This window comes from uncultured Algimonas sp. (assembly GCF_947498175.1).
Lineage (GTDB): Bacteria > Pseudomonadota > Alphaproteobacteria > Caulobacterales > Maricaulaceae > Litorimonas.
In genome coordinates this window covers 57672-115342 of the sequence record NZ_CANMJB010000006.1, presented here as the reverse complement: position 1 = coordinate 115342, position 57671 = coordinate 57672, and the positions used below count along the sequence as shown (strand labels likewise).

At 60.6% G+C, this 57671-nt stretch carries 51 protein-coding genes and 3 tRNA genes (2 of these 54 cut by a window edge); 31 read left to right on the top strand and 23 right to left on the bottom strand.

What is annotated here, in order from left to right; all coding sequences use genetic code 11:
- The 3 genes from Q0718_RS10580 to Q0718_RS10570 all read right to left on the bottom strand — a co-directional run.
- A protein-coding gene (locus Q0718_RS10580) for a tetratricopeptide repeat protein (protein ID WP_298917480.1) crosses the window boundary here: on the bottom strand, positions 1 to 595 show its 5' portion. The gene continues 140 nt to the left of window position 1, outside the view; the window shows 595 of its 735 coding nt (coding positions 1–595); the start codon lies at positions 593 to 595; its stop codon lies off the left edge, out of view.
- Between the two features lie 333 nt (positions 596 to 928).
- On the bottom strand, positions 929 to 1738 hold the full coding sequence (panB, locus tag Q0718_RS10575; protein WP_366523874.1) for a 3-methyl-2-oxobutanoate hydroxymethyltransferase: 810 nt from the start codon (positions 1736 to 1738) through the stop codon (positions 929 to 931).
- Between the two features lie 47 nt (positions 1739 to 1785).
- A complete protein-coding gene (locus Q0718_RS10570) occupies positions 1786 to 3522 on the bottom strand; it encodes an acyl-CoA dehydrogenase (RefSeq protein WP_298917475.1) in 1737 nt (578 codons plus the stop codon).
- 120 nt (positions 3523 to 3642) lie between these two features.
- Between Q0718_RS10570 and Q0718_RS10565 the strand changes: the two genes are divergently transcribed.
- A complete protein-coding gene (locus tag Q0718_RS10565) occupies positions 3643 to 4071 on the top strand; it encodes a cytochrome c family protein (RefSeq protein WP_298917472.1) in 429 nt (142 codons plus the stop codon).
- Here the strand turns inward: Q0718_RS10565 and Q0718_RS10560 are convergent.
- A complete protein-coding gene (locus tag Q0718_RS10560) occupies positions 4068 to 4844 on the bottom strand; it encodes a hypothetical protein (RefSeq protein ID WP_298917469.1) in 777 nt (258 codons plus the stop codon). The genes Q0718_RS10565 and Q0718_RS10560 overlap by 4 nt on opposite strands.
- Positions 4845 to 4956: 112 nt before the next feature.
- Between Q0718_RS10560 and Q0718_RS10555 the strand changes: the two genes are divergently transcribed.
- Positions 4957 to 5721, top strand: a complete 765-nt coding sequence (locus Q0718_RS10555; RefSeq protein ID WP_298917466.1) for an NAD kinase — start codon at positions 4957 to 4959, stop codon at positions 5719 to 5721.
- Between the two features lie 2 nt (positions 5722 to 5723).
- Here Q0718_RS10555 and Q0718_RS10550 read toward each other — a convergent pair whose 3' ends face one another.
- From Q0718_RS10550 to Q0718_RS10540, 3 genes are all read right to left on the bottom strand, one after another.
- On the bottom strand, positions 5724 to 6830 hold the full coding sequence (locus Q0718_RS10550) for a DUF2336 domain-containing protein (protein WP_298917463.1): 1107 nt from the start codon (positions 6828 to 6830) through the stop codon (positions 5724 to 5726).
- A 94-nt stretch (positions 6831 to 6924) separates the two neighbouring features.
- Positions 6925 to 7001, bottom strand: a tRNA-His gene (locus tag Q0718_RS10545).
- 79 nt (positions 7002 to 7080) lie between these two features.
- Positions 7081 to 8025 (bottom strand): M48 family metallopeptidase, encoded by a 945-nt coding sequence (locus Q0718_RS10540; protein ID WP_298917459.1) that lies wholly within the window; start codon positions 8023 to 8025, stop codon positions 7081 to 7083.
- Positions 8026 to 8258: 233 nt separating this feature from the next.
- On the opposite strand from Q0718_RS10540, the gene phhA reads away from it, so the two are divergent.
- Positions 8259 to 9134: a phenylalanine 4-monooxygenase gene (gene phhA, locus Q0718_RS10535; RefSeq protein WP_298917456.1), complete on the top strand. Its 876-nt coding sequence runs from the start codon at positions 8259 to 8261 to the stop codon at positions 9132 to 9134.
- Between the two features lie 2 nt (positions 9135 to 9136).
- Here phhA and alaS read toward each other — a convergent pair whose 3' ends face one another.
- The 3 genes from alaS to Q0718_RS10520 form a co-directional block, all read right to left on the bottom strand.
- Positions 9137 to 11773: an alanine--tRNA ligase gene (gene alaS, locus Q0718_RS10530; RefSeq protein ID WP_298917453.1), complete on the bottom strand. Its 2637-nt coding sequence runs from the start codon at positions 11771 to 11773 to the stop codon at positions 9137 to 9139.
- Positions 11774 to 12161: 388 nt separating this feature from the next.
- Positions 12162 to 13268 carry a recombinase RecA gene (recA, locus tag Q0718_RS10525; RefSeq protein ID WP_298917450.1) on the bottom strand — a complete coding sequence of 369 codons (1107 nt, stop codon included), beginning with the start codon at positions 13266 to 13268 and terminating at the stop codon, positions 12162 to 12164.
- Positions 13269 to 13583: 315 nt separating this feature from the next.
- Entirely contained in the window at positions 13584 to 16088 is a 2505-nt protein-coding gene (locus Q0718_RS10520) for an ATP-binding protein (protein WP_298917447.1), read from the bottom strand.
- Positions 16089 to 16176: 88 nt separating this feature from the next.
- Between Q0718_RS10520 and Q0718_RS10515 the strand changes: the two genes are divergently transcribed.
- Positions 16177 to 18018, top strand: coding sequence for a DUF885 family protein (locus Q0718_RS10515; RefSeq protein WP_298917444.1), 1842 nt, complete (start codon positions 16177 to 16179; stop codon positions 18016 to 18018).
- On the top strand, positions 18015 to 19877 hold the full coding sequence (locus Q0718_RS10510) for a DUF885 family protein (RefSeq protein WP_298917441.1): 1863 nt from the start codon (positions 18015 to 18017) through the stop codon (positions 19875 to 19877). The genes Q0718_RS10515 and Q0718_RS10510 overlap by 4 nt, the downstream gene beginning before the upstream one ends.
- 19 nt (positions 19878 to 19896) lie before the next feature.
- Here the strand turns inward: Q0718_RS10510 and dksA are convergent, their stop codons facing one another.
- Positions 19897 to 20328: an RNA polymerase-binding protein DksA gene (gene dksA / locus Q0718_RS10505; RefSeq protein ID WP_298917438.1), complete on the bottom strand. Its 432-nt coding sequence runs from the start codon at positions 20326 to 20328 to the stop codon at positions 19897 to 19899.
- 280 nt (positions 20329 to 20608) lie between these two features.
- Here dksA and Q0718_RS10500 point away from each other — a divergent pair, with 280 nt between their 5' ends.
- On the top strand, positions 20609 to 21451 hold the full coding sequence (locus tag Q0718_RS10500) for a MoxR family ATPase (RefSeq protein WP_298917435.1): 843 nt from the start codon (positions 20609 to 20611) through the stop codon (positions 21449 to 21451).
- A gap of 43 nt (positions 21452 to 21494) precedes the next feature.
- Here Q0718_RS10500 and Q0718_RS10495 read toward each other — a convergent pair whose 3' ends face one another.
- Positions 21495 to 21725 carry a hypothetical protein gene (locus Q0718_RS10495; RefSeq protein WP_298917432.1) on the bottom strand — a complete coding sequence of 77 codons (231 nt, stop codon included), beginning with the start codon at positions 21723 to 21725 and terminating at the stop codon, positions 21495 to 21497.
- On the opposite strand from Q0718_RS10495, the gene Q0718_RS10490 reads away from it, so the two are divergent.
- From Q0718_RS10490 to ccoS, 10 genes are all read left to right on the top strand, one after another.
- Positions 21718 to 22653, top strand: coding sequence for a hypothetical protein (locus Q0718_RS10490; RefSeq protein ID WP_298917430.1), 936 nt, complete (start codon positions 21718 to 21720; stop codon positions 22651 to 22653). The two genes, Q0718_RS10495 and Q0718_RS10490, sit on opposite strands and share 8 nt — an antisense overlap.
- Before the next feature lie 9 nt (positions 22654 to 22662).
- Entirely contained in the window at positions 22663 to 24021 is a 1359-nt protein-coding gene (gene hemN / locus Q0718_RS10485; RefSeq protein WP_298917427.1) for an oxygen-independent coproporphyrinogen III oxidase, read from the top strand.
- Between the two features lie 296 nt (positions 24022 to 24317).
- Complete coding sequence (gene ccoN, locus Q0718_RS10480) at positions 24318 to 25883, top strand: cytochrome-c oxidase, cbb3-type subunit I (protein WP_366523873.1); 1566 nt, start codon at positions 24318 to 24320, stop codon at positions 25881 to 25883.
- 5 nt (positions 25884 to 25888) lie between these two features.
- Positions 25889 to 26626, top strand: coding sequence for a cytochrome-c oxidase, cbb3-type subunit II (ccoO, locus tag Q0718_RS10475; RefSeq protein ID WP_298917422.1), 738 nt, complete (start codon positions 25889 to 25891; stop codon positions 26624 to 26626).
- Positions 26627 to 26632: 6 nt separating this feature from the next.
- Positions 26633 to 26824, top strand: coding sequence for a cbb3-type cytochrome c oxidase subunit 3 (locus Q0718_RS10470; RefSeq protein WP_298917419.1), 192 nt, complete (start codon positions 26633 to 26635; stop codon positions 26822 to 26824).
- Positions 26814 to 27851, top strand: a complete 1038-nt coding sequence (gene ccoP / locus Q0718_RS10465) for a cytochrome-c oxidase, cbb3-type subunit III (RefSeq protein WP_298917416.1) — start codon at positions 26814 to 26816, stop codon at positions 27849 to 27851. Before Q0718_RS10470 ends, ccoP begins: the two co-directional genes overlap by 11 nt.
- A 60-nt stretch (positions 27852 to 27911) precedes the next feature.
- Positions 27912 to 29399, top strand: coding sequence for a cytochrome c oxidase accessory protein CcoG (gene ccoG, locus Q0718_RS10460; RefSeq protein WP_298917412.1), 1488 nt, complete (start codon positions 27912 to 27914; stop codon positions 29397 to 29399).
- 9 nt (positions 29400 to 29408) lie between these two features.
- Complete coding sequence (locus tag Q0718_RS10455) at positions 29409 to 29918, top strand: FixH family protein (protein WP_298917409.1); 510 nt, start codon at positions 29409 to 29411, stop codon at positions 29916 to 29918.
- Positions 29915 to 32113, top strand: a complete 2199-nt coding sequence (locus Q0718_RS10450; RefSeq protein ID WP_298917407.1) for a heavy metal translocating P-type ATPase — start codon at positions 29915 to 29917, stop codon at positions 32111 to 32113. The genes Q0718_RS10455 and Q0718_RS10450 overlap by 4 nt, the downstream gene beginning before the upstream one ends.
- Positions 32110 to 32262: a cbb3-type cytochrome oxidase assembly protein CcoS gene (gene ccoS, locus Q0718_RS10445; protein ID WP_298917404.1), complete on the top strand. Its 153-nt coding sequence runs from the start codon at positions 32110 to 32112 to the stop codon at positions 32260 to 32262. Before Q0718_RS10450 ends, ccoS begins: the two co-directional genes overlap by 4 nt.
- A 238-nt stretch (positions 32263 to 32500) precedes the next feature.
- Here the strand turns inward: ccoS and Q0718_RS10440 are convergent, their stop codons facing one another.
- Positions 32501 to 32884 (bottom strand): hypothetical protein, encoded by a 384-nt coding sequence (locus Q0718_RS10440; RefSeq protein WP_298917402.1) that lies wholly within the window; start codon positions 32882 to 32884, stop codon positions 32501 to 32503.
- 109 nt (positions 32885 to 32993) lie between these two features.
- Between Q0718_RS10440 and Q0718_RS10435 the strand changes: the two genes are divergently transcribed.
- From Q0718_RS10435 to Q0718_RS10425, 3 genes are all read left to right on the top strand, one after another.
- A complete protein-coding gene (locus tag Q0718_RS10435) occupies positions 32994 to 34133 on the top strand; it encodes a PAS domain-containing sensor histidine kinase (RefSeq protein ID WP_298917399.1) in 1140 nt (379 codons plus the stop codon).
- Positions 34120 to 34719, top strand: a complete 600-nt coding sequence (locus Q0718_RS10430) for a response regulator (protein ID WP_298917396.1) — start codon at positions 34120 to 34122, stop codon at positions 34717 to 34719. The genes Q0718_RS10435 and Q0718_RS10430 overlap by 14 nt, the downstream gene beginning before the upstream one ends.
- Positions 34720 to 34806: 87 nt before the next feature.
- On the top strand, positions 34807 to 35430 hold the full coding sequence (locus tag Q0718_RS10425; RefSeq protein WP_298917393.1) for a helix-turn-helix domain-containing protein: 624 nt from the start codon (positions 34807 to 34809) through the stop codon (positions 35428 to 35430).
- A gap of 24 nt (positions 35431 to 35454) precedes the next feature.
- On the opposite strand, the gene Q0718_RS10420 is transcribed toward Q0718_RS10425, so the two are convergent.
- Positions 35455 to 35545: transfer RNA gene (locus Q0718_RS10420), tRNA-Ser, on the bottom strand.
- Positions 35546 to 35771: 226 nt separating this feature from the next.
- Between Q0718_RS10420 and Q0718_RS10415 the strand changes: the two genes are divergently transcribed.
- Genes Q0718_RS10415 through Q0718_RS10395 form a run of 5 tightly spaced genes read left to right on the top strand, consistent with a single transcriptional unit; the run spans position 35772 to position 41290 of the window.
- Positions 35772 to 37262: an exopolysaccharide biosynthesis polyprenyl glycosylphosphotransferase gene (locus tag Q0718_RS10415; protein WP_298917390.1), complete on the top strand. Its 1491-nt coding sequence runs from the start codon at positions 35772 to 35774 to the stop codon at positions 37260 to 37262.
- Positions 37263 to 37264: 2 nt separating this feature from the next.
- The gene (locus Q0718_RS10410) at positions 37265 to 38731 is read left to right on the top strand and encodes a lipopolysaccharide biosynthesis protein (protein ID WP_298917387.1); all 1467 of its coding nucleotides are present in this window, start codon (positions 37265 to 37267) and stop codon (positions 38729 to 38731) included.
- Complete coding sequence (locus tag Q0718_RS10405; protein ID WP_298917384.1) at positions 38728 to 39621, top strand: glycosyltransferase family A protein; 894 nt, start codon at positions 38728 to 38730, stop codon at positions 39619 to 39621. The genes Q0718_RS10410 and Q0718_RS10405 overlap by 4 nt, the downstream gene beginning before the upstream one ends.
- Positions 39618 to 40370, top strand: a complete 753-nt coding sequence (locus tag Q0718_RS10400) for a polysaccharide deacetylase family protein (protein ID WP_298917383.1) — start codon at positions 39618 to 39620, stop codon at positions 40368 to 40370. The genes Q0718_RS10405 and Q0718_RS10400 overlap by 4 nt, the downstream gene beginning before the upstream one ends.
- Positions 40367 to 41290 (top strand): glycosyltransferase family 2 protein, encoded by a 924-nt coding sequence (locus tag Q0718_RS10395; RefSeq protein ID WP_298917381.1) that lies wholly within the window; start codon positions 40367 to 40369, stop codon positions 41288 to 41290. The genes Q0718_RS10400 and Q0718_RS10395 overlap by 4 nt, the downstream gene beginning before the upstream one ends.
- Here the strand turns inward: Q0718_RS10395 and Q0718_RS10390 are convergent.
- Positions 41287 to 42972 (bottom strand): hypothetical protein, encoded by a 1686-nt coding sequence (locus tag Q0718_RS10390; RefSeq protein ID WP_298917379.1) that lies wholly within the window; start codon positions 42970 to 42972, stop codon positions 41287 to 41289. The two genes, Q0718_RS10395 and Q0718_RS10390, sit on opposite strands and share 4 nt — an antisense overlap.
- Before the next feature lie 494 nt (positions 42973 to 43466).
- On the opposite strand from Q0718_RS10390, the gene Q0718_RS10385 reads away from it, so the two are divergent.
- Positions 43467 to 44171 carry a polysaccharide biosynthesis/export family protein gene (locus tag Q0718_RS10385; RefSeq protein ID WP_298917376.1) on the top strand — a complete coding sequence of 235 codons (705 nt, stop codon included), beginning with the start codon at positions 43467 to 43469 and terminating at the stop codon, positions 44169 to 44171.
- A gap of 50 nt (positions 44172 to 44221) precedes the next feature.
- Here Q0718_RS10385 and Q0718_RS10380 read toward each other — a convergent pair whose 3' ends face one another.
- The 6 genes from Q0718_RS10380 to gatC all read right to left on the bottom strand — a co-directional run bounded on the left by Q0718_RS10380 (position 44222) and on the right by gatC (position 48994).
- On the bottom strand, positions 44222 to 44512 hold the full coding sequence (locus tag Q0718_RS10380; RefSeq protein WP_298917374.1) for a hypothetical protein: 291 nt from the start codon (positions 44510 to 44512) through the stop codon (positions 44222 to 44224).
- 288 nt (positions 44513 to 44800) lie between these two features.
- Positions 44801 to 45490 carry a nitroreductase gene (locus Q0718_RS10375; protein ID WP_298917372.1) on the bottom strand — a complete coding sequence of 230 codons (690 nt, stop codon included), beginning with the start codon at positions 45488 to 45490 and terminating at the stop codon, positions 44801 to 44803.
- A 9-nt stretch (positions 45491 to 45499) separates the two neighbouring features.
- Positions 45500 to 45718 (bottom strand): hypothetical protein, encoded by a 219-nt coding sequence (locus Q0718_RS10370; RefSeq protein ID WP_298917369.1) that lies wholly within the window; start codon positions 45716 to 45718, stop codon positions 45500 to 45502.
- 17 nt (positions 45719 to 45735) lie between these two features.
- Positions 45736 to 47217, bottom strand: coding sequence for an Asp-tRNA(Asn)/Glu-tRNA(Gln) amidotransferase subunit GatB (gatB, locus tag Q0718_RS10365; RefSeq protein WP_298917366.1), 1482 nt, complete (start codon positions 47215 to 47217; stop codon positions 45736 to 45738).
- Between the two features lie 3 nt (positions 47218 to 47220).
- Entirely contained in the window at positions 47221 to 48687 is a 1467-nt protein-coding gene (gene gatA, locus Q0718_RS10360) for an Asp-tRNA(Asn)/Glu-tRNA(Gln) amidotransferase subunit GatA (RefSeq protein ID WP_298917364.1), read from the bottom strand.
- A 4-nt stretch (positions 48688 to 48691) separates the two neighbouring features.
- On the bottom strand, positions 48692 to 48994 hold the full coding sequence (gene gatC, locus Q0718_RS10355; RefSeq protein ID WP_298917362.1) for an Asp-tRNA(Asn)/Glu-tRNA(Gln) amidotransferase subunit GatC: 303 nt from the start codon (positions 48992 to 48994) through the stop codon (positions 48692 to 48694).
- 119 nt (positions 48995 to 49113) lie between these two features.
- Between gatC and Q0718_RS10350 the strand changes: the two genes are divergently transcribed.
- The 5 genes from Q0718_RS10350 (at position 49114) to pyrC (ending at position 53187) form a co-directional block, all read left to right on the top strand.
- Positions 49114 to 49710, top strand: a complete 597-nt coding sequence (locus Q0718_RS10350) for a 1-acyl-sn-glycerol-3-phosphate acyltransferase (protein ID WP_298917359.1) — start codon at positions 49114 to 49116, stop codon at positions 49708 to 49710.
- Positions 49711 to 49727: 17 nt separating this feature from the next.
- A complete protein-coding gene (locus Q0718_RS10345) occupies positions 49728 to 50399 on the top strand; it encodes a 1-acyl-sn-glycerol-3-phosphate acyltransferase (RefSeq protein ID WP_298917356.1) in 672 nt (223 codons plus the stop codon).
- Positions 50400 to 50438: 39 nt separating this feature from the next.
- The gene (gene ruvX, locus Q0718_RS10340) at positions 50439 to 50891 is read left to right on the top strand and encodes a Holliday junction resolvase RuvX (protein WP_298917353.1); all 453 of its coding nucleotides are present in this window, start codon (positions 50439 to 50441) and stop codon (positions 50889 to 50891) included.
- A 77-nt stretch (positions 50892 to 50968) separates the two neighbouring features.
- Positions 50969 to 51916 (top strand): aspartate carbamoyltransferase catalytic subunit, encoded by a 948-nt coding sequence (locus Q0718_RS10335; RefSeq protein WP_298917349.1) that lies wholly within the window; start codon positions 50969 to 50971, stop codon positions 51914 to 51916.
- Positions 51913 to 53187: a dihydroorotase gene (gene pyrC, locus Q0718_RS10330; RefSeq protein ID WP_298917346.1), complete on the top strand. Its 1275-nt coding sequence runs from the start codon at positions 51913 to 51915 to the stop codon at positions 53185 to 53187. Before Q0718_RS10335 ends, pyrC begins: the two co-directional genes overlap by 4 nt.
- Here the strand turns inward: pyrC and Q0718_RS10325 are convergent.
- Positions 53166 to 53510: a DUF962 domain-containing protein gene (locus Q0718_RS10325; protein ID WP_298917343.1), complete on the bottom strand. Its 345-nt coding sequence runs from the start codon at positions 53508 to 53510 to the stop codon at positions 53166 to 53168. The two genes, pyrC and Q0718_RS10325, sit on opposite strands and share 22 nt — an antisense overlap.
- 228 nt (positions 53511 to 53738) lie before the next feature.
- On the opposite strand from Q0718_RS10325, the gene Q0718_RS10320 reads away from it, so the two are divergent.
- Positions 53739 to 53814 (top strand) — tRNA-Asn (locus Q0718_RS10320).
- Positions 53815 to 53833: 19 nt separating this feature from the next.
- Here Q0718_RS10320 and Q0718_RS10315 read toward each other — a convergent pair.
- On the bottom strand, positions 53834 to 57671 hold the 3' portion of the coding sequence (locus Q0718_RS10315; RefSeq protein WP_298917340.1) for a translocation/assembly module TamB domain-containing protein. The gene runs 242 nt beyond the window's last position; the window shows 3838 of its 4080 coding nt (coding positions 243–4080); its start codon lies off the right edge, out of view; the stop codon is at positions 53834 to 53836.

Genomic DNA, 57671 nt, shown 5'->3' with positions numbered 1-57671 from the left:
TGTTCGGCACGCCCGGCACGGTATCCAGATAGGCGAACTCGCTCCGGGCCCGTTCCGTATCGCCCTGGTTCAAGGCCGCCGTGGCGAGCAGTTCGCGGGCGAGGAATTCATAGGGCGCGCCTTCCTGGGCCAAACTCGACGCGCGCTGTTCGACATCGCTCCAATCGCCGCGATTGGCGACGATGTAGGCGGCCTTGAGCGCAGCGAGCTGCGCATGACGCTCCAGGTCGAACCGGTCCGCGGCGGAGTCGTACAGACGAACGGCCTCGGCTTCGTTGCCCTGTTCGGACGCGATGATCGCCGCGCGCATGAGGGACAGGCCGGCATATCCGTTCGGCGCGACGTCCGCGAGCGACAAGAAGGCGCTGCGGGCCGCATCGGCTTGTCCGTCCTGCAACAGGCGGTCGGCTTCGAGATAGTCGAGCGAGGCGGCGCGCGCCGTGCGGTCCGTGCTGATCTCGCGCCATTCGACATAGGCCACGGCGGCGACGATCGCGACGAGAATGCCGATGATGAGCGGTCCGAAGCGGCGCAGGAAACGTTGAAAGTCGTCCTTGCGAAGTTCCTCTTCGACTTCGGAAATGAAATCGACCATGAATATTCCAGTCTAGTGCCACCCTTCACCGCCGCCTTCGTTAGATAGGGCTGGTCCGGTCTGGGGCTCGCTCTAACTTTCCGTCCGCGCACCCGCAACCGCAAACGGCATGACGTTTCGGTCAGAGTGCGACGGGCGTGGTCACCAAGAATGCCTCCTGGCGGATTTGGTCTGGAATGCATCATACGACCCTCAAACCGGCCGCACCGGATGGGAGACGGATCCCGGGTCGAACCCGGTATGAGGCCGGAAGAACAGATGGAAAGAAGACCTGTCCCCGCCATTCATTGCCGGGGACGATGACGAGCTCAAGGCCAGGCAATCAAACAAACCCTAATCCTTGAAGACGTAGAGGTTTTCCTCGCGCGGGAAACGCCGGGCATGGACATCGTCCGCATAGGCCCCGACCGCCTCGTCGACCATGTCGCGCATCCGGCCGAACTTGTGCACGAACTTCGGCACGCGTTCGAACAGGCCGAGCATGTCCGGGGTCACGAGGATCTGTCCGTCGCAGCCCGCCGACGCCCCGATGCCGATGGTCGGAATATCCACCGCTTTCGTGACGCGGTCGGCGATATCGGCCGAGACACCTTCCACCACGACCGCAAAGGAGCCGGCCTCGGCGGCAGCTGCGGCATTGCGAAGGATTTCGTCCGCGACGACCTGCGTCCGGCCCCGCGCGCGGAAACCGCCCAGCACATGCATGCTCTGGGGGCGCAAGCCGACATGGCTCATGACCGGAATGCCGCGTTCGACCAGATAGGCGATGGTCTCGGCCGCGTAGGAACCGGACTCGATCTTCACGGCCTGGCAGCCCGTTTCCATCATGACGCGCGAGGCCGACGCAAAGGCCTGGTCCGGCGTCCCTTCATAGGACCCGAACGGCAGGTCCACCACGACCAGTGCCGAGCGCGACCCGCGCATGACCGCCTGGCCGTGCAGGATCATCATCTCCATCGTCACTCCGACCGTGCTCGGCAAGCCATGCACGACCATCCCGACCGAATCGCCGACCAGGATCAGGTCGCAATGCGGATCGAGGATTTCCGCCGTCGGCGCGTCATAGGCGGTGAGGCAGACGATCGGATCGGCGCCCTTTCGCGCCGTGATCTGCGGCGCCGTCAGGCGTCGGGTCCGCTTGATCGGCCGTGAATGCGGACGTTGCGGCAGATCCTGGGGCCGGGCCGACACTACAGGTCCGCCAGCTGGTCGCGCGGAAAGTCGTAAACCGCATCCGCCCCGGCCCGGATCGATTCGAGCAATCCGTCCGCCGTCGGCATGATGCGCAGCGCATGATAGCGGGCGAGACTGGCCATGGCCGCCGATTGCGGGTCGCCAGCCAACAGCCCGCGCGCGACGGCCTTCGCCAGCAGCGATCCGCCGACGATCTTGCCGCACAGTTCTAGATAGGTCGTCGCAACGCCAAGCGCATCCACTTCGGTCGCGTTCAGCACGATGTCGGTCGCGGTCGCCAATGTTTCCAGTCCGCGTTCCACCGCGGCCGCGCAGACCGACAGATCGACATCGTCGCGGCCGGATGCATCCTTCACCGACGTGACCGCTTCGCGCAGATCCGAGATGAGCGCGCGCATGGCCTCGCCGCCGTCGCGGCGCAATTTGCGCCCGATCAAGTCGATCGCCTGGATGCCGTTCGTACCTTCGTAGATCGGTGCGATGCGCGAGTCCCGGTAATGCTGCGCCGCGCCGGTTTCCTCCACGAACCCCATGCCGCCATGGACCTGCACCGCGATGCTGGCGACATCCACGCCCGTGTCCGACCCGAACGCCTTTGCGATCGGCGTCAGCAGGCCTTCGCGCGCAAGGTCCCCCAGATCGGCCGCTTCGGCGGTCGCGAAACAGATCGTCCGCGCGCCCATCAGCTTGGCCTTCATGTCGATCAGCATGCGCCGCACATCGGGATGGTCGATGATGGGCGCACCGGGTTCATGGCCCGGCGGCACGCCCTGCACGCGCTCATGCGCATAGTGCAGCGCCGCCTGATAGGCGCGTTCGCCGATGGCGACGCCCTGCACGCCGACGAACAGGCGCGCCTCGTTCATCATGACGAACATGGACGCGAGCCCCCGGTCGACCTCGCCGACCAGATAACCGGTCGCGCCGTCGAACTCCATGACGCAAGTCGGGCTGCCATGGATGCCCAGTTTATGTTCTAGCCCTATCGCCCTGAAATCATTGCGCTCTCCGAGCGAACCATCGTCGCCCACGAGATATTTGGGGCAGAGGAAGAGCGATATTCCGCGCGAGCCTTCCGGACTGTCGGGCAGGCGCGCGAGAACCAGATGCACGATGTTGTCCGCGCAGTCATGATCGCCCCAGGTGATGTAGATCTTCTGGCCGGTGATCGCATAGGTGCCGTCGCCCCTGTCTTCCGCCTTGGTTCGCACCGGCCCCAGATCCGATCCGGCCTGCGGCTCGGTCAGGCACATGGCGCCGGTCCATTCCCCAGCCAGCATCTTGGGCAGATAGGTGTCCTTGAGCGTTTCGGACGCGTGGGTCTCGATCGCCTTGATCGCCGAACTGGTCAGCATCGGACACAGGCCCAACGCCATGTTGGCGGCGTAGATCATTTCGTTGGTCGCGACGCTGACCGCGCTGGGCAAGCCCATGCCGCCGATCTCGCTTGGCAGTGAGACGGTCTGCCAACCGCCTTCGACGAATTGCGCATAGGCGTCCTTGAAGCCGGGCGACGCGGTGACGTCGCCGTCTTTCAGTGTGGCCGGATGCTGGTCCCCGTCCCAATTGGTGGGCGCGATCACGTCCCGCGCGAAGTCGGCGGCACCGCCCAGAATCGCATCCAGCAGATCGGGGGACGCTTCCTCGAACTCACCTTGGCTGTTGATGTCGTCCAGCCTGACGCCGTGACGCAGGAGGTAGCCGATCGCATTGACGGGCGGGGTGAAGCTCATCGAATAATCCTTTGCGAGAATTGCATCCCGCTTATGCCATGTCGGCCATGTCGATGTGTAGGAATATTTCGCCGCATCCGCACTTGCCGACGCTTCGGGCGCAGGACTAAGGAAGCCGTCATGCCACGCCATGCTTTCACAGTCATATCGGCCATCTTCCTGACCGCTTGCGGTGGCGGTGACGATGGCGGCGCCGCCGATCCGCATACGACCATACCGCCCGCGGTCACGGACATGACGAACCTGGAGCGCGGGGCGATCCTCTACAAGCGCTGCCGCGCCTGTCACACGCTCGGCCAAGGCGAGCGGCACAAGGTCGGTCCGAACCTGTGGGGCATATACGGTCGGACGGCCGGAACGCGGGAGGATTTCAACTATTCCAACGCGATGGCCGGGTCGGAGATCGTATGGTCGGACGAAACCCTGTCCGCCTACATCGAGAACCCGCGCGACTACATTCCCGGAAACCGGATGAGCTTCGCCGGACTGCGCAAGGAAGCCGACCGCGACGCCTTGCTGGAATATCTGCGCGCCGAGACGGGCGGCTAGAACTTCCGCCAATAACCGATTTTCCAGCCGCCTTCTAAAACGGCGCTCCGGCCGCCGACGACCGAGGTGTAGCCCAGTTCGATGAAGTCCTGCTTCCGAATGCGGTAGACCCCGCTGGCTTCCATTTCCCAACGGCTCTGGCGACCGATGTCGAAACCCGCATATTCACCCGGTTCGATGTTCGTATGGCGAAGTTTGGCGAGCAGCTGGGTGCGAGAGAACGGATCGGCGCCGACCGTTAGCTGTGCGCTCGTCCCGGCATGGCGCCCCGCCAGTGTCATCCGCCCTGCCAGCTGGAGTTCCGCAAAGGCATTCCGGCCATATATCGTCCGGCTTTCGCCCCACAGACCTCGCAACTCCAACGCGGATTCGCGGTTTTCGAGGGTCAATAGCTCCTCCGGCAGATCGATGCTGCTGACATAACTGGCCGACAGGGCGACGGCGTGGCCTTCACGGCGGCTGAGCTGGTATTGCAGACCGGCCGAAACAGACGACGGTTCGGAAAAGGCGATGGCCAGACCGGGTTGATCGATTTGCGTATCTTGCCAGTCGAACGTTCCGATCAAGGCCAGACGCGAAGTCAGTCCGAGATTGCCGTAAGTCTGAACGATGCGCTTGCTGTAGATGTCGAGGCCGAACCGGTCGCCTTGGTCGTCGATCGCTTCCGACGCCTCGGCGAAGATATAGCCGGTGATCAACTCGCCTCCCCAAGGGACGGGGTTCCAGGCCGAGGCCCAGGCGTGACCGGCCTGAACCAGGATGAGGGCACTCAATCCAAGACGTTTTCTCCATCCACCCACTCAGGCCCCATATTCGCCTCGCCTCGCCCGGGTCAAATGCTATAGCGCTAAGAATGCGCGCGGATCTGGACAGGCGAAGACCCTCATGAAAATTGCCTTCACGGCCAGTCAAAAGCCCGGCGCCAAGACGTTGATGGACGGGTTCGTCGGGTTGTACGGCAATCACGACGCCGGAGACGCCGACGTGATCGTGCCTATCGGCGGCGACGGCTTCATGCTCAAGACGTTGCGCCGCAACATGTCCCTGATCCGCCGCGGCCTGCCCGTCTTCGGCATGAACCGCGGCACGGTCGGCTTCCTGATGAACCGGATAGAAATGGACGACCTGCCCAACCGCATCCAGCAGGCCAAGAGCGCGACCGTGTCCCCTTTGCGCATGGAGGCCGTCGCGAAAGGCGGCAGCATATCGGAACTCGCCTTCAACGAAGTCTCTCTGTTCCGGCAGACGCAGCAGGCAGCGCATATCGGCATCGCGGTGGACGGGTTGACCCGGCTCGATCGCCTGATCGCGGACGGTGTTCTGGTGGCGACACCGGCCGGATCCACGGCCTACAACCTCTCGGCGCATGGCCCCGTTCTGCCGCTGGGCGCGGACATCCTCGCCCTCACGCCGATCAGCTCCTTCCGCCCTCGCCGTTGGCGCGGAGCCTTGCTGCCCAATGCGGCGCGCGTCCGGTTCGAGATCATCGACCCCGAATTGCGTCCGGTCTCCGCCGCCGCCGACAATCAGGAAATCCGCCATGTCCACAGCGTCGAGATCGAGCAGGACCACGAGACCAAGCTGACCTTGCTGTTCGATTCGGATCACGGTCTGGACGAACGCATCCTGCGTGAGCAGTTCGCGACCTGACGCTATGCTGGAAGCTGTTGCGGCCCCAGGCCTGCATCAAGCCAGTCCTCCCAGATCTCGCCGAAAATGTCGGACGCCGGATGGCTGGCGATACGTTCGGCCATAAGGCGCTGGAAACGCTCGCGCGACACGGCCGCCCCACTGCGTTCGAGATCGCGGAACGCGTCCGCACTCGCCGCGATCAGCATGCTGGACGCCTCGCCGAGCCCGGCTTGTCGCAACAAGGCGTCGAGCGCGAAACTGCGCGCATCCATGACCATCAGCCCGGCTTTGGTCGGTGATATGCCGGCGCGCACGGCCAAGGCCAATTGCACGAAACGCCAATCCCCCTGACCGGCCGCCCGTCCGATGATCGTTTCGGTCAGACCACCCGATTCGGACAGTGCGGCGACATAGGCCTGCAGCGCATTGGCCGACCAGTCGGACACCGCCCATCGCGCCTTGCTGCGTTCGCCGGTATGTCGCGCGATCCGCGCATGATCGGACGTGTCTGGGCGCAAGGCTTCGTCGACGCGGCCGACCTGTTGGTCGATCAACCGGACCGCCAGATCCTGCGGCATGTCCTGCCGCCGCAATGCGGCTTCGCGGATGAGGTCGTCAGTCTCGGCAAACGCAACCATACGCGCGGCATCGTCCTTGGATATCAAGGCGGAATCGTTTGCGGCCAGAGTGGCGACCGCAGCTTTGTCCCCCAGATCGATGACGGCATGGCTGACCTTGCGCGACAGCCTGTTGCGGCTGGCGACGGCTTGGGCCTTTCTACCGGCACGGGATTCCAACGCCGCGATCAGGTCGTCATCCGTCACGACCGGCGAGGACGACAGGATCGGGACTGCGATGCTGTCGACATCGTTGATCAGGCGGTTGGCCACGTCGCGTGGCAGGTTCGGGGACAGTCTCAGCGTGACGGCCAAGGCACGCCGGACCTCTTCGGTCACATCGCGTGACAAAGCGTCGAATATATGGCTGGACAGGCGCCGCTCGGAATCTGTGAGCGGAAGGTCGCGGACCATGCGGCCGATGGCCTGCGTGGCGAGCGCCCGCGCCTCGGTCGTCGGTCCGGAAATCGCCGTCTCGATCATTTCGGTCGGCACCGGGCCCAGCGACACGCCAATCTCCTTGAAGTCGGAAGTGGCAAGCTAGTCGGACAGGGTTAATCGGGCCTTACCCGGGCACGATCGTCACATGGAATTTCAGTGGGGATGGTACCGCCTCTTGGTCTCGAACCAAGGACCTCCTGCTCCACAAGCAGGCGCTCTAACCAACTGAGCTAAGGCGGCATACCGATGCGAGGCGACCCTTTAGACAAGGGTCGCTCACGCTTCAAGCCACGAATACGCGGAAATCGCCGTGCAGGTCTTACGCGTCGGCAGGAATATCGAGCTGTTGGAAGCCGCGGCTGCCGAGCTTCTGCTGCGCCGTGATGTAGTCTGACAGTTCTCGCGCGCGCCGTTCCGGCGTCGGGTGCGTGGCCAGGAATTCCGGACCGCGCGATCCGCCGCTTTCCGCGCCCATCTTCTCCCACAGGCGGACGGCCTGATACGGATCGTAACCCGCTCGCGCCATGTAACGCGCGCCGAGCTGGTCGGATTCGAGTTCCTGACGGCGGCCATATGGCAACACGACGCCGAGCTGGAAGCCCATGCCGAGCGCGGCTTGCAGATATTGGGTGTTGCGACCGGCACTCCGCATGCAGTCGTTACGTTCACGCTGGGACCGAGCTTGACGGCAACGTCTTTGCAGTTGCGATCCGGCCAGCATCGTGCCGCCCGCGATGGCGAGCTGTCCCAGCATCATCTGGCTGTAGCGCTCGCGTGCGTGAGCGCCTGTCACGTGGCCAACCTCGTGGCCCATGATGGCTGCGATCTGATCGTCATTGTCGGTGAAATCCATCATGCCTTTGAAGAACCCGACCCGGTTGCCGGGCAGCACGAAAGCGTTCTTCGTGTTCTGGTCGAATACGGCATAGTCCCAATTGCGATTGGCCTGGCCGGCACCGCGCGAGACGCGCGAACCGATATTGCGCAAACGTCCAGCATAACGCGGATCGTTCGTCGTCGGCGTCTGTCGGCGGACTTCGTTCCAACTCTGCTGTGCGGCTCGCGCCAGATCGGCCTCGCTAGGGGCGAAGGCCAGAAGCTGGGACCGGCCCGTGACGGGATTCGTCGTACAGGACGCCAATCCACCCGCAGCCGTCGCCGCACCGGCGACACCGGCATATTTGAGGAATTTGCGGCGGAACATCAGCTGCGGATCGGCGGCCGCGACGGCTTCGTTTGCGGGTGTCTGATGGGTGGTACACATGGTCGGGCTCTCCGGCAGGACATGAAGGCAGGACGTCGGGTCTGATATTAAACGATCCTGTCATCCTTATCGTTCCGTTCCCGCCCTGGACCCGATGACATGGAGGGAAAGCGTTTCGCGTGTTATGGCCGGAGTCGGGCACGAAACCGCTCTGAATGAAGCGGGCTCCGCAAGAAATTGCACAACACATTCCGGGATGGTGCGTTAACGTTACCGCAGTTCAGGAGAGAAGCATGGCCATATCGGATCCCGTAATCGACGCGCAGACACCGGCAGCGGATTTCACCATCCGGCAGATGTGGGACCGCTATACCGATGAGGAGCACAAGGTCTGGGACACGCTCTATGCGCGGCAGATCGACATCCTCAAGGACCGTGCGGTCGAGGAATTCCACACGGGGCTCGGGCTCTTGGATCTCGGCTCCGGCGGCATTCCCGATCTCGACGTCATCAATCCGAAACTGAAGGATCTGACCGGTTGGGAGGTCGTCATGGTCCCTCACCTCGTGCCGGACGACGTCTTCTTCGACCATCTGGCCAATCGCCGCTTTCCGTCCGGACGGTTCATCCGGAAACCCGACCAGCTGGACTATCTGGAAGAACCCGACATATTCCACGACATTTTCGGCCATGTGCCGATGCTGACCCTGCCCACTTTCGCCGACTACATGCAGGCCTATGGCCAAGGGGGGCAGCGAGCGGACTCGCTCGGGCGGCTGAAGGAACTGGCACGGCTTTACTGGTACACCGTCGAGTTCGGCCTGATCAGAAAACCCGAAGGTTTGCGGATCTACGGGGCCGGCATCGTCAGCTCGGCCGGCGAGACACCCTTTTCGCTGGAAAGCGACAGTCCGAACCGGATCGCCTTCGATCTGGAACGCGTCATGCGCACGGACTACCGTATCGACGATTTCCAGCAGCTCTATTTCGTGATCGACAGCTTTGAACAATTGCTGAGCGCCACGCAGCAGGATTTCGGACCGCTTTACGAACGGCTGGCCGCGGATGCGACCACGTTCGGCCTGACGGACTTGACGGATGCCGACACCGTCATCGCCCATGGCACGCAGGAATATGCGCGGATGCGGGCCGCCGACGCGGCCGAATAGCCTTAGCCTTCCAACACAGCTCTGATCGCATCCAGAGCGGCGTCGGCTTTGTCCGGCTGGCTGCCTCCGGCCTGCGCCATGCCCGGCTTGCCACCCCCGCGACCGCCGACTTCCGCCGCGCCGGCATTGACCAGATCGACAGCTGAATAATCGCCGGTGAGGTCGTCCGATACGGCGACCGCCACTGCGACCTTGCCCTCGTCGCGCGCAACGAATGCCACCACGCCCGTTCCCAATTTGTCGATCTGTTCGTTCAGCATGGGCCGCAATTCCTTGCCGCCAATGCCGTCCAATACGCGGCCGACGAAGGGCACGCCGCCAATCTCTTCAGGGCCCGCGGCTGCGCCGCCATTCCCGCCGAGCGCCAATTGCTTGCGCGCTTCGCCCAGATCCTTTTCCAGCTGCTTTCGCTCGGCCAACAGCGCTTGGATGCGCTCCGGTATGTCCTCCGGTTTGGCCTTGAGCCGATCGGCGGCGGCACGGGCCAGTCCGGCCTGCTCTTCCAGATAGCGGCGCGCCGCTTCGCCCGTGACGGCTTCGACACGGCGGATGCCCGCCGCGACGGCACCTTCGGACAGGATCTTGAACAAGGCGATATCGCCTGTCCGCTCAACATGCGTTCCACCGCACAATTCGACGGAATAGTCCGTGCCGTCTGGATCGGTGCCCAAAGACAGGACCCGGACTTCGTCGCCATATTTCTCGCCGAACAGCGCCATGGCGCCCGCCTCGATCGCGGCATCCGGCGCCATGAGTTGGATTTTCGCCGGCGCGTTCTGCTGGATCACCGCATTCACTTCGTCTTCGACCTTGGCCAGCTCTTCGCGTGTGATCGCGCCCCCATGGCTGATATCGAAGCGAATACGGTCGGCATCGACCATCTGGCCTTTCTGGGTGACATGATCGCCCAGCACGCGGCGCAGCGCTTCGTGCATGATGTGTGTGGCAGAATGATTGCGCTTGGTCTTTTCGCGCCAATCCACATCGACGGAGATCACCGCACTGTCGCCGACGGAAATCTCGCCGGTCAGCGTTCCGATGTGAACGTGCAGATCGCCGGCTTTCTTTTGAACGTCGCTGATTTCGACGCGCGCGCCATTGTCGAAGTCGGCCACGCCATGATCCCCGGCCTGCCCGCCGCTTTCCGCATAGAAGGGCGTTTCGCGCGTCAGGAACATGACCGGACCGGACACGGCACGGTCGATCCGCCGGTTATCCTGCATCAGGGCGACAATTTCATGCGTCTCGGACAAACGGTCATAGCCGGTGAAAGCGGTCGGACCGGCCTCTTCGCGCAGAGCCTTGAAAATATCGTCTGCATCGGAGCTTCCGAAATTGCCACCATCGGCCTGGCTTTGCGCCCGCTGTTTCTTCATCGCCGTTTCGAACCCATCGGTATCCACGCCGATTCCGCGACCCCGCAGTGCATCCTGCGTCAAGTCGAGCGGAAACCCGTAAGTGTCGTAGAGCTTGAAGGCCGTTTCACCGGACAGTTCGTCACCTTCGGACAGGCGGGCCGTCGCATCGTCCAGAAGCCCCATGCCGCGGCCAAGCGTGCGGCGGAAACGCTCCTCTTCCTGCTGGAACGTAGCTTCGATGCTGGCTTGGGCGCGCCTCAGCTCGCCGAACGCATCGCCCATTTGTGCGACCAACGTCGGAACGAGCCTGTGCATCAGGGGCTCTGGCGCACCGAGCAGATGAGCATGGCGCATGGCGCGCCGCATGATGCGTCGCAACACATAGCCGCGCCCTTCATTGGACGGGCTGACTCCGTCGGCCAGAAGAAAGGAGCAGGACCGCAAATGGTCGGCGATGACACGGTGGCTGAACTTCGCCTCGCCTTCCGCCTTCACGCCCGTCAGATCGACGGACGCCCCGATCAGGGTTCTGAACAGGTCGATGTCGTAATTGTCGTGTTCGCCCTGCATGATGGCGGCGATGCGCTCCAAACCCATGCCCGTATCGATGGACGGTTTGGGCAGATCGGTCCGGCGTCCGTCCGCGTGGCGTTCGAACTGCATGAAGACGAGGTTCCAGATCTCGATGAAACGGTCGCCGTCTTCATCTGGCGATCCGGGCGGGCCGCCGGGGATCCCAGGACCATGATCGAAGAAGATTTCGCTGCTTGGCCCGCAAGGACCGGTATCGCCCATCGCCCAGAAATTGTCGTCCGTGGCGATCCGGATGATCCGGTCGTCGGGCAGACCTGCAATCTTCTTCCAGAGATCGAAGGCGGCATCATCCGTATGGTAGATCGTGACCAGGAGCTTGTCCTGCGGCAGGCCGAATTCCTTCGTCACCAAATCCCAAGCCTGACTGATCGCGCGGTCCTTGAAATAGTCGCCGAAGCTGAAATTCCCAAGCATCTCGAAAAACGTATGATGACGCGCCGTATAGCCGACATTGTCCAGATCGTTGTGCTTGCCGCCCGCGCGGACGCACTTTTGCGAGGTCGCGGCCCTTGGGCTCTCCGGCGTACGGGCGCCGGTGAAGCTGTCCTTGAACGGGACCATTCCGGCATTGACGAAAAGCAGGGTCGGATCATTGTCCGGCACCAGCGGTGCCGAGGGCAGCACGGCATGCCCGTTGCGGCCGAAATAGCCGAGAAACTGGGACCGAATGTCTGCAAGCGATGTCATGCGCGGCCCTATAGGCAGGCCGGACCGCGGTTCCAAGCCGGGAGTGCAATCGGGTGGCGAACCGCCTTTGTGCAAAATGTGTCCGAAGTCACTGCCTAGGACTGGAACCCGCTTTTATAACGCACGTTAAATTACCGCAGTCGAAGTTCTCATCCCTGCCTGCCGTCCAGGCGTCAGAGACGAAAGCTTTCGGGTGCCCGGGGATCCGGCACACGGTGGACGGACCGTGCGTGTTATCCGAACCCCCGGACGAAATCGACTGGCCTTTCCGCTGGACGGATATGCGGAACAAGCGAGTCGAAAAAGGACGCGGACTGCTCTCGCAGTCCGCGTCCCGATTACCAAGCCGGACATGTATCCAGCCTGAACTGCAATCGACAGTGCCGGCTTAGGCGCCGAGCCCCAATTGGGGTTCCGAACCGTTGTCTTCAACCTGTTCGTCGGTCGGCATCAGCAGCTCGTCATCCAGCAAACCCTTTTCACGCAAGATCTTCTGTTCGATCTCCGCCATCATGTCCGGATTCTCGATCAGGAACTTGCGCACGTTCTCGCGCCCCTGACCGATCCGTTCGTCGCCATAGGAATACCATGAGCCGGATTTCTGGATCACATCGGCCAGCACGCCCATGTCGATCAGTTCACCGGTCTTGGAAATGCCTTCGCCGTACATGATGTCGAATTCGACCTGGCGGAAGGGCGGCGCGACCTTGTTCTTGACGACCTTGACGCGCGTCTGGTTGCCGACGACCTCGTCGCGGTTCTTGATCGCACCGATGCGGCGGATATCGAGACGGACGGAGCTGTAGAATTTCAGCGCATTGCCCCCCGTCGTGGTCTCAGGCGAACCATACATCACCCCGATCTTCATGCGGATCTGGTTGATGAAGATCACCATGCAGCCCGATTTGGAAATCGACCCGGTCAACTTACGCAGCGCCTGGCTCATGAGACGGGCCTGCAAACCTGGCAGGGAGTCGCCCATGTCGCCTTCCAGTTCGGCACGCGGCGTCAGGGCCGCGACAGAATCGATGACGAGGATATCGACAGCGCCGGAACGAACCAGCGTGTCGGCGATCTCCAGGCTTTGCTCGCCCGTGTCGGGCTGCGCGATCAGCAATTCGTTGACGTCCACGCCCAGCTTGCCTGCATAGACCGGGTCGAGCGCGTGTTCGGCGTCGATGAAGGCCGCAACGCCGCCCGCCTTCTGGCATTCGGCGATGGCATGGAGCGTCAGCGTGGTCTTGCCGGACGACTCCGGCCCGTAGATCTCGATGATCCGGCCCTTGGGCAGGCCGCCGATGCCGAGCGCGATGTCCAGACCAAGCGAACCGGTGGAGACGCTTTCGACATCCATGGACGTCTTATCGCCCAACTTCATGACCGAGCCTTTGCCGAAGCTCCGGTCGATTTGGGACAAAGCCGCATCCAGGGCGGCTGATCTGTTCTTATCGGTCGCCTTTTCGACGACCTTGAGGGGGGTGGTGTTTCTCGCCATGAGAACTACTCCGATCGCGGGGTTTCCGGAGCCCTTCGGTCCCCCATGAAAGAAACGGCTTCTAATGGACTGCCGTGTGGTCACTCTGTTTCATCTTTGTTCTCATCCCGCAAGTGAAAAGAACAAAAAAAGAACACTTCTTGCAGTCACCCTAGCACAACATATTGTGCCGACCATCCAAAGTGCGGTCTGGATGGCAGATCATGATGTGCCAAGTACACATTGTCGCAGCCGGCAAGCTCGGAAGGGTGACAAGAAGCGAGATAGACACCGATCTGCGCCGTGCCAGCCAGCAGGGCGATCTGTCGCAGGCGCTCAACCGACGGCCTCGCCGATCTCGGATTTCACCTTCTCTGCCAGCTCGGCGAGCGTGAACGGTTTGGGCAGGAACGTGACGTCGGGCTCCTCGGCCAGCAAGTCCGAGAACTTCTCTTCCGCATAGCCGGAAATGAAGACGATCCGCGCATCGCCCAACATCTCGCGTCCCTGCTTGAGCAAGCCAGGGCCGTCGAGCCCCGGCATGACCACGTCGGAAAGAAGCAGGTCGAACGGCTCCGATGCACCCTCCAGAAGCTCCAGCGCTTCCTCGCCGTCCTCGGCCTCGACCACGTTGTAGCCGCGTTTGCGCAAGCTCTTGGCCGCGATCACGCGCACGGCGGCTTCGTCTTCGACGAACAGGATGTTGCCCTGCCCGGCCAGGTCGGCCGGTTTGCGTTCGGCGGGTGCGGGCGCCTTGTCGATGATGTCCTGCTGCGTCAGCTCGGGGGCGGCGGGCAGATATATGTTGAATGTCGTTCCGCGCCCAAGTTCGCTGTCCACTTCGAGATGCCCGCCCGATTGCTGGATGATGCCGTAAACCGTCGCCAGCCCCAGACCTGTGCCCTTGCCTTGATCCTTGGTCGTGAAGAAGGGCTCGAATATCTTGGCCTTGACCGCCTCCGTCATGCCGGTGCCCGTATCCGAAACGGAAATCAGCACGATGTCGTCGGACGGAAAATCCATGAGAGCCGACTGCAAACCGAGATCGGTCACGGAATGCCGGGAGAGGCGTTCGGACTCGATCGTGATCCGGCCACCGCCTTGTGCTTCCATGGCGTCGCGCGCATTCACGCACAGGTTCATGACGACGTTGTCAAATTGCGACCGGTCCATCATGACCGGCGGCAAGTCGCGGGCGTGGCTGAGTTCCAGCTGCGCCTGGCCGCCTAGCGTCTGCTTCAGGGTGAGATACATGTCGGACAGAACTTCCGATATGTCGATGCGCTCGGCGCGGCGGGTCTGTTGTCGTGAGAAGGCGAGCAGTTTCTTGACCAGCGCCGCGGCGCGTGCGCCCGTCGCATTGATGTTCTGCAGCTCGGGATAGGATGGATCGCCGACCGGGTGTCGTTGCAGCAATTCGTCGGTGTTGAGGCGGATCGCCGTCAGCAGGTTGTTGAAATCGTGCGCCACGCCGGCGGTCAGTTGCCCGACGGCCTGCATCTTCTGGCTCTGCCGGACCTGTTCTTCCAGCGATTTGCGCGTGCTGATATCGACGAGATAGGCCCATAGCCGCTCCGGCAGCACCGGATCGGGAACGATATAGAGGGCGACAGGCACCTTGCCGGCGCCGGTCAGACGCACGTCGATCGCGCCCATGTCGCCCATGTCGGCCACTGACTTCCCCGCCAAGGTCTTGCGCACGGTATGGCCGTCGAACAGAGAGGCGAACGGTTGACCGATCGGGTCGCCGCCGCCCCAGAGAGTGCGGAATGCCTTGTTGGTATAGGTGATTTTCGCTGTGCCGATATTGGCCCCGTCGACCTGCAGGACGCCGAACGGGACGGAGGCGAAGGCCGGCGCATGCTGTTTGTCGGATCCGGCGGCTTGGGAAAGCTCCGTCTGGCGCTGGCCGCCAGGTCGCGACGTGTGGCCGTGCAGGGCGACGGAAGCGACCAGATCGCCTGCCTCGACGGCGTTCCACCTGGCGATCATCACGATCGGCGTGACGACGCCCTTGCGGGTGATCAGCCGCGTATCGGCACGAACCGTTTTGCCATGGACGGCGTCGGCATCGAGCAGAAGCAGCGGGTCTTCGATGAATTCGTTGATATGCGTCGGCGCCACGGCGTCGGGGCCGCCCAACCAGCGTTGCATCGTCGTGTTTATGGATATCACACGGCCGTCGCGCGTCAGGGAGAACAGACCGATGGGTGCGTTCGCCAAAGACGCGCCGTGACTTTCCATGCCCGCGATCTCGTCGATCTGCCAGAGGTCCAGGCCGGGCTGCGCTCCGATCCGTTTCACGGATATGCGAAACCGCGACAGCGTGCCGTTCGGCATGACCAGATTGATCTCTTCTTCGGCTTCGGATTGGGTGGGCGGAATGTTGTGCAATCGGAAGATGGCCGCCGATCCGTCCTTGCCGGTTGTCGAGAACAGCCGGTCCACGGACGGCAATGTGTCGGGCAACACGTCCACAGCCAGTGTCCGGGCAATATCCAGGTAGGCGCGGTTGGCATGGGCCGGTTCGCCGTTTCGCGTGATCAGTTGCGGTCGTCCCGACAGGAAGAATGCCTCGCTGTAAAGAGAGTCGCGGTGAGCGGCGCGGCGGTCTTCCCGACTGCCGGCCCTCATGGTTATCAACAGTCCCGCTGCCAACAGGACAGCCAAGGCGATCACGCCCGCGACCAGGATCTGCGGACCGGGTTGCAGGCCGGTCCATGCCAGGGCGGCCCAGATGCTGCCGATTATGACGAGCAGGATGAGTATGACCAATCCCGACCAGCCGGCCATGCGGCCGACCGGACCGGAACTCGGAGATGACGGAATCGCTTCGTTCATGCGCAAACGCTCTACCCCTTATTTGACATTGCCGCGAGAGTTTCGGACTTTCTCTGAAAACTACCCGAACTCTTGAAGCGGATTTGCGATGAAACACCTACAGGTCATGGCCATAGCCGGTTTTCTGGTCTGCTCGGCCGCGCTGCCGGCCTGCCGTCCCGGAGACGTGCAAATCGACACATCGCGTGCGGAGATCGTCACGCAGGAGTCGGACCGGCTAAACGACTGGTTCGCCGCCCGGTACGATGAAGAGCTCGCCAGATCGCCCATGACCCAGACCTATCTGGGCAAGCGCGTCAATCGCGATCGGCTCGACGATATCAGCCAGAGCGCCTTGGACGAGGAAGCCGCCTTGCGCCGGAGCTGGCTCGCCGAAATGAAGCGCAGCTTCGATGTCGACAGGCTGGATGAGGACGCTGCGTTGTCCTACCGCCTATTCGAAGTGCAGCAGGAAGATTGGCTGGCCACGCATGCAGTGTCCGGAAACGACTACGTTTTCCAGCACATGAGCGGACCGCATTCAAGCCTGCCCAGCTTTCTCATCAACTTCCACGACATTGCAACCGAACAAGATGCAAGAGATTACATTGCGCGTCTCGAAGCCTTCGACGATTATTTCGGACAAGCCGAAATGCGCGCAGAAGCTCAAGCCGACAATGGGGTCATGCTTCCCCGGTTCGTCTATGAAAAGATCGCGGAGCCCTCGCGCAACATCATCGCTGGCGCTCCCTTCACAGACGGCGAAGACAGCCCTCTGTTGAAGGACTTCAAGAGCAAACTGAACGAAACGAATCTGAACGCCTCGCAGAAAGCGGACCTGGTCACGGCTGCCAGCACAGCTCTGTTGGAGTCGGTCGAACCGGCCTATCGATCGCTTCTGTCGATGTTCGAACGCCATGCCGAAAAAGCAACCGATGATGACGGGGCTTGGAAACTTCCGCAGGCAGACGACTATTATGCCGCGCGCCTGAGGCATTATACGACGACGGACCTGACGCCCGACGAGATCCACGACATCGGCTTGAGAGAGGTCGACCGCATCCAGACCCGGATGCGCGAAATCATGGAGCGCGTCGGTTTCGACGGCAGCTTGCAGGACTTCTACACGTTTTTGCGGACCGACCCGCGCTTCACCTATGCAAATGACGATACAGGCCGCAGCGCCTACGTTGCGGATGCGACCTCGATCATCGACGAAATGCGCGGTCGGCTGGATGGCCTCTTCCTGACGAAACCCGAAGCCGACATGATAGTGAAACGTGTCGAACCCTTCCGCGAAGCCACGGCCTTCGGTGCGTTCTACGACGCGCCGGCGCTGGATGGCTCTCGGCCCGGCACCTACTATATCAATCTGAAGGACATGGCCGACCAGCCGAAATTCCTGCAACAGGCCCTGGCCTATCACGAAGGCATTCCCGGTCATCACATGCAGATCGCCATTGCGCAGGAACTGGACGGCGTTCCGGAGTTCCGCAGGCTCGGCGGACATACGGCCTTCATCGAAGGCTGGGCGCTCTATGCAGAGGAAATTCCGAAGGAGCTTGGTCTATATACCGATCCCTACAAGGAGTTCGGTCAGCTCGGCATGGAAATCTTCCGGGCGGCGCGTCTCGTCGTGGATACGGGTCTCCACGCCAAAAAATGGGACCGAGAAACGGCGGTGCAATATTATCTGGAGAACATTCCCAATCCCGAAGGCGATGTTCGCGCCGAGATCGATCGCTACATCGTCTGGCCCGGTCAGGCCACGGCCTACATGATCGGCAAGTTGAAGATCGTCGAATTGCGCGAACGAGCCGAAACCGAATTGGGAGACGCGTTCGACATCCGGCAATTTCACGACGTCGTCATTGCCAACGGGTCCGTCCCGCTTGACATTCTGGAGCGCAATGTCGAGCGCTACATCGATCAAACCAAGGAAAGCTCATGACCTATCTGCGTCCGCTCGCCGTTACATTGCTATTGCTGGGTGCATGCTCCCAGGCAGATACCCCGGAAACCGCAACTATTGAAACCGCGCCGCAGACGGCACCGGCTGACCAGCCGGTCGAAACAGCGGCCGAACAATCCGAGTCCGAAATTCTCAATGCCTGGTTCGAACGCCGATTCGATGAGGACGCGATGGACCGCCCGGAATTCCTGGCAAGACTGGGCCGCAAGGACCGGAACGAGGAATGGAACGACGAGACGAAGGAAGCCTGGCTGGAACGAATGGACCGCACACGATCCGATCTGGCGTTCCTGACCGAAGAGGTCGATGTTTCCGCCCTGGACGAGGACGCGGCGCTTTCGCACAATCTCTATGTCCGCAATGCCGAAACCCTGTTGGAAGGCGCCCGCTGGTACAATCACGGCTATCCGTTCAATCAGATGTTCGGGACGCATTCCGGCATCCCGACCTTTCTGCTGAACCAGCACCGGATCGACTCGGAAGCGGACGCTCGCGCCTATGTCGCGCGTCTGACCCGAATTCCCGCCAAACTCGATGCCGTGACCGAACGTTCGAAAGAGAGTTTCGGGATGGGTATTTCACCCCCCAAGTTCGTCTATGCGCATGTCATACGCGACGTGGACAACATATTGACCGGCGCGCCCTTCGAAGCGGGGGGAGATTTGAACCTGATCCTTGAGGATTTCAGGTCCAAGGTCGATGCGCTCGATCTGCCGGACGAAGTTCAGGAAGAGCTTTTCTCGGACGCCATCGACGCCATGGATGAACATGTCGGCCCGGCCTATGAGCGCCTGAAAGCCGAGCTGCAGCGCCAACAGGCCGAAGCCGGTACGGATGACGGCGTCTGGAAACTGCCGGACGGCGGAGATTACTATGCCTACCGACTGCGCCTGATGACGACCACGGATCTCTCGGCCGATGAGATCCACGACATCGGGTTAAGGGAGGTGGACCGAATTCACGGCGAGATGCGAGACATCATGCAAGCCGTGGATTTCGACGGAGACCTGGATGCTTTCTTCGAGTTTATGCGCACCGATCCGCAGTTCTACTATCCGACGACGGATGAAGGCAAGGACCGCTACCTCCGAGAGGCGACTGCGCTTATCGACACGATGGACGAACGTCTGGACGAAGTCTTCCTCCGACGCCCGGAAGCCGCGCTAGAGGTTCGGCCCGTCGAAGCGTTCCGTGAACGCAGCGCGGGCAAGGCGTTCTACAACGCGCCTGCGGCGGACGGATCCAGACCCGGCTACTATTACGCCAATCTATACGACATGAACTCGATGCCGATCTACCAGATGGAAGCGTTGGCCTATCATGAAGGCGTTCCCGGCCATCATATGCAGATCGCCATTTCGCAGGAACTCGATAACGTACCGACCTTCCGCAAATACGGCCGCTACACACCCTATAGCGAGGGTTGGGGTCTGTATTCGGAGTATCTTCCGAAAGAGATGGGCTTCTATGAAGATCCTTATTCCGACTTCGGCCGCCTCGCCATGGAACTCTGGCGGGCAGCCCGGCTCGTCGTCGATACAGGACTGCATCACAAGAAGTGGACGCGCGAGGACGCGATCGACTATTTGAAGGAGAACACGCCCAACCCCGAAGGCGACATCATCAAGGCCATCGAGCGGTATATCGTCATGCCGGGCCAGGCCACGGCCTACATGATCGGGAAATTGAAGATCTTGGAGCTGCGCGAGAAAGCGCGTTCGGAGATGGCCGACGACTTCGACATCCGGGAATTTCACGATGTCGTTCTGACAAGCGGTCCCGTCCCGCTTGATGTGCTCGAACAGCGTGTTGATGCCTATATCGAGAACGGGCTTTAAGGCAGCGCTGCCGACTGGATCAGCCGGCGCGCATCTGTTCGCTGCGCTCGTGCAATTCCTGCGCTTCGATCGACAGGGTCGCGATAGGGCGAGCCACGAGACGTCCCGCCCCGATCGGATCGCCCGTCTCTTCGCAATAGCCGTAAGTGCCGTCTTCAATGCGTGCGAGCGCCTTATCGATCTTGCGGACCAGTTTGCGGAGGCGGTCCTTGGTGCGGAGTTCGAGTTGACGATCCGCATTATAGGTCGCGATATCGGTCGGGTCGGGATGATTCACCCGTTCCCCTTGAAGATATTCGACCGTATCGCGGGTCTGGACACCGATTTCTTCGCGCCATTCGATAAGGCGTCGACGGAAGAATTCGCGCATCCTGTCGTTCATGAAAGCTTCGTCGTCGCTTGGCACGTAATTGGCCGGAACAACGGAAGAGGTTTTCTTGGATTTGGCCATGGTCGTTCCCCGAACAAACGAACGTTGATGTAGCGGGACCGTGGGCTCTGCACCTCTATCGGTCCCTCGCGCTCCATCCCATGAGAGCGATTCTCCGGACGATGTCCGGTGATGCGCGGTATGTCGAAATTTTACGCAAGCTCAAGTCCCGGGCTCACATAGGCCTGAATAATTTTTCGAGGTTCCTCGCAAGCCTGATAAAGTCAGCGATGGGCTCTTGCATCGGGCGTCGCGATCCTCACAACATGTTGCAGACAATCCCAACTTAAAGCGAGTTTCCATGCGATTCGAAGGCACAAAGGACTATGTCGCCACGAAAGACCTGATGATGGCGGTCAATGCCGCCATTACGCTCGAACGGCCGCTTCTCATCAAGGGCGAACCGGGGACGGGCAAAACCGTTCTCGCCCATGAGATCGCAAAAGGCCTGAACGCGCCTTTGCTGGAATGGAACATCAAGTCCACGACAAAGGCCCAGCAGGGGCTCTATGAATATGACGCCGTGGCGCGCTTGCGTGACAGCCAACTGGGCGACGATCGCGTCCATGACATCTTCAACTACATCAAGAAGGGCAAGATTTGGGACGCGTTTGAAAGTGACCGGCGACCGATCCTGCTGATCGATGAAATCGACAAGGCCGATATCGAATTTCCGAACGACCTCCTGCACGAACTCGATAAGATGAGTTTCCATGTCTACGAGACCGGTGAAACGATCAGTGCAGAGCAACGTCCGATCATAATAATCACGTCGAACAATGAAAAGGATCTACCCGATGCGTTTCTGCGCCGATGCTTTTTCCACTATATCCGGTTTCCAGACGAGGACACCATGGCGGACATCGTCGAGGTCCATTTCCCGGACCTCAAACCGCGTCTTCTGTCGGCAGCCTTGAAGCGTTTTTTCGAAGTCCGCGCCATGCCTGGCCTCAAGAAGAAGCCGTCCACGTCGGAACTGCTGGACTGGTTGAAGCTCCTACTGGTCGAGGACATCGATCCGGAGACCTTGCGGGAGACGGACAGCAAGAAAATGATCCCGCCTCTTCACGGAGCATTGTTGAAGAACGAACAGGACGTCCACCTGTTCGAACGCCTCGCTTTTCTGACACGGCGCGAAGGCTAGGTCGGCCGGCGGCAAAGCGGCTCCGCCATAGGTCGGGTCGGGTCTAAAGTCCCAGCAGCAAGGCAAGGAAGAAGACCAGAACCGCCAAGATGATGTTTTTGAACGTTTCGATCATGGACGCGTTATAGCACCGATTTAACGTCAGCACTAGCCACGCGATACGATTATCCGGATCATGCCTAACATCCGCCATCGCGATTGTGACCGGCGTCACCCTGCCAAGACCGGTTTGCTGACAGAGGCTCCGTTGCAATCGGAGTTTCGGCATGAACATCTTGGGTCATTGGTCGGATCGTGACCGGCAGGATTACGGGTCCAGGGTCCAGACATTTCCACACACGCTCGCGGCGTCGGGACTATTTTCCGACGACGCCCTCGCTACGCTTCTGGACCGGCATCCAAGACATCTGATCGATGTCTGCACAATGATGTACGACCCCGAATTTCCGGATCGGCACTGCACGGTCGACCCCGGACAAACGACAGGATCAGATTTGGTCGAGATCGCAAAATCCGGCGCAATCTGGATCAATATCCGTGAAGCCATGAACCTGGACCCGGCCTACAGCCCGCTTCTCGATCGATGCTATTCCGATCTGTGCGAACGGACTGGACAAAAAGTCCGCCAATACAATCGGCGGGGCGGAATTCTGATTTCCTCTCCGGCCGCCAAGGTTCCTTATCATTGTGATCCGACCCAAACCCTTCTGTGGCACGTCCGCGGTCACAAACGCGTCTTCGTCTATCCAAGGACGGAGGCGTTCCTGCCGGACGAAGCCTATGAAGCCATCGTTCTAGGGGAACGTGATCAGGATGTGCCTTATCGGCCGGAGTATGATCAAGCGGCACAAGTGTTCGACCTGCCCGACGACACGCTGGTCTGCTGGCCCCATACGTCGCCGCATCGGGTTGAAAACCAAGGCTACTGCATATCCATGGTGATGGAATGCACGACGCGCGAGAGCGCGGTGCGCAATGGCGCCATGTATTTCAACGGCCTGGTACGGCGCCATCTCGGCGGCTCGCCGAGTTGGGCCGGGGCTGGGCGAGCAAGCCGCTACACCCGCGCGATATGCGGCCATGCACTACGCAAATTGGGCGCGCATCGGGCACACATCCGCGACGACTTCGTCCGATTCAGGCTGGATCCCGGCAAGCCGTCGATCCTGGCCCCCGTACCCGCTTATATTCGCAACTTCTAGAGTTCCGACATGACTACCTTTCCGGCCGAGTTGATCCTCGATTATTCCGCCCCCGTGCCGCGCTATACCAGCTATCCGACAGCGCCCAATTTCACGGATGCGGTGAATTCCCAAAACGTCTCCAGCTGGATGTCGGCACTGCCTGCGGATGAAGCGGTCTCGCTCTATATCCATGTCCCGTTCTGCGACAGGCTCTGCTGGTTCTGCGGCTGCCATACACAGCATGTGAAGCGCTACGATCCGGTCCGCCGCTATCTGGATAGCCTGTACCGCGAGATCGCGCTTGTGAGCGACACGATCGGACGGCGCCAGCTCGTCCGCCAACTGCATCTGGGCGGCGGGTCGCCCAGCCTCTTGCGGCCACAGGATCTTCGCCGGCTCCGCTCCACTCTGGATGCAGCCTTCGAGATCGAACCGGATGCGGAGATCAGCCTCGAATTCGACCCGACGGACATGATCGCCGAAGATGTGGAAAGCTTCTGTGCCTTCGGCGTGACACGGGCGAGCCTCGGCGTGCAGGATTTCGATGCGCGCGTTCAGTCCGCCATCAACAGACCCCAGAGCTTCGCCAAGACGCGCGAGATCATCGACGCGTTACGGCATGGGGGCGTGGAATCCGTCAACATCGATGCGCTATACGGTCTGCCTTTCCAGACCGATGACACGGTGCGGCGAACGATCGAACAGGTTGTTTCGCTGAGCCCGGACCGCGTCGCTCTGTTCGGTTATGCGCATGTCCCATGGATCAAGCGGCACCAGACGATGATTGACGAAGCCTCCCTGCCTGGTGCGCTCAGCCGTTTCCGGCAATCGCGGATCGCCGCGGCGGCCCTCCAACGCTCCGGCTACGCCGCAATCGGCATCGACCATTTCGCCAAGCCGGCGGATGCACTTTGCGTGGCGCTCTCGAAAGGGCGCCTGCGCCGGAACTTCCAGGGCTATACGGCAGACCCATGCAAGACCCTGATCGGCCTCGGCACATCATCGATCAGCCAGTTCGCGCAGGGCTACGCCCAAAACGTCAAGACCGTGCAAGCCTATGACCGGACCTTGGAAGACGGGCGGCTACCCATCGAACGCGGTGCCACCATCTCGGCGCGTGACCGCGCGACAGCTTCTGCGATCGAGCAACTCATGTGCGGGTTCGCGCTGGACGCCACGCGACTTCGCCAAGACCACGGCGCCCATGCCGATGGCGTTCTCGCGAAAGCCGCCATGATCGCACATCGCGATGAAGACGGACTGTTCGAAGCGGTCGAGACGGGCTTCCGGGTGACGGAGACGGGGCGGCCCTTCGTCCGTACGCTGGCGTCGCGTCTGGACGATTACCTGAAACAACGACCGGCCCGGTTCTCGGCGGCTGTGTGACCTCTGTCACTTCGCTGCACCACGAAAGAATTCATCACGCAGGAGCCGGGGCGGGTCCGCGAATCCCCTTGTCGAAAACTTGGACTGACCCGGCATACCGCAATGCGCCCGCGCGCAGATAACAGACCGACGCAGAAGAGTTGCCAATGAGCACCCTTGAGACAACCGCACCCACCAATCCGCACCTCAAGACGGATGGGTCCATGTGGCCGATGCTCTTCATCCTGATACCGGTCGCGATCTGGGCGATGTTCGCGGCGACCGGTCCTGGCTACGGCACGTTCGGCGGTGTTCAGATGAAAGCGCAGGCAGGGATCATGCTCGCCGCCTTGATCGGCGGCATCATCTATATCGTCGGGCGCATGGGGTCGGAAACCCCGGTCATCGATCATTCTCGGTACGCCGATACGATCGTCAAATACGGGGTTGTCGCAACAACGTTCTGGGGCATCGCCGGAATGACCGTCGGCGTCGTCATTGCGGCCCAACTGGCTTGGCCTGAAATCTTCTACTTCGAAGGGGCCTGGACCAATTTCGGGCGCCTAAGGCCTCTTCACACATCGGCCGTGATTTTTGCCTTTGGCGGCAATGCACTGATCGCGACCAGTTTCTACGTCGTTCAAAGAACGTCCCGTGTGCGGTTGGCTGGCGGTTATTGGCCCTGGTTCGTGTTCTGGGGCTACCAGCTCTTCATCGTGCTGGCCGCGACCGGCTATCTCATGGGCGTGACGGGTGGAAAAGAGTATGCCGAGCCGGAATGGTATGTCGACCTCTGGCTGACCATCGTCTGGGTCGCCTATCTGCTCGTCTTCCTGATGACGCTCGCGCGGCGCAAGGAGCCGCACATCTATGTGGCCAACTGGTTCTATCTGGCCTTCATCGTCACGGTCGCGATCCTGCACGTGGTCAACAACCTGGCTTTGCCGGTCGCCATCACAAGTGCCAAATCCTACGGGGTCTATGCAGGTGTGCAGGATGCCATGACGCAGTGGTGGTACGGCCACAATGCGGTCGGCTTCTTCCTGACTGCCGGCTTCCTCGCAATCATGTACTACTTCATCCCGAAGCGGGCGAACCGTCCCGTATGGAGCTACAAGCTTTCCATCGTCCACTTCTGGGCCGTGATCTTCATCTACATCTGGGCCGGTCCGCACCATCTTCACTATACGGCCTTGCCGCAATGGACACAGACCTTGGGCATGGTGTTCTCGCTGATGCTGTGGATGCCGAGCTGGGGCGGCATGATCAACGGCCTGATGACCTTGCAGGGCGCATGGGACAAGCTTCGTACAGACCCTGTGCTGCGCATGCTGGTCGTGTCCGTGGCCTTCTACGGCATGGCGACATTCGAAGGCCCCCTCCTCTCTGTGCGCTACGTCAATGCGCTGTCGCACTACACGGATTGGGGCATCGGCCATGTCCACTCCGGGGCGCTGGGCTGGAACGGCTTCGTGACCTTCGGCGCACTCTACTGCCTGGTTCCGTGGCTGTGGAAGAAACGCGAGCTCTACTCCACGCGACTGGTCGAATGGCACTTCTGGCTCGCGACGCTCGGCATCGTCTTCTACATCACCGCCATGTGGGGCGCTGGGATCAGCCAGGGTCTCAATTGGCGCGCCTACACCGAACTCGGGTTCCTCGAATACAGCTTCATCGAGACTGTCAGTCCTTTGCATGTCTTCTACGTCATCCGGACGATCGGCGGTCTGATGTTCCTGCTCGGCACATTCATCATGGCCTACAACATCCGCATGACCATCCTGGGTCGCGGCAATGCCGTGTCGCTGCGTGACGATGGCAGCTTGAAACCGGTGCCGCCTGCGGTCTCGCCCGTCCCGCCAACCCTCGCTCCGGCGGAGTAAGATCGATGTTCTACAAGATTCACAAATATCTCGAGAAAAAGTCCTTCCCGCTCCTGCTCGGCATCATCGGTGTCGTATCGGTCGGAGGACTGGTGGAGATCGCACCGCTCTTCTACATCGACTCCACGATCGAGGAAGTCGAAGGCATGCGGCCCTACACGCCGCTGGAGCTGGCAGGTCGCAACATCTACATCCGTGAAGGCTGCTACGTCTGTCATTCGCAGATGGTCCGCCCCTTGCGCGACGAGGTCGAACGCTACGGGCATTACAGCCTGGCCGCAGAGTCCATGTATGATCGGCCTTTCCAATGGGGGTCGAAGCGAACCGGACCCGATCTGGCCCGGGTGGGCGGCAAGTATTCCGACGAGTGGCACAAGACCCATTTGATCGACCCGCGATCCGTCGTTCCGGAATCCATAATGCCGCCCTACAAGTTCCTCGCCGAAGCCGAACTGGAATATGATGACATCGCTCGACATCTGGCCGTCAACGCCACGTTGGGCGTGCCTTACACGGACGAGATGATCGCGTCGGCCAAATCCGACGTGACGACTCAGCTCGACGAGTTCGCGGACGACTATGACGGTTTCGTCGCGCGCTATCCGAACGCAGTCATCCGGGACTTCGACGGCGACGCCGACAAGGTGACCGAGATGGACGCGCTGATCGCCTATCTGCAAATGCTCGGCACGCTCGTGGACTTCAACGAGTTCGAAGCCGATCTCGACGAAAATCTGAGGTAGCGGCCCATGAGTTACGATCAGATCGCGCATATCATCAAGGTCGGGGGGACGGTCGCGTTCACGGCCGTGTTCATCGGAGCGATTTTCTACGCCCTCTGGCCCAAGAACAAGGCCCGGTTCGACCGGGCTGCGCACCTGCCCCTTGAAACCGACGACAATCCCGAGCTGAGCGACGGGGAGACACATAATGAGCGATGAAAACAAAACGCCATCCCAGCCCGACGCTGGCGATGGTGCGAAGAAGATGGTGGAGCGCGGAGTCGATCCAAACCTAGAGCCAACGCTGCCCAATGACGCGCATGGCGGTCACGACCCACGCTTCGACGAACCGACGGGACAATATACGACCGGTCATAGCTGGGATGGGATCGAGGAGCTGAATACGCCCATGCCGCGTTGGTGGCTCGGCATCTTCTACGCCACGATCGCCTTTTCGGCCGTCTACATGCTGCTGATGCCATCCATACCTTTGATCGACAGCTATTTCGACGGCATACTCGACAAGTCCGATCGCGAGGATGTCTCCGTGGAGATCGCCGAACTCCGCATGGAACGGGCACTATTGGCCGACCGTCTCGCGGACGCGAACCTCGAATACATCACTGGCGACCCGGAGTTGTTCCGCTTCGCCATGGCCGCCGGCAAGTCCGCCTTTGGAGATAACTGCGCGACCTGCCACGGCGCAGGCGGCCAAGGCTTCAAAGGCTATCCAAATCTGAACGACGATGTCTGGATCTGGGGCGGGTCGTTCGAAGATATCCGGCATACACTCGAAGTCGGCATCCGCGCGGCACACGAAGATACGCGGTTCAATCTCATGCAGGCTTTCGGCCGAGACGGGTTGCTGGACCGCGACCAGATCCGCGACCTGACGGAATATCTGCTGGCCTTTTCCGGCCGCGGTGTCGATCCGGACGCAAGCGGTCGCGGTCGCGCGCTTTTCGCCGACAATTGCGCATCCTGCCACGGCGCGGACGCAATGGGAGATCGCAGCCAGGGCGCACCGAACCTCACGGATGCCGAATGGCTGTATGGCGGAGAACGCGAGGATATCGTGGAAACGCTTTATGGTGGCCGTCAAGGCGTCATGCCCAACTGGCATGAGCGTCTTGATCCTGAAACCATTACAGCCTTGGCGGTCTACGTCCACGCGCTGGGCGGCGGCGAACCGTCTGCGCCGCAACCGAGCGGCGCCGACCCCCAAAAGCCGGGAATGCAGCCCTAGCCCGCGGCCTGTGACGCAGGACACATCGATAGGGAGCCCCTGCCCTAAATCCGGCACCCGATGACGACTCTGATCGATAAAACCAATCCGGAACCGCGCCGCGAGGCCGCTCCGGGCGTGATGCGGTCCCGGGCACCGAGCCCGACACCGTCCACACCGGTCAGTCTTTATAAAAGCCGCGAACAGATCTACCCGAAACTGGCGCACGGGTTTTTCCGAAATCTCAAATGGATTGCGCTCATCGTTCTACTCGGCATCTATTACATTCTGCCTTGGGTCAGATGGGACCGGGGTCCGGGTCAGCCGGATCAAGCCGTCCTCGTGGACTTCGAAAACGCCCGGTTTTATTTCTTCTTCATCGAGATCTGGCCGCAGGAAATCTATTTCATCACCGGATTGCTCATCCTGGCTGCGCTTGGGCTTTTCCTAGTGACGTCGCTTTTCGGTCGTGTCTGGTGCGGTTATGCCTGCCCCCAGACGATCTGGACGGATTTGTTCATATATGTCGAACGGTTCTTCGAGGGCGATCGCAATGCGCGGATCAAGCTCGACCGGGCGCCTTGGACCTTGTCCAAAGTCTACAAGAAGGTCGCCAAACATGCCGTCTGGCTGCTGATCGCCCTGTTCACCGGCGGGGCATGGATCCTCTACTTCCATGATGCACCAACCATCGCCCGGGATTTTTTTCTCGGCCATGCGCCGATGACATCCTATGTCTTCGCTGCGATCCTGACCTTTACGACCTATTCCTTGGCCGGTTTCATGCGCGAACAAGTGTGCACCTATATGTGTCCATGGCCGCGCATCCAGGCCGCGCTGATCGACGAAGAGGCGCTCAACGTCACCTATCGCTACGACAGGGGCGAACCGCGCGGCCCGCACAAGAAAGGCGCGACGTGGGAAGGCCGAGGCGACTGCATCGACTGCCGCCAATGCGTCGCCGTATGCCCGGTCGGCATAGACATTCGCGACGGATTGCAATTGGAATGCATCGGGTGCGCGCTATGCATCGATGCCTGCAACGGGATCATGGCCAAGGTCGACCGGCCGCCCAATCTGATCGCCTACGACACGGACGCGAACGTCGTGCGTCGAATGCAGGGCGACAAATCGCGCTATCGGCTCATTCGCTCCCGAACGGTCATCTATGCCGCCGTTTTCGCAGCTGTCGGATTCACGATGCTTTACGCCTTGTTGGCTCGAACGACTTTGGACTTGAACGTCGTCCGGGACCGGCAACCGAACTTCGTCCGAATGTCGGACGGAAGCGTCCAGAACGGCTACACGATCAAAGTCATGAACAAAGCTACGGCCGAACGCACATTGAAGCTCAGCGCCGTCGGTCTGCCAAGTCCCATTGTCAAAGTTGCTGGTCAAACCGGATTGTCCCTACAAGTGCCCGCCGACGAAACCATCGATTTCCGGGTCATCGTCATAGAAGATGATCTGGACATGCTGGACGGGCGCGCAGAATTTGTCTTCGAATTGGAAGATGCCGATAGCGATACGACGGCGAACCGTCCGACCGTTTTCGTCGCAGGAGAGTAGGAGGCGGTCATGGCGAGTGAAGCTTTGCACGATGAGGAAAGCCGATCTGGACGAGAGCTGACAGGCCGCCACGTCCTTGCAATACTGGTTGGCTTCTTCGGCATCATCATCGTGTCGAGCATCGTTTTCACCACGCTGGCCGTGATATCGTTCCGCGGAGAAGATGTCGAAAGGTCCTATCGTCAAGGCATCGATTACAACAAGACGTTGGCCGAACGCGCCGAACAGTCTTCTTTGGGCTGGAAGGCGGCCGTGAACGTCACTGGCGAAACGGCTGACCATGCCTTGATCGTGAAAGTCACGGGGCCGCGTGGGCAAACCCTGTATGGTCTGGTTTACAGCGGGCGACTTCGCCATCCGGTCGATTCCACTTTGGACCAGCCTCTCAATTTCGAAGTCGATGGAAATGGGGCTGCCCGGGCGGACCTGTCCGGACTTCACGGACAGTGGACACTGCTTGCGGACGCCGTAAGCGGCGACGACCGCTTTCACTTCACCTACGATCTCGATCTGCGGTGACTGCCGCCCTCTCCTCTTTCGTCCGGCAGTCCGGTGAGAACGCATCGATCGATCTTGTCATCGGCGGGGCGCGGTGCGGCGGCTGTCTGGCCAAGATCGAAACCGGACTGAAAGCCCTGCCCGACGTTCGCGAAGCGCGGATGAATCTCTCGACGTCGCGGCTTCACCTTTCTTGGGACGGGCATGCCGGCCAAGCCGATGGTTTCGCTAGACAGCTTGAACGAATGGGGTTCACAGCCGGACCCTATATCCCTGACGACTTGGAAGACCGGGACAGCGCGCACACTCGGTCTCTTCTCCTTGCCATGGCGGTTGCCGCATTCGGTTTCATGAACGTGATGATGCTATCCGTCGCAGTCTGGTCGGGCAGCGGAGAGATGAGCGCGGCGACGAAGTCGCTCTTGCATTGGCTGTCCGCCGCCATCGCCTTGCCCATCGCTCTTTTTTCAGGTCGCCCTTTCTTCAAGTCGGCTTGGACAGCCTTGAAGTCCCGCAACACCAATATGGACGTTCCCATATCGCTTGCGATCTTGCTGGCGTGCGGATTGAGTGTCTGGGAAACCTGGCATGAACACCCGCATACATATTTCGATGCCGCCCTGATGCTGATTTTTCTCCTGCTTATCGGGCGGTTCCTGGATGCGCGGCTGAGAGCGCGAACGGGTTTGGCCGCGCGACAGCTGGCCTCGCTGCAAGTCCGCAACGCTCATTGCCTCGGTGACGATGGAAACTATGTAGTCGTGCCGGCGACCGAGCTGGTTCCGGGTGATGTCGTCATGGTCGCATCCGGCGACCGTTTGCCGGCTGATGGCGTCATCCTGTCCGGCACGACTCAACTAGATACGGCGCTGATTACGGGCGAAACGGCTCTTCAGTCAGTCAAACCGGGAGATGCCGTCTATTCCGGAACGATCAATGAGGGCGCGCCGATCACGATCGAAATCAGGAAGGCGAGCGAGGACTCCTTCCTTGCCGACATCGCCGCCATGGTCGAAGCCGGACAGCAGGTCCAAGCCCGTTATGTGCGGCTCGCCGATCGCGCGGCACGCGCCTATGTCCCGGTCGTCCACACGCTCGCCCTCCTGACTTTCCTAGGATGGATACTCTTCGGAGGAACGCCGCGAACAGCGATCATCAATGCCATCGCCGTTCTCATCATCACCTGTCCTTGCGCTTTGGGCTTGGCTGTTCCAGCTGTGCAAGTGGTGGCCGTAGGCCGCCTGTTTGCCAAGGGCGTCCTGATCCGCTCCGGCGACGCATTGGAGCGGCTTTCGACGGTCCGCCATGTCGTCTTCGACAAAACGGGCACACTGACGCAGGGACAGGTCACGGCCGATGTCTCTGCGATACCCGAACATACGTTGGGTTTGGTTGCGGCCCTGGCGCGGCAATCCATTCATCCGGCGTCGAAAGCGCTACATACATTCGCCGGAGCCGCCGATGTGGCCGACGTTGAGGAAACAGCCGGTCGCGGTATCCTCGGCCAGATCGATGGCCACAATGTCAGGCTCGGACAGGCGCGCTTCGTGGACTCCAATATGCAGGACGAGGCCGGTCTCTGGGCGAAAGTCGACCACACGCCCGCTTTTCGTATCGAGATGCACGATCCCGTCAGACCCGAAGCGCGTTCGACTGTCGAAGCTCTTCACGACATGGGTTTGCGGACCTCGATATTATCAGGCGATGCCTTGCAGACAGTTGCGGACATTGCCCAGCAGGTCGGTATCGATCACCATCGCGGCAGAATGCGCCCCGAAGAGAAGTTGACCCGTATATCCGAATTGCAGGCAGAGCAGACGCCTGTGCTGATGGTCGGTGACGGCATAAACGATGCGCCCGCCCTGGCTCACGCAGATGCATCCGCCGCCCTGGCTAGCGGAACGGAAATATCAAGATCGGCTTCCGACATCGTCTTGCAAGGCGATACACTTTCGGGCCTGCCCTTTGCCATCGAAGTGGCAAGAGCCGCCAAGAAGAAAGTGATGCAGAATTTCGGGTTTGCCATCATCTACAACATGCTGGCGGTGCCCTTGGCCGTCACGGGTCATGTCACGCCTCTCATTGCGGCGATTGCCATGTCCGGGTCTTCCTTGATCGTCATTCTCAACGCGCTCAGAATGCACCGCGTTGGTGAAAGCTACGAAGGTCCGGACCATCCCGGCCGGTTTTTCGCGACCCCGGCCGCCGCCCCATGACGTCCCTATTATGGCTTATTCCGATCGCACTGATATTGGGTGCATCCGCGCTCGCGACGTTCGTCTGGGCGCTTAAGTCAGGACAGTTCGACGACACATCGGGCGATGCAGAGCGCATGCTCGAAGACGACGATTTTCCGTTGCTCTGATCTTAAGGAAGCGACTTGGGTTTATGGCGTTCCACAGGATCCTGATCGTCACGCGAACACACCGCATGACACGGCATGGGCGCTTCCGGTTCCGGGTCTCCACCACCTGGCAACGGGATCCGGATCGTCCGTCCGGAGGCGCACAGCCTCGCTTCGATGAAGTTGGAGCCTTCGGTGCTCGGTATGTGCGGCAAGACCAAACTCGCCACGATCAGTCCCGCACCGAGCGCTCCCGAACTCACGAGTCCGCATCCAGGACATCCATCAACTGACTCGGCGTGGCAGGATGGCGAAGAACATGCAGACGATCCTGCGTGAAACTGTCCATATCGCCGATCGGCGCGTCCGATCCGGCCATAAGAACGATTTTGGGACGATTGCGCTTATGCATGACGAGGTTGAGCAACCGATACAGATCGGGCTCGCCTGCATCCAAATCCAGGATCAACGCATCGCATGTCCGGACGGTCCGCCGCGACAGGACATCATGAGAGAAGCTGTCTGCGTCCTCGACCTGCATGACAGGATGGCCGCTGGCCTCTAACAACGGGCGCATCGAGGCCATCGCCGCCGACTGGCGGTCGATCATATAGACTATGGGCTGGGCAGCAGTGAGCGACATAGGGTTTTAGGACCTTGCAAGTCCCGTTTCGATATGCCCCATATCGGAATTCGATTGTGACATGCATCACGTGTCGTGGATATGATGCGCCGATAGGGCGCGCATGGATATGGAAGAGATGACCTCCAGCCTGCCGACATCCGGGTTGAACGCCGTCATGAACACTCTGGTCGACGCGGCCATCATCATCGATTCCGATGGCATGATCCGCTTGATAAACCCTGCCGGGGAAGACATTTTCGGCTACCGCGCGGACGATCTCATCGGTCAGAACATCGCAATACTCATGCCCGAACCCTACCGTTCGGAACATGACGACTATATCCGTCATCATCTTGAAACTGGCGAAACCCGCATCATCGGCATCGGACGCGAGGTCGAAGGCCGCCGCAACAATGGCGAAGTCTTTCCGATGCATCTGGCCGTTGGAGAGATGGGCCGGAACGGGTCCACACTCTTCGTTGGAATCGTTCGCGACCTGACCGAGGAGCGCGAGACGCAGGCCGCCTTCGACGCCTTGCAATTGCGCCACTTCCATCTGTCCCGCGTTGCCGCCATGAACGAAATGGGCACGGCGATCGCGCATGAAATCAACCAGCCCCTCGCCGCGACGGCCAACTACATTGAAACCGCCAAGATCCTGTCCGCTCAGGCAGAGAGCAATGACGAGCGGATGGCCGACATGCTCGATTATGCGCTGCAACAGAACAATCGCGCGGCGGACATCATCGCGCGAATGCGGACGTTCATCGAACGTGGCGACGTCATCCTCGAAACTGTGGATCTGGACGATGTCATCGATGCCTCGCTGATGCTGAGCCTGTCCAAATACAGGGAAACGGAACTCGAAATCGTCCGCCGCATCGCGGCGCCGTCGCGCTATGTGCATGGCGACGCCGTTCAGATCCAGCAGGTCTTCGTCAATCTGATCCGCAACGCATGCGAAGCGATGACGGATAGCGAGACGAAGCGCCTGATGATCGACGCGCGTAACGACAAAGACCATGCCGATATGATCCGTATCAGCATCTCGGATAATGGATCGGGTCTGGAAGAGGAAGCAATCGCAAATCTCTTCACGGCTTTCACCTCGACGAAATCCACTGGGCTCGGAGTCGGCCTCTCCATCAGCCGTTCCATTGTCAGAGCGCATGGAGGGCGCATCTGGGCGACTGCCAATGCAGAGGGCGGCGCGACTTTCAGCTTCACCTTGCCGCACGCGAGAACAGACGTTCATGACGCATCATAGCGTGCATATCGTCGACGATGACGACCAGGTCAGGACATCGCTGCGTTTCCTGCTCGAAACGAGCGGGTACGATGTCGAGACATTCGTGTCAGGCGATGCCTATATCGCGGCTGCGCCGTCATTGGACGATACAGTCCTCATACTGGATGTCAGGATGCCGGGCCGTGACGGTCTGGAGACCCTGACCGACGTAAGGGGGCGGTCTGGCAGAATGCCGGTTATCATGATCAGCGGTCACGGCGACATTCCTCTGGCGGTCAAAGCCATGCAGTCGGGCGCAGACGATTTCGTCGAAAAACCCTTTGTCGCGCGGCGCATCCTGTCGGCGATCGAACGGTTGCAGAGCAACCATGCGAGCAGCGATGAGCCGAATCCGGACCCGGCCGGCGATGCCCTATCACCTTTGACGCCGCGCGAGCGCGAGGTTGCTCTGCATCTGTCCAAAGGACGGCCCAACAAGGTGATCGCGCATGAACTCGGCGTATCGGTCAGGACGGTCGAAACACATCGTGCTCGCCTGATGTCGAAGCTCGGCATCAAGTCCGTTGCCGACCTCGTCAGGCTCATGCTTGGACGCCCTGCGTAGTTTTACGTACGTAGTTTACCGAACTCCCCTATTGCGGCTCCCCCTCTTACCTCTGTGTCATCACGGGAAGGGATGGGAACACAGGACATGCCACAGGAAGTCGACAAGCTCGGAACCGTCAGGGTCTATCCGGACAAGACACCGGTCTATCATCAAGGCGACACCGCAACGCGGATCTTTCGCGTCAATAGCGGCGTCGTCATGACGTTCCGCATGCTCGAAGATAGTCAGAGGCAGATCACCGGATTTTGCACGGAAGGCGAGTTCTTCGGTCTGTCTCCGAATGGCGAGCACATGGACGGTGCCATCACCGTGACCAGTGCCGGCATACAAAGCGTCTCCATCGCCGCTTTGGAAACGGATTCCGATCTTCGCACACGGATCCTCAATCATAGCTGGCGCAAGATCGAAGACGCTCAAAATCTCATGATGACACTGACAAAGACGTCATCCGAAGCCCGCGTCGCCGCGTTTCTCGTCATGCTGGCCGAACGCAAGGCAAGACGTAGCGAAGACGATGGCATCGAAGTCCGCTTGCCCATGTCGCGGCTCGACATTGCGGATTACCTCGGTCTGTCGCGCGAAACCGTCAGCCGTCGTTTGAACGATCTCAAAAGCCTAGGTCTCATCGGGCTGCCCGATACTCATACGGCCAAAATCAATCAGTTCGCCGGTCTCCGTCGCTGCGCGGGACTGTCGGCCGCGCACTAAGCCCGCAGGCTCGGATGGGGAAAGTGGCGGAGACGAAGGGATTCGAACCCTCGATGGGCTTTTGACCCATACTCCCTTAGCAGGGGAGCGCCTTCGACCACTCGGCCACGTCTCCGTCGGCGCGTCTAGCGATGCGGAGTTGGCCCCGCAAGCGTTACTCGCGGTTTCTTCCGCAGAAATACATTTTCGACAAACTATCGCCTGCGTTTACCGTATGTTTGCGCCCGGCACGTAATTGCCCCGTAGCTGAATGAGCGGGGCGAATGCCGGAGACACACAACAGATATGCTGTGAACGACAGCGGGCAAGCCGGGCGTGCTAGGCGCGGCGATGAAAGACGCGTGGCCAGATCCGATGATACGGAGATAGTCCCGGCCGTCGACCGCCGTCGCAAACGCCTCGATATAGACGGTCTCATCGTCCCCCGCTTGCAGGTCAACATCAATGCCGCGCGGTTCGCCTTGCAATCCATCGACGTTCTCGCGGTCGCCGGAATCATCGCGTTGAGCGCATGGCATCATTATATCGGGGCCAATGATCAAGCCGTGCTGGCGCCTGCCGCGGCCGCGATCATGGGCGCGGGCATCTTCGTTTCCCTTATGAAATTTGCGCACGCCTACCGCTTCAAGCCGACTGAGACGCCCGGCATGCATCTCAGAACCGTCTTCGTCGCCGCCCTCGCTGCACTCGGTGTCTGGCTGGCGGCGGCCTTGATTCTGCGACCCGCCAGCTTCCAGCCGGATTCGCTCGCTCGGTCCGGACTCTATGCCGTCGGCGCGCTCATGATACTGCATGCCCTCTATGCCGTACGATTGAAACGTCTTCACCTGACAGGACGTCTCGCTCCAACTGTGGTCATGCTCGGTGCCACGGAAAGCGCACAACGTATCATCGAGGAGAATGCGAAGACAAAAGAACTCAACATCGTCGCCATTTTCGACGAAAGACTCGCCCGCGCCCCGATCGATATTCACGGCGTACCGGTTGTCGGCAAGATCGGGGATCTGCTGCAATGGGAAGGGCTGCCTTATGTCAACCGCATTGTCGTTACCCTTCCGAGCGCCGCCGCAGCGCGCAAGAAGGATTTCGTGGAAAAGGTCAGGCTTCTGCCGAACCGCATCGCCTATGTTTCGGACGCATTCGAGAACCTCGACCATGTCAAACAGCGCCTTTCCGAAATCGCCGAAATCTCCCTCAAAGATGTAACGGGGAATCCGAAATCAGGACGGCATACGGCGCTCAAGCGCTTGAGCGACATTATCTTGGCCTCTGCTGCGCTCACGATCCTTGCTATGCCCATGGCTATCCTGGCATTGATAATCCGCATCGACAGTCCAGGCCCGGTTCTGTTCCGACAGCCGCGGCATGGCTTCAACAACCGCATTTTCGATGTCCTTAAATTCCGCACGATGCGCAGCGATCGTTGCGACCTCAAGGCCGAACGCCAAACCGAAGCCGACGATCCGCGCATCACGCGGATCGGCCGTTTGATCCGCAAGACCTCGATCGACGAACTTCCCCAACTCATCAACGTGATCAAGGGAGAGATGAGTTTGGTCGGACCTCGCCCGCATGCCGTTGGCATGAAGACCGCAGGTCGCGACAGCATGGAACTGGTCGAGGAATATGCGCACCGCCACAAGATGAAACCCGGAATGACGGGATGGGCGCAGATCAACGGGTCGCGCGGCCCCTTGCGCAATGGCTACGACGTGCAACGCCGGGTGCAGTTGGACATCGAATATATCGAACGCGCGAATATCATCTGGGACATCATCATCATGGCCAGGACGATTCCGGTCCTGCTGGGCGACCGCGGGACCGTGCGGTGAAGATGGGCCGTACCCTTCTGGCCTATCTCCCGGTCAATCTGGCGAATGTGGTGGTCAGCTTCGGACTGATCGTCCTTCTGACACGGTTGCTGAGCCCTGAGGAATTCGGTCGCTACGCCGTTGCGATGATTACGCTCCAATTCGTCCATATGGCCGCCTTCACCTGGCTGGAGGCATCCATGGCGCGGTTCCAGGCGAGAGCTGAAAGACAAGGCGACCTGGCATCCCATCTACGGACCCTATATGTGATGGCCGCCGTTTCGGGCTGCGGCATGGTGATGGCGTTTCTGGCGCTTCTCTTCGCACTGCCACTGGCCACGCCCATGAAAACGGCCCTGGGGTTCGCGATAGGCTCCGCTGGTCTTCAAGTCGTGTTCAACATCGGCATGGAAGCACACCGGGCCTCGCACCGCGTCGCACGCTACAGCCTGACCTACTCCGTTCAAACTCTGCTGTCCTTTTCCGCAGGGATCGCGCTCGTCCTGTTCACACCGTTGCGCGAAGCCGGACCCTTTCTCGGCATCGCGATCGGACTATGCTTGGGACTGGCCGTGGATTTGCCATTCATGCTGAAACGGCAGGCAGGCGGGCGCTTCCAGGCCGACAAGGCGAAGCGCTATGCCGCTTACGGTTTTCCGATCTGTTTCAGCCTGGTCCTGGGATATGCCCTGAACACGTCGGACGTGTACATCATCGCCGCCATGATGGGCGACGCCCCGGCCGGCCAGTACAATGCTGGATATAATCTGGCCAACCGTCCGCTGGACATGCTGTTCATCTGGATATCCATGGCCATGACACCGGCAGCCGTGACGGCTTACGAAAAAGGCGGTTTCGACAAATCCCAGCCTATTATGCGCAGCTATGGGTCCACATTGCTTTGGGTGACGATGCCAGCCGCGATCGGAATCGCGCTTGTCGCCGAAGATGCAGGCTTCATACTGGGCGAAGGTGTGCGAGCGGAAGCCGTAACCGTCATGCCGCTCATAGCGATTGCCGGACTGATCAACGGCGTCGTCACATATTATGTCCAAAGAGCATTCATGCTGTCCGGGAAAACACGTGAAATCATATGGGTCATGGTCCCGCCGTTGGTCTTGAACATCGGCTTGAACATCCTGCTTATCCCGGATTTCGGGTTGATGGGCGCCGTCGCAGCGACATTGGCCGGATATGCCGCCGCCCTTATTCTATCTGTGGCGGTTTCGCGGCGTCACTATCCCCTGCCTTTGCCCGTTCGTGAGGCGCTGGAGGTCTTGTTGGCCTGCGGGATCATGACGGTCGCCATTCTGACGCTGCCGTCTGACAATCTTGAACCCGGTGCGTTCAGCTTGATTGTGAAAGCATTGGTCGGCGCATTTACCTATATCACTGTGTGTTTGATGATCGACGCGGCGGGATGCCAAAGGCTTATAGGTCAAGCCGGCCGCTGTTATCGCCGCCGGAATCTAGCAGAGCCGGCAAAGTGACGCCCATCCTGTCAATTCTCGTCCCGTTTCACCGGGACGATCCGTCGATCTTGCTGGAGTCGCTCGCTCGACAGCGGATCGAGGACGGATCGGTCGAGCTCCTGCTCATGGATGACGGTACGGATGACGACGGTCTGACGCGCCGCGTCAGCAAGGTCGTTGAGCCTTTCCCCTTTCCGGTGCGCTTAATAACGTCCCGCATGAACAGAGGGCGCTCCGCGACGCGAAACGCCTTGCAAGCATCCTCGACGGCGGATTGGGTTCTGTTTCTGGACGCAGACATGCGCATCGACCACTTGCATTTTCTGCAAACCTATCTGGATAGGTCACAGAAAGGCGATTGCGATATCGTCTTTGGGGGGTTCACCTTGGAACCAAGGCCGCATGACCGTCGGACCCAACTTCACCATGCGCTATCCCGATCCTCCGATTGCATGAGTGCTGAAGTCAGGGAACGCAAAGGCGCGCAACATGTCGCCTCGTCGAATTTGTGCATCAGGAAATCGGTTCTTCAGGCGCAGCCCTTCGATCCGGCTTTCGAAGGATGGGGTTGGGAAGACAGTGAGTGGGCGGCCAGGGTCGCCCGAACCCACCGGCTTTGTCATGTCGACAACCCAGCCGTTCACCTTGGACTGGAAACAGCGGAAACGCTACTGGACCGTTTTGCGATGTCCGGGGGTAATTACAGGCGTTTCGTCGATACGCAGCCGGCGCTGGCTCGCAGATTTCCTTTGTACCGGATCGTCAAACGCCTAGAATCCATACCGGGGCATGAAATCTTCCGTCCTGCCTTACGACGCCTTGTTCTCAGCCGCGCTACGCCGATGCGCGCCAGGATATTTGCCCTCAAACTCTGGCGCGCTTCACATTATGCCGAGGCCATGCTGTGATCGAGACGATCCATACTCCGGGCCGCGATATCGCGTCGAGGCTACGGCGCCGCCTGTCCCGTCACACTTACAGGCGCACGGTCCGTCCCTGTCTGTCGCGCGGATTGGTCAGCCTGTCATTCGACGACTGTCCCCAGTCCGTGGCCGAAAATGCCCTTCCCATGATCGAGGACAAAGGCTGGCGCGCGACGATCTATGCATCGATGGGGCTGTGCGGCACAACCAATCATCTGGGTCTGCACATGAGCGAAGACGAGTTGCTGGACGCACACAGACAAGGCCATGAAATCGCCGACCACACCTATAGTCACCTAGACGGCATGCGAGTGGGACTAGAAACTTTCATCGACGACATCGAGCGCAACAGATCCGCATTCGAAAGCATAGGTCTGCCGGAAGCCGAGACGTTCGCCTATCCTTACGGCGAAGTGACGCCGTCTCTCAAACGCGCGGTGAATGGCCGTTTCAGATTAGCGCGTGGCATTCATCATCCGCACGGTGGAGAAGTCGATCTCGGTCTTGCCCCGGCAGGCCGGCTCTACTCTGCGGAACTGAATACGACGCTCGACTTGATAAAAGACGCAGCCCGGGAAAAACGGTGGCTGATCCTCTTTGGTCACGACGTTCGCGAGAATCCGTCGGATTATGGCTGCACGCCTGACGAACTCGGCCAGATCGTCGACCTTATCGCTGCGCTTTCGCTCGATGTCAGCCCGATCAAGGACGGTGTGCGGAAAACGATCCCATGATACCTGGTCTCAGCATCGTCATCCCGACCTACAAGCGCCCTCAAGGTCTTGCTGTCCTACTCGACAGCATCGTTTCGGACGTCGAAGGCCGGAGCGACATAGCCGTGATCGTTGCGGACAATGACAGGGAACGCTCCGCCGAAGCGATTGTCGAACGCATCGCCGCAACCGCTGCGCTGCACTTCGAATATACGGTCGCTCCCGAACCCGGTGTGTCCAACGCGCGGAACGCCGCGATGGATCTGGTCCGCTCGCCTTGTGTGCTCTTCCTCGACGACGATATGGAAGTCATGCCTGGCTTCGTCGATGCCATGCTGGCGACGAGCCAGGCGCTCGGAGCCAGTCTGACGTTCGCGCCTATCCGAGCCGTATTGCCACAGGATGCAAACCGTCTCGCGGATTGGCTGGCACCTCTGTTCTCACGCCAGATCGATGGGGAAAGCCGATTGATCGAACAGGTCCAGGGGACGGGCGGGTGTCTTTTCGACATGCGCGGATTGACCTTGCCCTATCCGGTCTTCGACCCGGCTCTGAATGAAACCGGCGGAGAGGACGACGCATTGTTCGCCGCGATCTTGCGCCAGGGCGGTCGCGCGGCTTGGTGCGCGGAGGCGCAGGCGATGGAACATGTGCCAACACATCGAACGACGCTGAAATATTTATGGACACGCCATTTCGCCTATGGGCAGACACCCTCCCGGTTGGCAGCAGGAAAGGGTCTGTTCGGCGCTCCGGCCGTCATGAAGTGGATGGCGGTCGGCAGTGTGCAGTCTTTCGTTCACGGCGTCGCTTGGCTATGTCTCAGGCTGGCCGGCCGTCCGAGCCATGTCGGCCAGCTGGGCCGCTTGGCCCAAGGGATTGGCAAAGTCTTCTGGTGGGATGGGTTGAGCCCCAGATTCTACGGTCGCAGCGCGCGCTAGATCGCGCGGCCAATGGCTCCGTCGCGATAAGGGTTGCCCGCACCATATCCGGCATGTCCGTCGGCGAATGCATGTCCTTGATCCGGATAGGCGACAGGGGAAACTTCAGGCCGCAGCACGTCTTCGGTCCATTCCACCGGACCGGAATGTGCGGTGTCACGCACAGTGCCGTCATGCAATCTGTCATCGGAGGACTTCAATATCGCGTTGGGCCGCTCGACCTCATGGTATTGGGACGAATGTGACAGGTTTTGTACGACGGGAGGCTGACTGGTCCATACCCCGTTCTGGCGGACATGGGATTGTTCGACCGGTGTCTCGTATAGACGCGGGTCTAGATAAACCTTGAACAGCGCCAACATGAACAGGGTGAAACCCCATGCGGCGGAGGCCCCGACAAATATCATCATCCGAATGTTGCGGCCTTTGACTGGATAGGTCGCCTTGGAAATGACGCGCACATTCTCTGCTGCATTCTCGGATTGCTGCTGTTTGATCAGCGCGTCCTGTTCCTTGTTGAGATACGTGCTAACCCGTGTGTTGAGCGTGTCCCACTCGCGCTGGATATCGCTATAGGACGGTGAAAGGGACCGCATCTGGCGCAGCTTTCCGTCGGCGGCTTGTAATTGACGCTGCACCACGGCTTCGCGTTCGCGCAGGCTGTCGGCCGCGGATGCAAGCGTGTTCCTCGATTTCAAAAGATCTTGGTGAACGGGGTTGGGGCCGATCCGCCGTCCTCCCGACGCACGGCCATCGCCTGTCTGCTGTAGGGACCTGAGCTGTTCGATCTCGAATTGCTTCTGGCGAACCGGATCGGAGTTCGGCAGATATTTCGCCAATAGCTGCTTGAGTTCCAATTCCGCCTGGGCGATCCGGTTCGACGCGCGATCATCGACATAGAGGTCGATTGTGGCGGGCGTCTGTCGAAGCTGGCCTTCGACACTGGCAAGCGAACGTTCGGTTTCGACCCTCTGCGCCTGCAGGGCATTGAGCGAAGCCCGCAAATCCTCGGTTCTTTCGCTGGCGCCTTCTTGCTCGGACCGAAAGTCCGATATGCCGTTCTTTGCGAGGAAAGACGCCATGCGCCTCTCATTGAGCCGGAGCTGTCCTTCGGCATCCTGCCGCCGTTCCGAAACGATTTCGCTCGCGCCGTCCACGAACAAGGCGCGCCGGTAATCCATATAGGCGTCGATCAACCGGTTCATGGTCGCGACCGCCATTTGCGGATCCCGGTGTTCGAACGAAGCATCGATGATGGACGAACGCGGCCGGATGGCGACATCGAAGTTCTCATCCATTTTCTTCCGCAGTTCCATATAGGCCAGTTGGTGGGCCATGGATCCATCCGGATGTTGCGCCAGTTTCCGGGCGGCGTCCCTGTCGAAAGCGGCAAGGCCGCCCGGCGCTTCCGACAGCTCTGCGATAACCGTATCGATCACGATCGGGTTCTTCATGATCGCCACTTCGTTTAAAGTGATTGTGTCGGGGGTCTGCATCAGACTGGATTGGCCCTGAGACCCGGCGGCCGGCTGGTAGACATATTCATCGCCAAGCTGGACCATGATCGTACCCAGTCCAGCGTAGGTGCGCTTGATGTCCGCTGTCAGAAACCAAGCGGCAACGATACCGACCGCCGTCAATGGAACGACCCAGAGCATTTGCCGCATGAGCGACCCGAACATTCGACCAAGCCTAATCGGTGGTACTGCGTTCGGATAGCCGTCATCGCCGTGTGGCGGCGTCTCGGACCGTCTCGCCTGTATCGGGACAGATGAAATGGGGGCGTGTGGGATATCCGGCTCGTAAATCGGGAGCGGGTCGCCATGCGTCACGGCCGGAGCCATGCCACGCCTCACCCTTCTCCGTCCGAACTTGAGCATCCTGCCAGCCCTCACCGCGCACTCCGGCATGGAGCGTCCTACGGCTTATGCCGTGGGCGATTTAACAATTCCTTATCCATTCTTGTTAACTATCGTCTTTGAAGTTTTCCGTCCGGCACACCGTTATGGCAATTCAACACAGATGCAGCGCAAGACGGCTCCCAATCTATGCTGTCTTGTGCCTGTTGGCCTTGTCCGTTTCATCCGAAGGTTGGGCTCAATCCCGCTATGGCGGCTCGCATACCCTTCATGCAGCGCCAAGCCCGTATCGAGCGCCGGTTTACCAGGCTCGCAGTATGGGGCGTTACGGCCATTCGGGTTTCCCCAGTGCGTCGGGAGCCACGGTCATCCCGGCTTTGGGCCAGTTTCAACAATGGATGGAATGGGAGCCTGAATACCGGCTTGTGCCGGGCGACCAGCTCGACATCGTCGTCGGTTCGGCGCCGGAGCTGTCCCGCACATTGACCGTCGGTCCTGACGGACGGGTCGTCATGCCGATGAGTCCGCCCATCATGGCCGCCGGTCGCACATTCACCGATCTCCAGAATGCGCTCATGATCGAGCTCGGCAAGCAACTGCGCGATCCGCGCATATCGGTGACCCCAAGGGCCTATGCGCCGGAACAGATATATGTCGGCGGCGAGGTCGGACAGGCTGGCACCTACACACTCAGCGACCGGATCGGTGCGCTGGAAGCGATCTTCATGGCAGGCGGTCTCCGACCGACCGCTCAAAGCCGCGAGATCGCCGTCCTGAGGCGTGCGCCAAACGGCGGAATGATGTTGCGCACGGTGAATTTGCGCGACGGTCTGCGCAATATTTCGGTCTATAACGACAATGTCCAGCTTCGGCGCGGCGACATCGTCTTCGTTCCGGCCAGCACCATTGCCGAGGTCGGCCGTTTCGTGCAGAATTTCCGGAATGCCCTGCCGATCGATTTCAATCTCAGCTATCAGTTCGGCGCCAATGGCGGGAACGGCACCACGGTCATCACGCCGTAAGACGGCTTGAGGGGACTTCACGCAACCCGGACGCAATACCCCGATCGGGATCAGGCGGCGAGGCTCTCGCGGTTCTCGCTCAGCCAGCCACGCGCCGCTTTCTGAGCGAGCGTAAGATCGGCCGACGACATTTCCAGCTTCAACTCGTCACGGTAGGCTTTGGCCGGATCGGAACCCATCATCGCCGCGAGACTGAACCACTTATGAGCCTCGACATAATCCGGACCGCGGTCCTCCACATCCGTGGAATAGATCAGTCCAAGCTTGAACAGATCGTCCTTGGTTGCGGTTGCCACGACCGCATCAGACGCTTCTTTCACTTCCATCATCGTATAGGCCATTGCGCCCTCCGTTAATCCACTCACCCGGTCCGACGGACCTGGAACCGCGGCGTCCTGTTGACCGGACGTCCTCGATGGAAACAACTTTTGGGTGACGGGGCTAACAACTCGTAAATTCGCTTCCGATTAATATCGGTTTATACTTGTTACGAAGCATTGTAAGTTGGTTAACATGAAGACGAACTCGTGTATGGAATTGCTCGCTTAAGTCTATACTTCACCGTTCACATATATCGACAAGTATGAATATTCATCTTTCGGTGACGAAAAACTTCGCGAAACGTCCAGTCAGCCGTAGAATTTCGCGACATCGGACAGCGGTGCGCGATCCGAACGCAGATCGTTCACCGAAGCCTCTGGGTCGGCGTAACCCAATGCCATGCCGACAAGGACATGCTGACCCGGCTCTATATCGAGCACGTCATGGCAAACACTGCTCCAATTGCGCCACCAGCCCTGCGGTGCCGTATGCAGTCCCCGTTCGCGCGCCAGCAACATGATCGACTGCAACAGGATTCCGATATCCATATGCTGTGGCATTTCGAGGCGTTTATCGCCGGTGATGATCAAGCCGACCGGCGCCCCGAAGAAACGGGCGTTCTCGGCAAGCCAGCGCAACCGGGCCGGTTTGTCCTCACGCGGAATGCCGAGCAATGCATACATGTCCTCGCCCAGCTTGTAGCGCCAGGAACGGTGCGGCTCCCATAATGGTGACGGGTAGGCGCGGTAGGTCGGGTCTTCCCGATCGCCCCGCAAGGTGCGCGCCGTGGCGAGCGAGGTGAAGCGCTCCAACGTTTCGCCCTGCATCACGTGAAGGTTCCAAGGCTGCAGATTGCCACCCGAAGGACTCCGCATAGCCGTTTCCAGAATAGACTTCGAAATGGCTTCAGGCACTGGCTTGTCCAGGAAAGCGCGAACCGTGATTCGGGTGCGCAGAGCGTCGGACACGGATGGGGCGGGATCGGTCGTCAAAGGCATGACGACAGGTTAGCCGCTCGCGTCGGTCCGTTCCAGTCGCGTCGCATCCTTAGCCGCCATCTGATGGCCGAGACGGCCCAAAACGAACCATTGCCCCAATCCGAACAGCAGGACTCCTGCCGCGATGATCCGACCTGGCATGGCACCGCTTGAAATCCACAGGACGAAAGCGACCAGCGCAAACGTCACCCATGCCGTAGCAATCCGGAAGACCCTCAAGCCCGTCATACCGTCAGCCATTTGACCTAAAGTCCGAGTTTGCTGCGTAGCAATTCGTTGACCGCTTGCGGGTTGGCTTTGCCCTGGCTCTTTTTCATGACTTGGCCCACGAAGAACCCGACAAGTTTTGGATTGTCCTTCGCCTTCTCGGCCTGGTCCCGGTTCGCGGCGATGACCTCGTCCACCATGGCTTCGATCGCGCCCATGTCGGTGACCTGCTTCAGGCCGTCACGCTCGATGATCTCGTCCGCCGTTCCTTCGCCCTCGAACATCTTTGAGAACACATCCTTGGCGATCTTGCCGGAAATCGTCTTGTCCGCGATCCGGTCGATCAGGCCGCCCAGCGCGTCCGCGGACACGGGACTGTCCTCGATACCGATTTCGTCTGCATTGAGGCGTCCGAATAGCTCGCCCATCATCCAATTGGATGCCGATTTCGGATCGCGCTTCTGCGCCACGATTTCGAAATAGTCGCCTGTCGCCTTGTCCGATGTCAGCACGCCGGCATCATAGTCCGGCAGTCTGAATTGCTCTACGAAGCGGGCTTTCCGTGCGGCTGGCAGTTCCGGCAAATCGGCCTTGATACGGTCGATGAAGTCGTCCGACAGCTCAAGCGGCAGCAGATCCGGATCGGGGAAATAGCGATAGTCGTGCGCATCCTCCTTGGAGCGCATCGTCCGCGTCTCGCCCTTGACCGTATCGTAGAGACGCGTCTCCTGATCGATCTCGCCGCCCGCTTCGAGGATCTCGATGTGGCGGCGGGCTTCATAGCCGATGGCTTGACGGATGAAACGCAAGGAGTTGACGTTCTTGATCTCGCAGCGCGTGCCGAGCTCGCCGCCCGGTTTACGGACCGAGACATTGACGTCGGCGCGCAGGTTGCCTTTCTCCATATCGCCGTCGCAGGTTCCCAGCGCGCGCACGATCTGGCGCAGTGCGTCGACATAGGCCGACGCTTCCGCGGCTGAGCGCATGTCGGGCTTGGAGACGATTTCCATAAGGGCAACGCCCGACCGGTTCAGATCGACATAGGTCTCATCCGGCGACAGATCGTGAATGGATTTCCCGGCATCCTGCTCCAGGTGCAACCGCTCGATCCCGACGGTCACAGGCTCGCCGCCTTCCGGCACGATCTCGATCTCGCCTTCACCGACGACCGGATGCTCGAACTGGCTGATCTGGTAGCCCTGCGGCAGGTCCACGTAGAAATAGTTCTTGCGATCGAAGCGGGAGAACTTGTTGATCTGCGCGTTCAGGCCCAGCCCGGTGCGAACCGCCTGCTCCACACAATACTTGTTCACGACAGGCAGCATGCCGGGCAGACCGGCGTCGACAAGCGCAACTTGCGTATTCGGCTCCGCCCCGAACGCGGTCGGTGCGCCGGAGAACAGTTTGGCGATGGAGGCGACCTGCGCATGGACTTCCAGCCCGATGATTAGCTCCCAAGGGCCTGTCTCGCCCTGGAGCCAGTCTTTTTCATCCGCAACGCGGGGGGCGATGAAGGTCATGGTCTAGCTCCACCACTTGTCGGGTTTGGCATCGAATCCGGCGGCCTTTTCCAGCGCTCCGGCTGCCTTGAACACCGTGCTTTCGTCCAGCGCGCGGCCGATGATCTGCAGGCCCAGCGGCAGGCCGTTGCCGTCCAACGCCGCAGGCACCGAGATCCCTGGCAGCCCGGCGAGGTTCGCCGTCACGGTGAAGACGTCGTTGAGGTACATCTGGATCGGATCGTTGATCTTCCGGCCCACCGGAAACGCCGCCGACGGCGCGGTGGGGGTCAGTAGCACGTCGCAGCTTTCCCACGCCTGGCGGAAATCGTCGGCGATCTTCGTCCGCACTTTCTGCGCGCGAAGGTAATAGGCATCGTAATAGCCCGCACTCAACACGTAAGTCCCGATCATGACGCGCCGGCGGACCTCGTCGCCGAAGCCTTCCGTGCGGGTGCGCTCATAGGTGTCGGCGAGGTTCTCGCCCTCCACCCGCAAACCGTAACGCATGCCGTCATACCGCGCGAGGTTGGACGAGGCTTCCGCCGGCGCGACGACATAGTAGACAGGCAAGGCATATTTCGTGTGCGGCAGGGAGACGTCCACGATCTCCGCGCCCGCTTCGCGCATCCATTCCACGCCTTCGGCCCACACGGCGTCGATTTCCTTCGGGATGCCATCCATCGTGTACTCGCGCGGCACGCCGACGCGCAGGCCCTTGACGCTCTGTCCGACCGCTCCGCGCCAGTCCGGCACGGGTTCGTTGATCGAGGTGCTGTCCTTGGGATCGTAGCCGGCCATGCTCTCCAGCAGGATCGCGGCGTCCTCGACCGTCTTGGCGATCGGTCCGGCCTGATCCAGCGAGCTGGCGAACGCCACGATACCGTAGCGCGAACAGCGGCCATAGGTCGGCTTGATTCCGACCGTGCCCGTGAAGCCCGCAGGTTGGCGAATGGAGCCGCCCGTATCGGTCGCGGTCGCGCCGAGGCAAAGGTCTGCAGCGACGGCCGCCGCCGAACCGCCGGACGATCCACCCGGAACCAGATCTTCTCCATTGCGCCACGGGTTGATGACGGGGCCGAAGCAGGAGGTCTCGTTGGCCGAGCCCATGGCGAACTGATCGAGGTTGAGCTTGCCCAGCATGACCATCCCGTCCGCCTTCATATTGGCAGACACAGTCGATTCGTAAGGCGGGGTGAAGTCTCCAAGAATTTTCGACGCTGCCGTCGTGCGGACGCCTTCGGTGCAGAACAGATCTTTCATGCCCAAAGGCGCACCTTCGAGTTTGCCGATCGTACCGGAAACGCGGCGTTCGTCCGACGCCTTCGCCTGGTCGCGGGCCAGGTCGAAAGTCGGCGTTATGAAAGCGTTCAGCCCGGACGCCGCTTCGCAAGCTCCTATGTGGGCGTCGGTCAGTTCCATGGAGGAAAACTCGCGCGCCTTCATGCCGTCGAGCGCGCTTGCGAGCGTCAGTTTGGTCAGGTCGGTCATCGCGTTACTCCACGGACCGCGGAACGACGAAAAAACCGTCTTCCGTCTTGGGAGCGTTGGCCAATATCCTGTCGCGGATATTGCCGGATGTCACTGTGTCTTGACGCATCGGCGCGTCCATGGCGACGGCGGACGTCATCGGGACGACGTCCTCGCAATCGACTTCGTCCAGTTGCTCGATCCAGGCCAGAATACCGTTCAGGTCTTCCGCGATGCTCCCGCACTGCTCATCCTCGACATGAAGCCGGGAGAGTCTCGCGATCTTTCTGACGTCGTCGGCGCTGACGCCGTTCTTGGGTTCGGCCACTTGGCCCTCCGATTTTCCAAACAGGCGGCCCGTTACCAATGGCGGGATGCCCTCGCAAGCATGCGTCCGCCTCAAACGCATTGAAACAGCGACGACGCCTCGCTAACGGGCATATCGTCATGCGTTACGACAATCCACACATGTCCTCCGTCTCGCCGCGCGGAGGCAATGCGTTCACGCGCTGGTTCGGCTCGTTCGGGTTGAAGCTGATCGGGTGGGAGCTGAAAGGCCGGATGCCGGACGCCCCGAAATTCGTCATCATCGGGGTGCCGCACACTTCGAACTGGGACGCGATCGCGGCCTCGCTCGCCATGCTGGCCAGCGGGTTCAAATATACGTTCCTCATCAAGCAGGAATGGTTCTTCTGGCCGATGGGGCCAATCTTTCGCGGACTGGGCGGCTATCCGGTGGATCGGTCCAAGGGCAGCAATGTCGTTCGTCAGTTGGTCAAGATATTCAGGGAAAACGAACGGATCTGCATCGGTTTCCCGCCCGAAGGCACGCGCAGCAAGGTGGATCGCTACAAGACCGGCTTTCTGCGTGTCGCCTATGCCGCCAATGTCCCGGTATTCATCTGCGCCTTCGACGGACCGAACAAACACGTCGTGCTCGACCGGGAATTTCCGCTGACAGGAGATGCGGAGACCGATGCCAAGGCTATAAAGGACTACATTGACTCGACCTGGGTGGGCGTGAATCCGAAAAATCAATTCTGATCCTGATGCATTCGTAATTGAATGATGCCGTCGTTTCAGGTCTAGCAGCGCTCATGGATGCCCTACCCGATGATGATAACCCTGTCCCAGGGCGTACTGATCCCTCCGAAGCCTCGGCGCATGGATCCTATCCCCGTCAAGGCGGCCCAATCAGCCGATGGATCGGCAAGACGATTCTGGCGCTGATGGGATGGCGGTTGGCGGGCGAATGGCCTGCGGAAGACAAACTCATCATTGTCGGCGCGCCTCATACGTCGAACTGGGACCTGCCCCTGTCGCTCGGCATGCAGATGTCAACCAATCTACGGCTGAACTGGATGATGAAGGCGGAGGCTTTCGTTTGGCCGTTCTCGATCATGTTTAAGGCTTTGGGCGGCATTCCGATCGACCGTCGCGCTGCAGGCGCCGTCGTCAAACAAACGAGTGCCGTTTTTAACCGTCGCGACAAGATGTATCTGGGCATCACCCCAACTGGGACGCGAAGTTCCAAAGCAGGATATCGCAAAGGTTATCTGCGCATCGCATATGCAGCGGATGTGCCTATTTTCATCGTCGGCGTGGACGCACGGCGCAAAGTCCTGACCCTTGACCGCATCTGGCCGCTCACTGGTGATCTGGAGACCGACAATGACGCCATTCGCGATTATGTGCGCTCGACCTATCAGGGCATCAATCCGGAGAGAGGCTAGGCCTTTGCAGCGCTTCAGCGGTATGAGTAGGCGCACGCCATGGCCTTGATCGACCTTGAAAGCCTTGGCGAGACTTCCGGCGCTCTGCTGGGCCTGGACCCGGGCACCAAGACGCTCGGACTGGCCATATCCGACCGGACGAGGTTGATCGCAACCCCGCTGATGACCATCCGGCGCAAGAAGTTCACGCCCGATGCAACGCAGTTGCTGGCGCAATATCACGGCAATGATTGCACAGCGCTGATCGTTGGACTGCCGCTCAACATGGACGGTAGCGCCGGGCCTCGCGTGCAGAGCGTGCGCGATTTCTGCACCAATCTGCTGCGTCTGGAAGACATTCCCGTCTTCCTTTGGGACGAGCGGCTGTCCACGGCGGCCGTAACGCGCGACATGATCGAGGCCGATGTCAGCCGCGCCAAACGGGCGGAAAAGGTCGATGCGATGGCCGCAGGCTATATCCTGCAAGGCGTTCTGGACAGGCTGCGCGCATGATCGACTTTGATTGACTCTGATTGACTCTGGCGCGGTCCCTCCCCTAAGGCCCGCAAAGTTTTGACCCGGAGCGGCGCGTGACTCCATTCGAGGGATATGAGTTCACCAAGAGGCATTGCCTCGATATTTCCGATTTCCACCGTGCTGACATAGAAAACCTGTTGGCCTTGGGCGCCCACTACGCAGATCTCGACGTTCAAAAACACGGCCCGCGCGACGTGCTGACGGGTAAGACGCTCATCAATCTTTTCTTCGAGAACTCCACCCGCACGGAGAAGAGCTTCGAGCTGGCCGGACGACGGCTCGGCGCGGATGTCATCAATATGCAGGTCGCCAGCTCTTCCGTGAAAAAGGGTGAAACACTGCTCGACACGGCGGCCACGCTGAACGCCATGAACCCCGACCTGCTGGTCGTGCGCCATCCCAGTTCCGGCGCGCCGTCGCTATTGGCGCAGAAAGTGTCCTGCTCCGTCATCAATGCCGGCGACGGCATGCACGCCCATCCGACGCAGGCGCTTCTGGATGCACTGACGCTGCGACAGGCGTTCGACGGCGATTTCAGCGGGATCCGTCTCGCGATCTGCGGCGACATCCTGCATTCACGGGTCGCGCGTTCCAACGTCCAACTGCTCAATATGCTGGGGGCGGAGGTGCGTTTCATCGGTCCGCCGACCTTGATCCCGACCGATGCCGACCAATGGGGCGTCGAAGTCTTCCACGACATGAAAGCGGGTCTGGCAGGCTGCGACGCGGTGATGATGCTGCGATTGCAGCTGGAGCGGATGAGCGGCGCCTTCGTCCCGTCCAAACGCGAATATTTCCACTATTACGGTCTGGACCGCGAAAAGCTGTCTCACGCCAAGGACGGAGCCGTGGTCCTGCACCCGGGACCGATGAACCGCGGCGTGGAAATCAGTTCCGGCGTGGCCGACGATCCGGAGATATCCCTGATCACCCATCAGGTCGCTGCAGGCGTCGCCATGCGAATGGCGGTCCTGCACGGATTGGCGGAGGGCATTCGATGAGCATGCTGACCCTCACCGACATCCGTATCATGGACCCCGCCAGCGGACGCGACGAAACCGGCCATGTCCTGATCGAGAATGGCCGGATCGCCGCGATAGGCGAGACACCCGTGCGCGGCGAGGTCATCGACGGACGGGACCTGACCTGCGCACCTGGACTGATCGATGCACGGGTCAAGGCCGGCGAACCCGGGCAGGAAAACCTGGAGACGCTGGCATCGGCTTCGCGCGCCGCGCTGGCCGGCGGCGTGACGCAGATCGTGGTCCAACCTCAAACCGTACCCGTCATCGACGATCTCTCGCTCGTGGATTTCATTCTGCGCAAGGGGGAAGCCCTGCCTGTCGATGTGCATGTCGCCGGGGCCTTGACCAAGAATCTCGACGGTCGGACCATGACGGAAATCGGCCTCATGTCCGATGCAGGCGCCGTCCTGTTTGCATCAGGCCCGGACCCGATCGAGGACGCTCAGATCATGCGGCGCCTGATGGCCTATTCGGCGACGTTCAACGCGTTGATCAGCAATAGCCCGGTCACCCCGTCCCTGTCGGCGGGTACATGCGCGCATGAATCCGACGTATCGGCCCGGCTCGGCCTGCCCGCCGCCCCGGCCATATCCGAACGCATCATGGCGGAACGCGACATGGCACTGGCGGAACTGACCGGCGGCCGTTTGCTGATCGATCTGGTCTCCAGCGCCGAAACGGTGAACAGCATTCGCAACGCCAAACAACGCGATATCGATGTCGCGGCATCCGTATCGATCAACCATCTGGCGCTGAACGAACTCGATATCGGCGATTACCGGACCTTCGCCAAGCTCGACCCGCCGCTGCGCGAGGAACGGGACCGGCAAGCCCTTCTGCGGGCCGTGGAGGACGGCAGCATCGATATCGTCGTGTCCGATCATGATCCGCAGAGCGCCGGCCGAAAGCGTCTGCCCTATGACGAAGCGGCGAACGGCGCCGTCGGATTGGAACTGATGCTAGCCGTAGGCCTCAAACTCGCCGCCGAAGGCGAGATCGGCCTGATGCCGTACCTCAGGGCCGCAACATGCGCGCCAGCCGAATTGCTCGGACTGGAAGGCGGACGGTTGGCGGTCGGAGAACGTGCCGACATTGTGGTATTCAGCGAAACGGACCCTTGGGTCTTGGATTCTGACAAGCTGTTGTCACGGTCGAAGAACACACCATTCGATGGCCGTCGCATGACCGGTCGCGTCCGACATACGATCAAGAACGGCGAGATCGCCTATTCGGCTGTCCGCGGCTGATCGACTCCCGCTTTCTCCAGTTCGCGTCCCATCGTGCCGGTCAGAAAATGGAACAGCATCTTGAAGTCCGAGGCTAGCGACCAGAGCGGATAGGTGAATGTCGCCGGTTTGTTGCGCTCGATGAAGCCGTGGCTCATCCATGCGAAGAAATAGCCGGACACCAGCACCAGGGGAAGCCACAGCCAATTGCCGGTAACGATCACCGCGACAAGAACCATGATCGCTATAACCGTGCCGGCATAATGCCAAGCACGCGTCGCTGGGCGCGCATGTTCACGCAAATAGTAGGGCCAGAACTCTGCATAGCTATCGATCGTTCTCATGACATCAGTCTAACAGACCTTGGGCAGGCCGGAAAGTAATAGCCGTTAGCGCTTTGTTTACCCTGACTGTTTACCAAGATTTCGTCTCACAAGGACACCACCATTCACCTAACACTTTCGGGCGCTTCGGCGCCCTTTCTTTTGGCTTCGCGATCATAGGAATAATATGATTTAGCGGCTTGAGGTCCGTGACGCGCGCGTTATATAGCGCGCTCGCCCATGTGGTGATCCGCAATAGCTCAGTTGGTAGAGCAAGTGACTGTTAATCACTGGGTCGCAGGTTCGAGTCCTGCTTGCGGAGCCACAGGTGGCGCCTTTTCCTCTTAGTCGAAGTCCTTCTTCCATTTCACGGACAGGCCCTCGCGCTCGTTCGGGATGGTTTCCGCTTCGAGCACGATATTGTCCCGGATCTGCCATTCGACAGAAATGCCTGGCGAGCCTTCGGCGGCCGTGTAGACTTCCAGATAGACGTCGTCGGAAAGGTATTTTCCCGTTGTTAGCTGCGTTTGACCCGTATCGCTTTGTCCGAGTTCGAGCGTGTCCAGACCGATCGCGTCCTCGAGCGACCCGAACAGATCGAAGCCCGATCCGCCAGAAAGCTGGCTCAATGCCGCGGCGAGACGGGCGGCCTCGATCGCGGATAGCTGCGTCGGCGAGCGGCCGAAAAGGATGCGCGACAAAACTTCGTCTTCGGGCAGGTTCGGTTCGGACGTTAGCGTGATTTCCGGCCGGTCGAACGTGCCGCCGATCTTCGCGACGGCGGTAAGGTCCGGTGTCACCCGGACTGCTTCCAGCGCCACGATGGATTTCATGATCTGGTCGCGCAGGATAACCGAGCTCTCGCGGAATTCGAAACGCTTGCTCAGAAAGTCGAACCGCCCTCGCTCGATCGCCATATCGCCTGTGACCACTGGGTCGTTGAATGGCCCACGGATCCGCGCGTCCAGGCTCATTTCAGCATCCAGGCCGCGTCCTTCGACATTGATCCGGCCATCGGACACGATTCGCAGATCCATGCGTGTCGCGGCGGAGGCGAAACCCATCGTCTCCTCTTCTTCGGTCCCGTCGCCGAAATCGACTTCGAGCGTGGGCAGTCCTGGTTCCGGCAGTCGCGATATGTCGATTTCGGCTTCCGTCACTTGCAGATCGCCATCAAGGCGGAGCAGTTCTGCGGTCCGCGAGATATTGAGTTCTCCGCTCAATTCCGCATATCCTTCGCGCCGATCGACCGCGCGCAATTCGTCGGCGACGATATCGACCGTTCCCTTTCCTTCGCCCAAACCCATGCGCCCCGACCCGCGCAACGTACCGCCACGCGGACCCCGCGCGGAGAAAGTCGGCACGGCGATGGTTTCGCCTGACAATTCAGCCACCATTTCTATGTCTTGGAGTTCAAGACCGATGGCGCCTTGTTCGAAGCGGCCGTTCGTCAAGGCGACGCGTCCCTGCAGGCCCGTCGGCGTATTGGGCAGGGTGAACCGGAGATCGGTGTCGATCCGTCCGGAGACGTCTGTCTGCGGTGGCAGGAAGATTTCCACGACCGGACCGATCTCGCCACTCAGGTCCGCCCGGCCCTGCAAAGGCGTTCCGGGCGGATAGACGACGAACGGGGCTTGCGGCAAAGTCTCGATCCGACCTTCGATGACGGCGTTGCCGGATAGTCCGCCGTCCTCGGCCCGGGTAACGGCGCGCAGCATGTCATCGCGCAGTGTAATCTCCGCGATGACGGAAACCGCCTGCGCCTTGCTGATTGGACTGCGCAGATCGTTCAAAGCGAGCTCGGCCTCCCCTTCGATTCGGTCCTGCACAATTCGGAACGCGCCTTCACCGGACAGGGATCCTTCGGTTGCGGGTCGTGCGAGCAGGCTTGCGATCTTTGGCACGGAGAGATCGTTCACATCGAAAGTCAGTCCTCCGCTTGTCCCCGGCACGAATGACGCAATGATGGTCCCGTCCAGACCTTTGGCGTCAAGGCTTCCGGACCAACCTTGCGGGCTGCGCTGCGCAGCGGCCTCCCCGGCCAATTCCAGACCTCCCAAGGACAGATCAAACCGGCTTTCGCCGCCCAGCGATGTTTCGCGCAGATCCGCGACGCCCACGGCGGTCAAGACCAAAGGGCGTTCGATGTCCCGCACGCGTGTGTCACCCTCTACGCCGATATCAAACGCCACAGCGTCGCGCGGGCCCACGGCCTTGATGCGTGCCGCGCCGTTTTCCAACCGCCAGTAATCGACGCCGTTCATCAGCAGATCGACATCGACGCGGGCATCTCCAAGACGGACCGTCCCTTCGACCGACTCGGCGGGCAGCAGAGGCGATGCGCCCGACACAGTCAGGTCGCCCCGCAGCGCCGCAATGTCTCCACCGAGCCCGGACAGGGTTCCGGACGCGTTCAGCCCGCCCAGTGACCCTTTCAGATTGGCGACATCCCAGGCGCCGTCTTCAAACGTGACATCGCCGGACGTAGAGACGCGACCCTGTTCGCTGTCACCTTCGACCGTTCCGCTCAAAGACAACCGGCCATCGGCATAGCGGCCTTCGGCCGTTGCCGTGGCACCGGTCGCCGACAGACCGCCCGTGTCCAGACTGTCCGATTTCAAGGTCGTTTCGAAACGGATATCGCCTGGCGGTCCCGTGACCGTCGCTTGCCCCGTGACGTCGGATGCCGACAAGGCCGAGAATTCGTAGTCGGAGACTGTGTAATCGATTTCGGCCGAGATCTGGCCGTCTTCCCAGACCGCCGACCCTTGCGCGTCCAGCCGGTCGTTTCCAGCCCTGAACTCCGGCACAACGACGCGACCGTCATCCAGGCGCACTCGCGCCGTATAGGACAGGCCGCCATCGGCCAGCGGCTCGACGGCTCCGGCCAGACCCTCGATGTCCGTTGCGCGACCGGACAGCTCTATTACAGGGCCATCGGCCGTCGTCCGGATGTCGGCCTCTCCGCGAAGTCGCGCGCGAGGATCGTCCTGCCGGAGGACAGACGTGTCGACATCGTAGCGGCCGGAGAACTGCGCCGTCGCCCTGTCGCCGAAGCCGACCGACCCGCGCCCGCTGAACGCCAAGCCCGGAAGGTCGATATCGGCGCGGGACAAGGTAATCCGTCGCGTATCGGTGTCGAAACGGCCGGTCGCTGCCACCGAGGCTCCATCCGCCCGCGCGGCCAGCGTCGTGCTAGCACGCCCGGTCAGGTCCGTGTCGAATGCGGCGACGCCGTTCGAATACGTAATCTCCGCTGGGCCCGACAGGCCGTCGACACGGTAATCGTCATAGGTCAGGTTCTCGACTTCGATGCGGCCATCGAAACTGTAGTCCTGTCCGATCGTTGCCCGGCCTTGTGCATCCAGACGGCCGATCGCGATCCCGTCCAGATCGAAGGGTGCCAGCGGGTCCGTGGCCAGCAGCGTGAAGCGATCCAGTTCGATGATCCCGTCCCGGCGGGACCCTTGCGCATCCAGGCTGACCTTGGGAGAGCGTAGCACAAGCGTTGCCGGAGCGCCCTGGTCGAGCGGCAGCACCGCATCGATGTCCGCCTGTCCGCCCAGGAGGGTCGAGACGTTCTCCGGCAGGGGAAGCCTGCCCGGTTCGACCATGCCGGTAATCGACACACGCGATTGGCTGCGTTCGATGAGCAGGTCGGCGACGCGTTCGTCGTCAATGTCGGCAAGCATGCGCGTCTGCGAGCCGTCCGTCGTCACGTCTGCAGAGAAGGATTGATCCGGCCCCAGACGCAACATGCCGGCCAGCAGGCCGTCGGACGGCCCGTCGATTTCGGCATTGCCGCTCAGAACCATCGACGGCGACCAGTCGAGGTCGGCTTCGATACGGTCGCCCCGATCCGATTGACCGGTCAGTTGGAGCGATCCGCCCAAAGGACCGTGTCGGCCTTGTCCGGATGCGGAGAGGTCGATCGCCCGTCCGATCACGGCCTCCGAAAGACCGACGTCGGGAAACTCGAACGCTTCCACCACGAATGTTTCGATCCGCGGTTCGCGGTCGGAACCGTCGGAAACGAATACCGGCCGTTTCAGCACGTCCAGATCGCCGACCCGCAATGCATCGACCTGCAATGTCTTCGATAGGAGCGCTGCCGGACTCCAAGCGACATTTATCTCACGAGCGATCAACCACGGACCGTCTGCGTCGGAGACTTGTAGTCGG

Excerpts from the sequence above, each read along its gene's own strand:
- recA (WP_298917450.1), bottom strand. The coding sequence starts at position 13,268 with ATGGCGAGAAACACCACCCCCCTCAAGGTCGTCGAAAAGGCGACCGAT.
- ccoG (WP_298917412.1), top strand. The coding sequence starts at position 27,912 with ATGACGACTCTGATCGATAAAACCAATCCGGAACCGCGCCGCGAGGCC.
- Q0718_RS10375 (WP_298917372.1), bottom strand. The coding sequence starts at position 45,490 with ATGCCTTTGACGACCGATCCCGCCCCATCCGTGTCCGACGCTCTGCGC.
- Q0718_RS10410 (WP_298917387.1), top strand. The coding sequence starts at position 37,265 with ATGGGCCGTACCCTTCTGGCCTATCTCCCGGTCAATCTGGCGAATGTG.
- pyrC (WP_298917346.1), top strand. The coding sequence starts at position 51,913 with ATGAGCATGCTGACCCTCACCGACATCCGTATCATGGACCCCGCCAGC.
- phhA (WP_298917456.1), top strand. The coding sequence starts at position 8,259 with ATGGCCATATCGGATCCCGTAATCGACGCGCAGACACCGGCAGCGGAT.
- Q0718_RS10490 (WP_298917430.1), top strand. The coding sequence starts at position 21,718 with ATGAACATCTTGGGTCATTGGTCGGATCGTGACCGGCAGGATTACGGG.
- hemN (WP_298917427.1), top strand. The coding sequence starts at position 22,663 with ATGACTACCTTTCCGGCCGAGTTGATCCTCGATTATTCCGCCCCCGTG.
- ccoO (WP_298917422.1), top strand. The coding sequence starts at position 25,889 with ATGTTCTACAAGATTCACAAATATCTCGAGAAAAAGTCCTTCCCGCTC.
- Q0718_RS10425 (WP_298917393.1), top strand. The coding sequence starts at position 34,807 with ATGCCACAGGAAGTCGACAAGCTCGGAACCGTCAGGGTCTATCCGGAC.
- gatB (WP_298917366.1), bottom strand. The coding sequence starts at position 47,217 with ATGACCTTCATCGCCCCCCGCGTTGCGGATGAAAAAGACTGGCTCCAG.
- Q0718_RS10350 (WP_298917359.1), top strand. The coding sequence starts at position 49,114 with ATGCGTTACGACAATCCACACATGTCCTCCGTCTCGCCGCGCGGAGGC.
- Q0718_RS10395 (WP_298917381.1), top strand. The coding sequence starts at position 40,367 with ATGATACCTGGTCTCAGCATCGTCATCCCGACCTACAAGCGCCCTCAA.
- dksA (WP_298917438.1), bottom strand. The coding sequence starts at position 20,328 with ATGGCCAAATCCAAGAAAACCTCTTCCGTTGTTCCGGCCAATTACGTG.
- Q0718_RS10455 (WP_298917409.1), top strand. The coding sequence starts at position 29,409 with ATGGCGAGTGAAGCTTTGCACGATGAGGAAAGCCGATCTGGACGAGAG.
- ccoP (WP_298917416.1), top strand. The coding sequence starts at position 26,814 with ATGAGCGATGAAAACAAAACGCCATCCCAGCCCGACGCTGGCGATGGT.
- Q0718_RS10565 (WP_298917472.1), top strand. The coding sequence starts at position 3,643 with ATGCCACGCCATGCTTTCACAGTCATATCGGCCATCTTCCTGACCGCT.
- Q0718_RS10385 (WP_298917376.1), top strand. The coding sequence starts at position 43,467 with ATGGGGCGTTACGGCCATTCGGGTTTCCCCAGTGCGTCGGGAGCCACG.
- ccoS (WP_298917404.1), top strand. The coding sequence starts at position 32,110 with ATGACGTCCCTATTATGGCTTATTCCGATCGCACTGATATTGGGTGCA.
- Q0718_RS10440 (WP_298917402.1), bottom strand. The coding sequence starts at position 32,884 with ATGTCGCTCACTGCTGCCCAGCCCATAGTCTATATGATCGACCGCCAG.
- Q0718_RS10380 (WP_298917374.1), bottom strand. The coding sequence starts at position 44,512 with ATGGCCTATACGATGATGGAAGTGAAAGAAGCGTCTGATGCGGTCGTG.
- alaS (WP_298917453.1), bottom strand. The coding sequence starts at position 11,773 with ATGACATCGCTTGCAGACATTCGGTCCCAGTTTCTCGGCTATTTCGGC.
- Q0718_RS10370 (WP_298917369.1), bottom strand. The coding sequence starts at position 45,718 with ATGACGGGCTTGAGGGTCTTCCGGATTGCTACGGCATGGGTGACGTTT.
- Q0718_RS10435 (WP_298917399.1), top strand. The coding sequence starts at position 32,994 with ATGGAAGAGATGACCTCCAGCCTGCCGACATCCGGGTTGAACGCCGTC.
- ruvX (WP_298917353.1), top strand. The coding sequence starts at position 50,439 with ATGGCCTTGATCGACCTTGAAAGCCTTGGCGAGACTTCCGGCGCTCTG.
- Q0718_RS10540 (WP_298917459.1), bottom strand. The coding sequence starts at position 8,025 with ATGTGTACCACCCATCAGACACCCGCAAACGAAGCCGTCGCGGCCGCC.
- Q0718_RS10390 (WP_298917379.1), bottom strand. The coding sequence starts at position 42,972 with ATGTTCGGGTCGCTCATGCGGCAAATGCTCTGGGTCGTTCCATTGACG.
- Q0718_RS10555 (WP_298917466.1), top strand. The coding sequence starts at position 4,957 with ATGAAAATTGCCTTCACGGCCAGTCAAAAGCCCGGCGCCAAGACGTTG.
- Q0718_RS10495 (WP_298917432.1), bottom strand. The coding sequence starts at position 21,725 with ATGTTCATGCCGAAACTCCGATTGCAACGGAGCCTCTGTCAGCAAACC.
- Q0718_RS10500 (WP_298917435.1), top strand. The coding sequence starts at position 20,609 with ATGCGATTCGAAGGCACAAAGGACTATGTCGCCACGAAAGACCTGATG.
- Q0718_RS10515 (WP_298917444.1), top strand. The coding sequence starts at position 16,177 with ATGAAACACCTACAGGTCATGGCCATAGCCGGTTTTCTGGTCTGCTCG.
- Q0718_RS10325 (WP_298917343.1), bottom strand. The coding sequence starts at position 53,510 with ATGAGAACGATCGATAGCTATGCAGAGTTCTGGCCCTACTATTTGCGT.
- Q0718_RS10430 (WP_298917396.1), top strand. The coding sequence starts at position 34,120 with ATGACGCATCATAGCGTGCATATCGTCGACGATGACGACCAGGTCAGG.
- Q0718_RS10520 (WP_298917447.1), bottom strand. The coding sequence starts at position 16,088 with ATGAACGAAGCGATTCCGTCATCTCCGAGTTCCGGTCCGGTCGGCCGC.
- Q0718_RS10470 (WP_298917419.1), top strand. The coding sequence starts at position 26,633 with ATGAGTTACGATCAGATCGCGCATATCATCAAGGTCGGGGGGACGGTC.
- ccoN (WP_366523873.1), top strand. The coding sequence starts at position 24,318 with ATGAAAGCGCAGGCAGGGATCATGCTCGCCGCCTTGATCGGCGGCATC.
- Q0718_RS10510 (WP_298917441.1), top strand. The coding sequence starts at position 18,015 with ATGACCTATCTGCGTCCGCTCGCCGTTACATTGCTATTGCTGGGTGCA.
- Q0718_RS10570 (WP_298917475.1), bottom strand. The coding sequence starts at position 3,522 with ATGAGCTTCACCCCGCCCGTCAATGCGATCGGCTACCTCCTGCGTCAC.
- gatA (WP_298917364.1), bottom strand. The coding sequence starts at position 48,687 with ATGACCGACCTGACCAAACTGACGCTCGCAAGCGCGCTCGACGGCATG.